Source organism: Caulobacter radicis (assembly GCF_003094615.1).
In the GTDB taxonomy this organism is placed as follows: domain Bacteria; phylum Pseudomonadota; class Alphaproteobacteria; order Caulobacterales; family Caulobacteraceae; genus Caulobacter; species Caulobacter radicis.
In genome coordinates this window covers 1-56,785 of the sequence record NZ_QDKO01000030.1, presented here as the reverse complement: position 1 = coordinate 56,785, position 56,785 = coordinate 1, and the positions used below count along the sequence as shown (strand labels likewise).

Below are 56,785 nucleotides of genomic sequence, written 5' to 3'. Positions count from 1 at the left end.
CCCCATTCCGGTGACTACCTGCGGTCACGGTTAGCGTTTGTTTAGTCCGCCAGCGCTACAACTTCCCCCGTAACCAAGGGGGCTCCTGATCTTGTCCGCGCGCCGAAAGCTCGCTCCCGTCCGCAAGCCGGACCGCCTGACGCGCAGCCTGCGCGCCCTGGAGCGCACCGCGTCGACCAGCCGGGTGCTGAACCTGCTGGCCATCGCCGCCGACAGCAGCCAGCGGCCCGAATATTCCCAGCACCCGCTGTTTCGAAACCGGGTCCTCAACAACGCCCTGATCGTCAAGCACCGCCTGCGCAGCGACGACCTGTTCCTGTTCGACGAGGCGCGGCCGACGGCGACCAAGATCATCATCCCGTTCGAGCGCAGCGACCTGTCGCTGGGCGGCCAGTCGTTCTTCGTGGGCCAGCGCGGCTGGATCGACCTGCTGCGCGAGGCCTGCAACGACCCGTCGGACATGACGCGGGACCTGGCCACGCTGCGCATGATCGACATGCTGCCGTCGCTGGACCCGTTCCTGCTGCGCGAGCACCTGCGCCGCCACGGCATGATCGTGGCCCCCTGCTACTTCGCCCTGTCGCCGAGCGACCTGGAGCAGATGCAGGGCTTTGTCGCCGTCGAGATCTCGCGGCTGATCGACCTGGCCTACCGCGACAGCGGCCGGGTCAACGGCGCGGCCGCCGCCCGCCTGGTCGAGGCCCTGCTGTCCACCGACGTCGACGAGCGGCTGGAGCCGCTGCGCGAGACCCTGGTGCTGGAAGGCGAGAGCTTCAAGGAAGGCGTCTTCAGCTGGAAGGGTTTCCTCTATTACAAGTGGATGCTCACGCGCCTGTGGCCGCAGCTGACCGCCACGGCCGGCGAGATCGGCCAGATGGTCATCACCGGCGCCCGCGAGGCCGAGACCGCCCGCTATGTCGACGACGCCCGCAAGCGCCTGCAGCAGGGCGTCGTGCTGGAACGCGCCGCGGTGCTGCGCACCATCAAGGTCTATGACGACGCCTTCGAGGACCTGATCGACAACGGCAAGCCCCAGGCCTTCCGCGAGTTCCTGCTGCGCGCGCCCGACATGTTCCTGTCCCTGGGAGAGAAGGTCGGGGTGATCTCGCACATCGCCAGCTTCTGGCGCTACCGCTTCCCCGAGGGCCAGCCGGCCATCGTCGACGTCGAGGAAGCCGTCGACATCCTGCAGGACTTCGACTCCGGGCTTTCGGCCTCGCTGGCGATCTGAAGCCGTCGATCCGACGCACAGGACCGCGTCCGTTCATCAAGCGGTTTTTTACCCTCCTGGGGTTAAGAGTCGGGTTCGATCCTCTGGAGACCCCGCCCCGTGTTCGACGGCAACCCTCGCACCCTGCAGCGCATCGCCGCCAAGATGCAGCGCGTGCTGGTCGTCGACCCGAGCACGGCCGCCGTCCGCCTGCTGGGCGACCAGTTGCGCCACGTGGGCAATGTGCAGGTCTTTTCCGCCCCGACCATCGAGCAGGGCTGGGGGATGGTGCGCACCGTCGACCCGCAGATGATCTTCGTCGAGCATTCCAGCGCCGGCGTCGACGGCCTGGCCCTGGCCAAGAAGATCCGCCGCAGCGACCTGGCCTGCCGCCAGGCCCCGATCATCATGTGCACCGCCGAAGCCACGGCCGAAGCGATCTTCGGCGCCCGCGACGCCGGCATCCACGAATTCATGCGCAAGCCGTTCACGATCAAGGACCTGGAACGGCGCCTGGAAGCGGTGACGATGAAGCCGCGCGACTGGGTGGAGGCCGTGCAGTACGTCGGCCCCGACCGCCGCCGCTTCAACTCGGCCGAATACAAGGGTCCCCGCAAGCGCAAGGCCGACGCGGCCGGCACGCCCGCCGCCCGCCTGTCGCAGGCCCTGCGCATCGTCAAATCCGCCGCCCAGTCGCTGGACAGCGATCCGGCCCAGGCCCGCCGCGCCCTGGCCGCCCAGGCGGCCGAACTGCGCGCCGTCGGCGAGGCGGTGAAGGAACCGCGCCTGATCGAAGCGGCCAACGCTCTCAGCGCCATGACCCAGGTCGAGGTCACCGGCGCCATGGCCCGCGCCGAACTGGTCAAGCGCATCGACGTCCTGATGGGCTTCATGACCGACGAGGGCAACGGCCGCGCGGCTTGAGCGATCCTCCCCCTGAAGGGGGAGGTGTCGGCGAAGCCGACGGAGGGGGATGCGACCCTCGACGCCGGCGGCCCTTCGAGCTCCGCAGAACTTCCCCCTCCGGCCCTTCGGGCCACCTCCCCCTTCAGGGGAGGATCAAAAAAGGCGGCGCCCTTTCGGACGCCGCCTTCTTCATTCGAACCTTGAGGCTTCCGATCAGAACGCCATGCGGGCGATCAGCTGGAACACCGGGCCGGCCTGCTCGCGCTCGAGTTCGTACTCGTCGAAGCTGCGGTCGAGCTGGTCCTCGATGGTGGTGAACTTGTTGAAGCTCTCCTTCTTGGAGGCGTCCAGCAGGTTCGAGCCGGTCAGGCGGATGGTGATGTCCTTGCCGATGCGCTTCTCGACGAACATCTCCAGGTCGCCGCCGTAGGTGGTGGTGACTTCCTCGCCGACGACGCGGCTGTAGGCCTCGCCCTGCTTGCGGTAGGTCACGCCGAACGAGGCGCCCCAGGTCGGCAGGTCCTGGATGAAGCCGACGTTCAGCACGTAGTCCGACTGGCTGTTGAACTTGCGCGAGCCGAACTCGTCGTCGATGTCGCTGTCCAGCCACGAGTAGTTCAGGAACACGCCGGTGTTCTCGAGGCCGATGACGGTCAGCGGGGTCGAGAGGTCGAACTCGATACCCCAGACCTTGCCGTCGCCGGCGTTGCGCGCCGAGTAGACGAAGGTGCCGTCGCCTTCGCTGCCTTCGTCGCCCGTGTTGTAGAGCTCAAGCAGGTCGTTGACCTTGCGGTAGAAGACGTTGACGCCGGCGACGCCCGAACGGCCCAGGCGGCGCTCGTAGCCGACGTCCAGGCCCCAGGCCGTTTCCGGCTTCAGGGTGGGCACGCCGATGAAGTCGTTGTCGCCCAGCTCGGCTTCCAGGGTCGCCGGCGACAGGTACTCGAAGCTGGGACGACGGACCGTGCGGGCCGTGGCGGCGTAGAACTGGTCGCTGGCCGTCAGGTTGTAGCGCACCGAGGCCGACGGCAGCAGGATCTTGTAGTCGGTGTCGTAGTTCTCGCCCGCGGTGCGGTCCTCGATCGAGACGTCGGTGGTCTCGTAGCGCAGGCCGGCTTCCCACTTCAGCGCGCCCGACTTGCCCGACAGCATCACGTAGGGGTCGAGGCGGGTCTGCTCGAAGGTCGAGTCGCCGCCGGCGATCGGGGCATAGGCGCCGAAGGCGGGCGGGTTGGCCTGGGGCAGGTTGTAGCGGTTGCGCGGAACCTCGGTGAAGTAGGTGTCGCGTTCCTTCTTCTCGTACTGCAGGCCGAACTCCAGCTCGGCGCCGAAGCTCAGGTCACGCTCGTGCTCGAGCTTGGCCGAGACTTCGGTGTCGTCGATGTCGCGGCGCGACTTGTCGCGGGTGATGCGGTCGCCGTCCGGGAACGGGATCGCGTCGCGCAGGTACTCGATCTCGTCCTCGAACTCGTCTTCCTTGCCCTTGAAGCCGGCGTAGCCGAGCTTCACCGAGGTGCGGCCGCCCAGCATGTCGCGCTTGTACTTGCCGGTCAGCGACCAGCTGTCCTGGTCGATCTGGACGTCGTTGTTGTTGATCGTCTGGATGTTGGCGTTGGTGCGGATGTCCTTGGCGTACTCGATCGAGTCCTCGTCCTGCGTGCGGTCGGTGCGGACGAAGAAGCCGGCCAGCGACAGGTCGCCGCCGGCCACCGGAACCTGGTAGCTGGCGTTGAACGAATAGTCGGTGCCGTTGCGGGTGTCGGTCTGGACTTCGCTGTTGTCGAGCGTGCCGTTCGGCTCGTCGTAGCGCAGGCTGGTCTTGAGCTTGGGATTGCGACGGCCCTGCAGGTTGGCGCCGACCAGCAGGCGGCCGGGGCCGACCTGGCCGCCCCACACGCCGCCGACGGTCTCGCGGATGCGCTTGTCGTCGAACATCATCGCGCCGGCGCGGACGAAGCCGCCGTCCAGGGCGTAGGCGTCGCGCAGCACGATGTTGATGGCGCCGGCGACGGCGTCGCCGCTGCGATTGGCGCTGGCGCTGCGGACGATCTCGATGCGCTCGATCAGTTCGGCCGGGATGCGGTCGACGAAGAACGAGCCGTCGGCGCCGGCGCCGAACGCGCCCGAGCCCGAACCGGCGCCGGGGACCTTCTCGCCGTTGATCAGGATCTGGGTATAGGCCGGGTCGAGGCCGCGCAGGCGCACGCCGTCCGATTCCAGCACGTCCGACAGGAAGGCCACCGACGGCACGCGCTTGAGGGCGTCGCCGGCGCTCAGCGGTTCGAAGCGCTGGAAGTAGTCGAGGCCGTATTCGAGGACCGGAGCGGTCTCCTCGCTGCGGTTGCGATAGGCGATGCCGGCCTGGACGACCACTTCGGAAGCGGTGACCGGTTCTTCGGCGGCGGTGGCGATCGGGGCGTCGGCCAGATCGGCGGCCGCGGCCTGGGCGGCGAGCGCCAGCGGAGCGATGGCGCACAGCGCCAGCAGAGCGGTCTTCTTCATCGGAATATCCCCACGGACACTCCGCGCCCAGGCCCGACACCTGGAGAACACGGGTGTTCTTGTCGGGGGAGGGCATAGTTTCGCCACAACTTCTGAGCCAGAGAAGTTTCGGCGACAGTTTTATTGCGGTTTTATGTAGGTGAGCGGATGATCCGTGTGCGGATCACACCGACCCTCTCCCCTTGCGGGAGAGGGTGGCCCCGCGCAGCGGGGTCGGGTGAGGGGCCGTGCAAACGCAAAACGCCGCAACAGCTGATCGGCTGTCGCGGCGTCTGATTTCTGAGAGACCCTCATCCGTCGGCTGCCGCCGACACCTTCTCCCGCAAGGGGAGAAGGACACTAGCTCAGGCAGGTGCGGGCGATCTCGGCGCGCAGTTCCGGCAGGCCCAGGCCCTTTTCCGACGAGGTGGCGATCACCCGTGGGAAGGCGGCCGGGCGCTTGGCGATGGCCTTCAGCGTATCGGCCACGACCTTGTCGACCTCGGGCGGCTTGATCTTGTCGGCCTTGGTCAGGACGATCTGGTAGGACACAGCCGAGATGTCGAGGGCGTCCATGGCCTCGGCGTCGACCTTCTTGAGGCCGTGGCGCGCGTCGATCAGCAGATAGACCCGCTTGAGGTTCGGGCGGCCGCGCAGGAACTGACGGCCCAGGTCCTGGAACTTGCTGGCCGTCGTGCGCGAGACGCGCGCGAAGCCGTAGCCCGGCAGGTCGACCAGCCGCAGCTGCTCGGCCAGCAGGAAGAAGTTCAGCTCGCGCGTGCGGCCCGGCTCGTTGGAGGCGCGGGCCAGGTACTTCTGGCCGACGAGGCCGTTGATCAGGCTCGACTTGCCGACGTTGGAGCGGCCGGCGAAGGCCACTTCCGGCAGGTCGGCGGGCGGCAGGCCGTCCATGCGGACGGCCCCCATCATGAACGAGACCGGCTGGGCGAACAGCACCCGGGCCGCCTCGATCTCCTCGTCGGAGTAGAGCGGTTCGATCGGATCGGTCATCAGGTCGCCGTCGCGGACTTGCCGGTCAGCCGGCCGATGATCTTGTCGATCGGGTTCTCGACCTTGTAGCGGCGCATGATGATGTACTGCTGGATGATCGTCAGCACGTTGCTCCAGCACCAGTAGATCACCAGGCCGACGGCGAAGCCCGACAGCGTGAAGGTGAAGATGATCGGGAACAGCTGGAAGATCTTCTGCTGCATCGGGTCGCCGGCCGGCGGGTTCATCGCCGTGGTCAGCCACATGGTGAAGCCGTAGAGCAGCGGCCACACGCCCAGGTGGGCGATCATCGCGCCGACGAAGGGCAGCATGCCCGGATCCCACGGGATCAGGCCGAACAGGTTGAAGATGGTGGTCGGATCCGGCGCCGACAGGTCCTGGATCCAGCCGAAGAACGGCGCGTGCCGCATTTCGATCGTGACCGTCAGCACCTTGTACAGCGAGTAGAACACCGGGATCTGGATCAGCATGGGCACGCAGCCCATGAACGGGTTGATCTTCTCCTTGGCGTACAGGGCCATCATCTCCTGCTGCTGCTTGGCAGGGTCTTCCTTGTGCTTGGCGCGCAGCTTCTCGACCTCGGGGGCGACCTTCTTCATCTTCGCCATCGACTCGTAGCTCTTGTCCGCCAGCGGATAGAGGATGAGCTTCAGGGTCACGGTCAGCAGCATGATGGCGATGCCGAAGTTGCCGACCAGCTTGTAGAAGACCTCCAGCACGTTGAAGATCGGGCGGGTGATCAGGGCGAACATGCCCCAGTCCACGGCCCATTCGAAGCGCGGGATGGCCTGGGCCTTCTTGTCCCAGAACTGCCACCAGGCCGGGGCCTGGCCTTCGCCGTACTCGTACTTGCGCAGCAGCGGCACGGTCTTGGCGCCGGCGAACAGGCGGGTCGTCTCGGTGACGGCCTGGCCCGGGTTCACGGTCTTGGCGACGGCGGCGAAATTGGCTTCGTAGACGTCCACGCCGCCGACGGGCGTGACGTTGTACTGGGCGTTGATGCGCTCGTTCTGGGTCGGGATCAGGGCCGTCAGCCAGTACTTGTCGGTGATGCCGGTCCAGCCGCCGACCGAGGTGATGGTCTGCTGCGGCTTGTCCTTCTTCCACTTCTGGTACTTGGACTGCTCGAGCTTGTAGTCCTTCTCGCCCAGCATGCCGATCGCCCCTTCGTGGACGATGTGGTTCTTGCCGAGGTCGGCCGGGACGCCCCAGCGACGCACCGAGGCGTAGGGCGTGATAGAGACCGGCTGGCCGCCGTTGTTGCGGACGCTGTCGGTGACGGTGAACATGGCGTCGGCGTCGACGGCGATGGTGCGGTTGAACACCAGGCCAGCGCCGTTGTCATAGGTCAGGGTGACGGGCGAGCCCGGACGCAGGGTCTGGCCCGGCGCGGCGGTCCACACCGTGTCCTGGCCCGGCATGGCGCCGATGTTCTGGCCGCTCCAGCCGAACAGCGTGAAGAAGGCGTTCTCCGCGCCGGCGGGGCGCAGCAGCTCGACCGGCGGCGAGGCCTTGTCGGTGGTCTGGCGATAGCGCTTGAGCAGCAGGTCGTCGACGCTGCCGCTCTTCAGCGAGACCGAACCCGACAGGGTGGGCGTGTCGATCGGAATGCGCGGGCTGGCGGCCTTGGCCGCTTCGCGCGACAGCTTGATCGGCTGCGGCTTGCCGTCCGGTCCGATGGCCATGCCCGGATTGGCGGCGGCGGCCTGAGCCTCGGCGGCCTTCTTGGCGCGGGCGGCGGCTTCCTGCTTCTTCTGGTTCGGGCCCAGCACGAAGAATTGGTAGCCGATCAGGATCGCCAACGCGCTGACGATGAAGACCAGCGTGTTCTTGTTGTCGTTCTGCATTGAGACTTAACCGGGATCGGAGGGTTCGGGCGCTTGCGCGTGCGAAGAGGGTGAGGCGGGCGCGGGAGCGGCAGCCCCAGATTGGGCAGGCTTGCCCCCGCGGTCGATTTCGGCCGCGAGGCTTATCAGCGCGGCTTTTACATCGTCAAGCAAACGCCCCCACGGCCGCGAGCGCGTGCCGCCGCGAGCGATGAACACATAGTCGCAACCGGGGCGTCCATGAAGGGGTAGAAGCAGCCGGGCCGCCTCTCGAAGGCGTCTTTTGGCGCGATTGCGCTCCACCGAGCCGCCGACCTTCTTCGAAGCGGTGAAGCCGACCCGGATCAGGGCGTCCTCGTCGGCCCGCGGGCGCAGCTGCATGAAGACGGCGCCGCGCGACAACGAAGGCGCCTTGGCGGCCTTGAGGAAGTCGGCGCGCACCTTGAGGCGCTCGATCTTCGGCCCCTTATGCGGGGCGGCGGCCGAGACTTGGGAATCGGTCATGAAAAAAGCCGCCCTTTCCGGCGCAGGCTGGAGGCCTGGTTCTGGGAAGGGGCGGCTTTTGTCATGTCGTACGATCCTGCCGGAGCAGGAAAGAAGAGCGGGAAACCCGCTCTTAGGCCGTCAGGCGCTTACGGCCCTTGGCGCGGCGACGCGCGACGATCTTTTGACCATTCTTGGTGGCCATGCGGGCGCGGTAGCCATGACGGCGGGCTCGCACGAGCTTCGACGGCTGGAATGTCCGCTTCACGACGTGGCTCCGAAACTAATAGCGTTGACGCGGAAACCGGTCGGCCCCGCGAGTGAGGGGCGGTGGATAAGCGACGAGCCGGACGATGTCAACCGCGCAAAAGCGCCGGAAGCTGAGTCAGGCCAAGGGCTTGGGCCGCTAGCGCCGCGCGGCCTGCAATAGCACGAACGCGAAGATCGACCAGTCCAGGCAGATGTGCGCCGTGAACGAGGCCCAGACGCTCCTGGTCAGCAGATAGGGAATCGTCAGCACCAGCCGCGCGATCCCGATCACCAGCAGCACCTGGACGAGGTTCCAGCCATAGGTGGACAGGTGCAGGGCGCCGAAGATCATCGCCGAGACGATCCAGGCGATCGCAATCGCCACGCCGCGCGGCAGGGCCAGCCGCCGATGGCACAGGGTCAGCACCGCCAGGAAGGGCAGGACGGTCACCAGCTCCTCGCCCAGCAGCTGCGGCGCGGTCCCGGCGATGAACACCACCCGCTCCACGGGCTCCAGGTGAAGCAGGATCCCGGCGACGGGATTGGCCTGCGCCAGCCCTCCCTTGCCATAGAAGAACGCCACGACGCCGGAGACCAGCAGCGCCAGCGGCATGAAGGCCAGGCCCAGCAGCAGGTCGCGGACGGTGGGTCGCGGAAACAGCGCCGTCCATCCCCTGCCCGCCGCCAGCGCCAGGCCGACCAGGGGCAGGGTCACGAACAGCAAGGGGCCGATAAGGCCCGGCGTCTGGCCCGCCTCGCCGCGAGGGATCAGGATCAAGGCCAGGAAGCCGGCGACGCAACCGCCCAGGGCCAGCGTCCAGCCGAGGCCCGACAAGGCGACGGGCTCGCCGCGGTAGTAGGGAAAGTCGCGCCGGGTGGCCATGCTCGAAGCTCCACTGTCGCGGGATTAAGGCCCGGCTTCGCGATGCATGTATAGCGCCCGCCGCGCTCGCGACGGTCGAAAGGCTGGAAAGCCGCCGATCGCCGCTGCTATCACCGGCAAGAGCGACGAACGAGGCGCACGCCGTGGACCTGCTGAAGATCCTGAGAAGCTTCGAGGAGCTGCTCTTCGAAGCCATGACCTGGCTCTACTTCTATCCGCGCACCATGCTGCGGATCGTCGCCCGCCCGCTCACCGCCATGGCCTATTCCGATCGCGAGGAAGGCCAGCCCGAGGACCAGCGCTACGACGACGCCCTCAACCCGCCGGTGCTGCTGATCATCACCCTGGTGATCGCCAACCTCATCGGCTGGGCGACCCATTCGCCCCAGCCGGTGGGCGCCACGCCGCTGGCCAAGACGATCTTCGGCTCGCAGCAGAACCTCCTGATGTTCCGCTGCCTGCTGTTTGGCCTGACGCCGCTGGTCGTGACCCTGACCCTGCTGCGCAAGGACGGCGTGGCGGTCTCGCGCAAGACCCTGCGAAGGCCGTTCTACGCCCAGTGCTATCTGGCCGCGCCGACGTCCCTGGCCCTGTCGCTGGGCCTGGCGGCGGTTCAGCGGGGCGGCCTGGCCTGGACCACGGCCGGCCTGGCCGTCATCCTGGCGGCGACCGCCTGGCTGGTCCTGACCGAGGTCCGTTGGCTGGCCAGGCGCCTGGGGATCAGCCGCCTCGCCGCGACCGTGACGGCCCTCGGCGCCCTGGCGCGCGCTGCCTGCTACATGCTGCTGATCCTGGTGCCGGCCGCCCTGCTGTGACGGCTCAGTAGGGGTTCATCGCCCGCACCTGGCCGCTGGACGAGACCGTGCAACGCGAGCGGTACGAGCCGGTGGCCATGGTCAGCTCCCAGTCGCCCCGACCCAGGTCGCGGACGCTGATCGGCACGCTGCTGCCATAGGGGCGGCTCTGATACTCGTCGGCCCGGCGCGAGCAGGCGTCCTGCGCCGCGCGCGGCGCGTTGCGCACGTAGCGGGAGTTGGAGAAGCGGCGGTTGTCGCGCTCGGACTGCCCGGCCAGGAAGCCCTCGTGATAGCCTTCGCTCTCGTGGCGGTCGTCGTAGTCGGAGCCGTAGAGCGCGGCCTGGTAGCCGCGCTCGTACTCGGCGTCGTGGTCGCGATCGGCGTCGTCGTGCTTTTTCTTGTGGGCCGCCAGGGCCGCGGCCAGGCCGACGATGGCCACGCCCGCCACCACCGCCGAGGCGTCGGAGCCCGAGCCCTTCTTGCGGCACATGTCGCGGGCCTCGACGATGGTCAGGTAGCGGCCGTCGCGAGTGGTGACCTGCACGCACTCATCGCCGCGCCGCCAGTAGCCGAACTTGGCCGAGCCGCCCTCGTCCACATGGTCCAGCGCGTAACCCCGGGCCTGCAGCTCGCTCTCGCCGCCGGCGGCGCGGGCGCCCACGAGGTCGCGAAGGTTCGACGGGATCTGAGCCGAGGCCGGCGCGACCGCGCCTCCCGAGATCACGCCCGCCAGGGCGACGGCGGCGACAAGCTGACGACGGACGGACATGCGGCGGCTCCATGACGGGTCGGGGCAGCGTTGCGCGCCCCATGCTCGGTTGAACCACGCCACATTGACACGGCAAAGACGTAAGCCCGCCAATTCGCGACGGTTCGGCAAGAAATTTCGTCCGCCGTTAAACGGCGATCAAACATGACCGCATAAGGTCGCCGCTCTTCGCTTTTCCCGCGGCCGCCCAGGCCCTTCAGGAGCGCCTCGTGCCCCAGCGTCCGTTCCGTTTCCTCGACCGCCGGGCCGATCGGCCCGCCGCGTCGAACGAGAACGACGCCGGCTGGCTGCGCTATCGCCACCTCAAGGTCGAGGCGGTGATCTTCCTGCTGGTGCTGGTCACCTTCGCCGCCGTGCTGGGCAAGAGCGCCCTCACCCGCCAGGCGCTGGAGCTGACGCCGGGATCGACCCAGTTCGCCGGCTACGCCTTCGCCGACGACGAGACCGGCGGCCGCTCGACCGTGACGCCCGATCCGGACCGGCCGATGGCCTGGTCGTGCGAGATCCGCGCCGGCGTGACCTATCCCTACTGCGGCTACGGCCTGCTGCTGAACCTCGGCTCCAAGGCCCGGGGCCTGGACTTCTCGCGCTTCCAGACCCTGACCCTGCGCCTGTATTGGCGCGGCGAGGCCGACCGCCTGAAGGTGCTGGTCAAGACCGCCCCGCCGGCCGCCCTGCGCGGACGGCTGGGCGACCTGGACGTGCCGCTGGCCACGGAGGTCTCGGTCTCGCCCGGTGCCAACACCATCGTCCTGCCGCTCGACCGGCTGGAGCCCGAGCAGTGGTGGCTGACCAGCCACGGCCTGTCGCGCCGCGATGTCGCGCCCGCCTTCTCCGACGTGCGCGCGATCGCCGTCGCCGTCAGCGGGGCCCAGCCCGGCCGGCTGGCGGCGTCGATGGACTCGGTGCGCGCCGAGGGCGTCCAACTGTCGGACGAGCAGTGGTACCTGATCATACTGGGCGTCTGGCTGGTGATGATCGGCGCGTTCCTCGTGCACCGCCTGCTGGGCATGCGCCGCGACTTCGAGACCCGCCAACGCCAGCAGGCCGACGAGGCCCTCGCCCTGTCGGACGCCCGCATCGCCGCCGAGACCGCCAACGCCGCCAAGTCGCAATTCCTCAGCCACATGAGCCACGAACTGCGCACGCCGCTGAACGCGGTGATCGGCTACAGCTACTGGCTCAGCCGCGGGAACCTCGATCCCAAGCAGCGCACGGCCGTCGACGCCATCCGCTCCAGCGGCGAGCACCTGCTGGCGGTGATCACCGACATCCTCGACCTGGCCAAGATCGAGGCCGGCAAGCTCGACCTGCAACCGGTCGCCTTCGACCTGGCCACGTGCCTGGCCGAACTGGACCAGATGTTCCGCCTGCGGGCCGAGGAGAAGAACCTGGACTTCGCCGTCGCCATGGCGCCCGAGGTCCCCTCACAGATCGTCGCCGATCCCAAGCGGCTGCGGCAGGTGCTGATCAACCTTCTGGGCAACGCCGTGAAGTTCACCGACGCCGGCTCGGTCACCCTGCGGGTCGAGCGCCTGGAGGGCGAGGCCGGTCAGACCGCGCGACTTCGCTTCACGGTGGAGGACACCGGTGTCGGGATCGCGTCCGACCAGCTGGACGCCATCTTCCGGCCGTTCGAGCAGGTCGGCGACGCCTCGCGCCACGCCGGCGGCACCGGTCTTGGCCTCAGCATCACCCGCCAGATCGTCGAGACCATGGGCGGGACGATCGGCGTCGACAGCACCCTTGGCCGGGGCAGCCGCTTTGTTGTCGAGGCGAGCGTCGGGTTGACGCAGGCCCGGCGGGCGCCGCAGCAGATCGCCTGAGGCTCGCGTCGGACCGCGAGCACGAGACCCGTAACGGAGCTTCCGCCATGTCCATCGCCGATCGCATCCGCGTCGAGGACGTCACCGTGCTGTCCGACGACTGGTACACGCTGAAGAAGACCACCTTCTCGTACCTGCGCGCGGACGGAACCTGGCAGCGGCAGTCGCGCGAGACCTACGACCGGGGCAACGGCGCGACGATCCTGCTCTACGACCCGACCCGTCGCACCGTCGTGCTGGTCGGGCAGTTCCGCTATCCGGCCTTCGTCAACGGCCACGACGACCTGCTGATCGAGGCGCCGGCCGGCCTGCTCGACGACGCCGAGCCCGAGACCCGCATCCGCGCCGAGGTCGAGGAAGAGACCGGCTTTCGCGTCGACAAGGTGCGCAAGATCTTCGACGCCTTCATGAGCCCCGGCTCGGTCACCGAGCGCCTGCATTTCTTCATCGGCGAGTATGGCCCCGGCGATCGGGTGTCGGCCGGCGGCGGCGAGGTCGAGGAGGGCGAGGACATCGTTGTCCACGAGGTCACGATCGATGAGGCCCTGGCGATGATCGACGATGGTCGCATCCGCGACGCCAAGACGATCATGCTGCTGCAGTACGCGGCGCTGCGGCTGTTTGCGGCGGGGTAGTCCCCTCCCCTTCGCCATCCCGGCCGAAGGAACAAATTCAAACAATCGTTTGACTTTGGGCAAGTCCGGCCGCCTACTCCGCCGCGTCGCTCGACGAGGGAGGCCGGCCATGGCCTGGGATTTTCTGGTCGCCAAGGCCGACCTGCGCCAAACGCGGTTCCAGGCGGCGGATCCGCCGCCGCTGGAGGACGGCCAGGTCCGGCTGGCGGTCGAGAACTTCGCCCTGACCGCCAACAACGTCACCTACGCCGCCTTCGGCGAGGCCATGCGCTATTGGGACTTCTTTCCTGGCCCCGAGGGCTGGGGGCGGGTTCCGGTCTGGGGTCACGCCAGGGTCGAGGCCTCGGCCCATCCCGAGGTCGCGGTCGGGCGGCGGTTCTACGGCTACCTGCCGATGTCGACGCACCTGACGGTGCAGGCGCGACCCGGCCGCGCGGGCCTCGTCGACACCGCGCCCCATCGCCAGGGGCTGGCGGCGGCCTACAACCACTACGCGGCGGTGGACGACGACCAGGGCCAGGACGACCACCGCGCCCTGTTGCAGCCGCTGTTCATCACCTCGTTCCTGATCGAGGACTTCCTCGACGAGCACGCCGGTTTCGGCGCGGCGTCCGTCGTGCTGACCAGCGCCTCGTCCAAGACCGCGATCGGCCTGGCCCACCTGCTGAAACAGCGGGCGGCGACCAAAGTGGTCGGCCTGACCTCGCCGCGCGGCCGCGCCTTCGTCGAGGGGCTGGGCGTCTACGACCAGGTGCTGGCCTATGACGACCTGCCGGGCGCGACGATCGAGCGGCCGGCGGTCTCCGTCGACTTCGCCGGCGACGCGGACCTCTTGCGAGCCGTGCACGAGACCTTCGGCGAGGACCTGGCCTATTCGATGCTGGTGGGCGGCGCCCACTGGGAGGCCGGCGGCCGCCAGGGCGGCCTGCCCGGCCCCAGGCCGGTGTTCTTCTTCGCGCCCGACCGCATCGCCAAGCGGCGGCAGGACTGGGGGCCTGGCGGGTTCGACCAGCGGTATGGCGAGGCCTGGACCGGCTTCGTCGCCGACGCCCCGCGCTGGCTGCACGCCCGGCGCGCGCAGGGACCCGAGGCGATCGCGGCGGCCTGGCTGGCCCAGGTCAACGGCGAGACCCGGCCGGATGTCGGGGTTACGCTGGCGCCCTAGCCGCCGGCCTTGACCGCGCCCCAGGTGCGGGTGGCCGAGCCCTGGCCCAGGGCCGCGCGCAGCCAGGCCAGGTTGTTGTCGACCATCTGCGGCGGCAGGTCCTGGCGGGCCATGCGCTCGGCCTCGTCGACGCGGCCTTGCAGGCCGACGATCAAAGCCAGGTTCTGGCGGATCTGGATCGTCGAGGACGGCATGGCCACGGCCTTGCGCAACAAGGTCTCGGCGCCGGCCAGGTCGCCGTGGCCGGCCAGGTACATGGCGAGGTTGGCGGCCGGGGCGGCCTCGTTCGGAGCCAGGGCCACCGCCTGGCGGTGCGCGGCCAGGGCCTCGTCGTCGCGCTTGGACTGCTCCAGCGCCACGCCCAGCAGCGACTGCGGACGCCAGTCCTTCGGCGCGGCGGCCGCGGCGGTCCTGGCCGGCTCGATGGCGAAGAAGCCCTCGCCGCGGGCGAGCTGCACACGCGCCGACTCCAGCAGGGCCTCGACATTGTTGGGATGCGAAACCAGCACGCGGCCGGCGGCGGCGGCGGCGTCGTCATAGCGACCCAGGGCGCGCAGGGCCTGGGACAGCCCCACCCCGGCCTCGGCGTCGCGCGGGTCGGCCTCGAACTCGCCGCTCCAGAAGGCGGCGCGGGCCAGCGGATCCATGCGAACGGCCTCGGCGCGCTCGGCGGCGCCGGCCTTGCGCTGAGCGGCCGACTGGGCAGCCGGCTGGGCCGCGACCGGCGCGCTGACAGCGGTCTTGCCCGCCTTGTCGCCCTTGTCGGCGGCCAGGGCCGGAACGCTCAGCAGAAGAATGGGCGTCAGGACGGTTGCGAGCAGGGCGGGCTTGCGACACATGGAAGGCATGTCTCCGGAAGGTCGGCCGAGCATCGCGCGGCCCCCTCAAGGAATCGTTAAGCATAAATTCGCGAAGGCCCCGGCCCATGACCGAACCCCTGATCACCGCCTCCTCGCGCGGCGCCGCCGACGGCCCCGTGATCCCGGTGCACGCCCTGTGGGAAGACGAACTGGCGGCCTTCCTGGACGCGCGGCCCAGCTTCGTGCGCGGCTTCGCCCAACTGTCGGACTTCTCGGCCAAGGCCGGCCAGACGGTGGCCGTGCCCACCCCGGAAGGCGCGCTGGACCGCGTGCTTTTCGGCCTGGGACAACGGGTTAGGGGCGGCAAGGCCGACGCCATGGCCTTCCGCGCCCTGCCGGCCAAGCTGCCGGCCGGCGACTATCGCCTGCACGCCAGCCCTGAAGGCCTGGACCCGGCCCAGATCGCCCTGGCCTTCGCTCTGGGGACCTATCGCTTCGACCGCTTCAAGGCCCGGGGCGCCGACGGGGCGCGACGCCTTGTCGCGCCGGACGGCGTCGACGTCGCCGAGGTCCAGGCGATCGCCCACGCCTGCGCCCTGGCCCGAGACATGGTCAACAGCCCGGCCAACGCCATGGGCCCTCGCCAGATCGAGACCATCGCCCGCGAGATCGCCGAACAGTTCGGCGCCGACTTCTCGGCGATCGTCGGCGACGACCTGCTGGAGCAGAACTATCCGGCCGTCCACGCCGTGGGCCGCGCCGCCGTGCCCGAACGCGCGCCGCGCATGCTCGAGATCCAGTGGGGCGACGAGCAGAATCCCGTCGTGGCCATCGTCGGCAAGGGCGTGGTGTTCGACACCGGCGGCCTGGACATCAAGCCCTCGGCCGGCATGCGGCTGATGAAGAAGGACATGGGCGGCGCCGCCCACGCGCTGGCGCTGGCGCGCATGGTCATGGCCGCCAGGCTGCCGGTACGCCTGGTGGTGCTGGTCCCGGTGGTCGAGAACGCCATCGCCGGCGACGCCATGCGTCCGGGCGACGTGCTCGACAGCCGCGCGGGCCTCTCCATCGAGGTCGGCAACACCGACGCCGAGGGCCGCCTCATCCTGGCCGACGCCCTGACCCGCGCGGCCGAGCTGTCGCCGGCCCTGACCATCGACCTGGCCACCCTGACCGGGGCGGCGCGCATCGCCCTGGGCCCGCAGGTGATCCCCTTCTACACCCCCGACGACGCCCTGGCCGGGCAGATCGAGGCCGGCGCCCGCAAGGCCTCCGACCCCGTCTGGCGCATGCCGCTGTGGGACGGCTATCGCGAGGCGCTGGAAAGCGACATCGCCGACCTGAAGAACGATCCCGACGGCTGGGCCCAGGCCGGCTCGGTGACCGCCGCCCTGTTCCTGCAACGCTTCGCCCCGACCACGGGCGCGTGGGTGCACCTGGACATCTTCGCCTGGAACCCCAAGGGCGCGCCCGGCCGTCCCAGCGGCGGCGAGGCCCAGGCCATCCGCGGCCTCTACGCGATGCTGAAAGGCAGGTTCGCCTGATGGATCCGCGCCTCACCCTGGCCCGCCCCGACCTCGCCGACGCTGCGCTACAAGGCGTGGTGGCCGCCGAGCGCTACGACGCGCCCAAGGCCTGGCAGGTCGCCGTCCCGGCAGCCGCCCTGCGCAAGGCCCCGGCCGCCAACGCCGAGCAATGGACCCAGCTGCTGTTCGGCGAGCGGTTCGCCGTGCTCGACGTCAAGGACGGCTTCGCCTGGGGCCAGGGCGCGCGCGACGGCTATGTGGGCTGGGTGGCGCAGGCCGATCTGGCCCCCCTCGGCGAGCCGGCGACCCACCAGGTGGCGGTGTTGCGGACCTATGCGTTCAGCGAGCCCAACATCAAGTCGCGCCCCGAGGGGCTCTACTCTCTCGGCGCGCTGGTGACCGTCGAGGCCCGCGAAGGCCGCTTCGCCAAGGGCGCGGGGACGGGCTGGTTCATCGAGGCTCACCTGGCCCCGATCGGTCTGGCCAGCGCGGTCGACGCCGCCAAGGTCGCCCTCGGCTTCCTGGGCGCGCCCTACCAGTGGGGCGGGCGCGAGAGCCTGGGCCTGGACTGCTCGGGCCTGGTGCAGCAGGCCCTGGCCGCCACGGGCCAGGCCGTCCCGCGCGACACCGACATGCAGTTCTCGTTCTTCCCGGCGATCGACGAGGCCGAGCGCCGGCGCGGCGACCTGGTGTTCTGGAAGGGCCACGTGGCGATCCTGCTGGACCGCGACACCATCGTCCACGCCAACGCCCACCACATGGCCGTGGCGATCGAGCCCCTGGCGCAGGCCATCGCCCGCATCGACGCGGCGGGCGTCGGCCAGCCGACCGGGTGGCGGCGGCCCTAGTCGGCCGTAGGAATGCGCACCACCACGCGGCGGTTCATCCGGCGGCCTTCAGGATTGTCGTCGCCGTTGGGAAGAACATTCGGTGCGATCGGTTCGGCTTCACCGCGCCCCTCGACCGTGAAGGCGGTCGTGGCCAGGCCGCCAGAGGTGGCCAGCCATTGCGCGACGGCGGTCGCCCTGCGCCGGGAAAGCGCCATGTTGCTGGCCTCTCCCCCTATGCCATCGGTATGGCCGACAACGAGCACCGGATCCTTGCTCGTGCGATCACGGAGACGGCTCACGACAGGTTTGAGTCGCTCCTCGGCGCCGGGCTTGAGTTGGTCCTTTCCGAACTCGAAGAGGACGTCGGTTGGCACCTTGGCGACGGTTTCCCCCGGAGACACGACGATCCGGGTGTTGACCTGCTGCACGGCAAGCGCCGCGCTCGTTGCCATAACGACAACTGAAACGACCAGCACCAGATACAGCACACGCAGGATAAATCCCGCTAGAAGGAGCGATCCTCGCGTCCAAATGTACTCGGGCCTGTCGCGATTGCTCTTGCTGAAATAGTCGAGCTCGTCCGTAGGCCCGCCCCCAACGGGGATGCGCCGGTGCGGCGGCAAGGATGGGTCTTGCGGATTGGCCAATACACGCTTGGCTTCGTCACAAACCTTGAATCCTCTCAGGTAGACACGTCGATCGCCTTCGCACCGGAAGGTAAGCCAGCTATATGCAGCGCCATAGGCAAGCCCGAACACAAGCACCGCTAACGCCCCCGCCGCCGCGAGGGTCAGGAAACTCACGGTCGGGTTCGGGTCCTGGCCAACGACGTGGAGAGCGGCAACCGCGAAGAGGGAAACTGCGCCGGCCAAGCGAATGGAGAACTGGCGAGGCCCCACGAGGGGCGGCGCCCATGGTCCTCGCCCGGCGACAGCACACCAGATCGCGAAGACCGTCGCGACGAGCTCCACTGCAATAATTACGACGTCGGCATGAGGGCCGAACGATTGCAACGCCTGTCCTCGGATGGCGTCCCCGAACCGTAGCGTTTCGCGCAGGACAACGCCCATTTCAGAAGGCCACGATCACGGTCGAGGTATTCTTGTCGTCGCAGCGATGCGTTGCCTGATCATAGACCACGCGCCCCTTCCTGTTCGTGCCCATGAAACAATAGACGTTCCTGGCCACGCGGGCCGTCACCGGACGCGTCAAATTACCTCCAAACACTTGAGGCGAGAAATAGTATTGAGGCCAGTATTGCAGTTGGTACCCGGAATTTTGGCTATCAACTGTGAAGTTGATGTGGCTGGAATGTTTGCGCAAGAGGCCTGAAAGCGCTTCCGAAACACTCATCGCCAGAAGCCCGAAGAAGGTTGCCGCCACCTCCCGCGCCGGCCGAAGTTCGATGGCCGCCGACCTGTCGGCGATCCGCCGCCAGGCCTCGGGACTGCGATAGGCGCTGAGAGGAAAAGTCTCCTCTGGACGGTCCGAATGAAGCTTGTGCGCAGCGGAAACGCTGTGTGGATTGCGAAGGTCGAGCGGGACAGGCTCGTTGAAGTCGTTGTTCGCGACCGCGATCACCGGAAAATCGCCCCCTTTCCATCCAGGCATGCCCAGCATTTCCTGGAATCCACGGATGTGTAGCTCATAGGCCTCGACAGCCAGTCCGAGCGGGGTACGGACAGCCAGCCCGCCTTCGCCACCTTCCCGGTCAGCGATCTGCTCCAGCACGGCTTGGGGAGATAAAGCCGCCGCCCCGTCATCCACCAGCATGTCGGCCATCCGCTCTCCCAGAGCCCGAGCAGCAAATTCGTCCACGGTCACTCCCCAGAAGAATGCAATCAAACCGATAGCTTTTGGGCGCGCCACACTCAAGCTTCGGCCAGCACGGCCGCCTAGCTCGCGCGCAATCAAGGCGCGAGCAGTGGCAACAGGTTACCGGATAGCTCGCGTCTCGAGCGGCATGTTGTTGTAACCTTGGCGCTTTCCCTCTATCGCGACGCATTCTCACCTGTCGGAGAAGTCCCGTGTCGCCCCGCCTCGCCTTGCTGCTGTCCACCGCCCTGCTCGCTCCCCTGGCCGCGAGCCCCGTCCTGGCCCAGGACGCCGACGCCACGGCCGTCGAGGAAGTGATCGTCACCGGCTCGCAGGTGCGCTTGCCGCCCGCCTATGCCGGCGGCCAGGTGGCCAAGGGCGCTCGCGTGGGCCTGCTCGGCGCGCTCGACACCATGGACACCCCGTTCTCGGTGACCAGCTACACCGAGGAGCTGATCCGCAACCAGCAAGCCATCAGCATCGGCGACGTGCTGCAGAACGACCCGACGGTGCGCGTCACCAAGGGCTTCGGCAACTTCCAGGAGCTGTACGTGGTGCGCGGCTTCCCCGTGTACTCCGACGACATGACCTATAACGGCCTCCACGGCGTGCTGCCCCGGCAGTTCGTGGCCGCCGAGCTGGTCGAGCGCGTCGACGTGTTCCGCGGCGCCAACGCCTTCCTGAATGGCGCGGCCCCGGGCGGCAGCGGCGTCGGCGGCGCCTTCAACCTCGTGCCCAAGCGGGCCGGCAACAGCCCGCTGACCCGCGTCACCGCCGGCTGGGACGGCGGCGAGCAGCTCTACGCCACCGCCGACGTGGCCCGGCGCTTTGGCCAGGACGACGCCTACGGCGCGCGCCTGAACCTTGGCCTGCACGGCGGCGAGACCAATATCGACGGCCAGGACCGTGACCTGAAGGTCATCGGCCTGGGCCTGGACCGCCGCGGCGAACGCGCCCGCTTCTCGGCCGACCTCGGCTGGCAGGACCACCACATCGACGCCCCGCGCCCGACCGTCACCCCGGCCGGCGCCATCCCCAAGGCCCCCTCGGCCGACAAGAACTTCGCCCAGGACTGGACCTACACCGACGAGCGCCAGCTGTTCGGCGCGGCCCGCGGCGAGTTCGACCTGACCGACAACGTCAGCGCCTGGGCCGCGATCGGCGGCCGCAAGGGCAAGGAAGACAACGTCCTGGCCAACCCCACCGCCCAGGCGGACGGTACGATCAGCGCCTATCGCTTCGACAACGTCCGCAAGGACACCGTCGTCTCGGCGGACGCAGGCCTGCGCGCCAGGTTCGAGACCGGCTCGGTGGGCCACAGCCTCGTCGCCTCGGTCGCCCAGGTGAACCTGAAGTCGCGCAACGCCTACGCCTTCTCCAGCTTCGCGGGCTTCACCAGCAGCCTCTACACGCCGGTGCAGGTGGCCAGGCCGGCGGCCGACTTCTTCATCGGCGGCTCGCTGTCGGACCCGAACGTCACCGAACGCTCCAAGACCCGCAGCGTCGCGATCGCCGACACCCTGTCGTTCCTGGACGAGCGCCTGCTGGTCACCGCCGGCGTACGCTACCAGGAGATCGAGACCCGCTCGTACGACTACAACACCGGCGCGCGCAGCGGCGCCTATGACGGCGACGCCACCACCCCGGCCGTGGCCGTGGTCTACAAGCCCAGCGACAAGGTCTCGCTCTATGCGAACTACGCGCAGGCCCTGATCCCCGGCAAGACCGCCCCGGCGACCGTCAGAAACGTGGCCGTGGCCAACGCCGGCGAGATCCTGTCGCCGTTCCGCGGCGAGCAGACCGAGCTGGGCGCCAAGTACGACGCCGGCTCGTTCGGCGGCACGATCAGCCTGTTCCGCACCACCCAGCCCAGCGAATACTTCGACACCGCCAGCCGCATCTACAGCGCCGGCGGCGAGCAGAAGAACCAGGGCGTCGAGTTGACCGCCTATGGCGAGCTGACGCCTGGCCTGCGCCTGATCGGCGGCGCGACCTGGGTCGACGCCAAGGTCGAACGCGCCCTCGACGCCTCGCTCGAAGGCAAGTCGCCGATCGGCGTGCCGGAGTTCCAGACCAACCTCAACGTCGAGTACGACCTCGCCGCGCTCGACGGCCTGACCCTGGAGGGCCGCGCGGTCTACACCGGCTCGCAGGCCGCCAACGCGACCAATACCGTCAAGCTCGGCTCGTGGACCCGCTTCGACGTCGGCGCGCGCTACGCCTTCGAGGCGGGCGATCGTCCGATCACCCTGCGCGCCCGCATCGAGAACCTGGCCGACAAGAACCAGTGGGTGGCGGTCGGCGGCTATCCGGGCGCCAACTACCTGACGCTGGGCGCACCGCGCACCCTGCGCCTGTCGGTCACCACGGACTTCTAAGGCCCCGATGAAGTCGTCGACGCTCCGCGCCTGGTCGTGGGTCCACAAGTGGTCGAGCCTAGTCTCGACCCTGTTCCTGCTGATGCTGTGCGTCACCGGCCTGCCGCTCGTGTTCACCCACGAGATCGAGGAGGTCGCGATGCACCAGGCCTGGACGCCGGCCCATCCGGACGGCCCCAGGCTCAGCCTCGACCAGGTGCTGGAGACGGCGCTCGCCCGCAAGCCGGGCGAAGTCGCCGCCTTCATGAGCTTCGACGTCGAACGGCCGGTGGTGAACGTCACCACCGTCCAGCCGGGCAAGTCAGGCTACAGCTTCCAGCCGATCGACCAGACCAGCGGCGATCCGGCGCCCTCGGTCGCCGGCCATCCGGTGATGGAGTTCCTGCTCCAGCTGCACACCGACATGTTCCTGGGCCTGGCGGGCATGCTGTTCCTGGGCGCCATGGGCCTCTTGCTGGTGGCCGCGCTGGTCTCGGGCGTCGTCCTCTACGCCCCGTTCATGCGCAAGCTGCCGTTCGGCGCGGTGCGGGCCCGCAAGGCCGCCCGCACCCGCTGGCTCGACTATCACAACCTCTTGGGCGCGGTGACCCTGGCCTGGGTGCTGGTCGTCGGCGTCACCGGCGTCGTCAACACCCTGGCCACGCCGATCATCGCCTACTGGAAGGACACGGCGCTGAAGGAGCTGACGCAGGCCTATGACAAGCCCGCGCCCTCGAACGAACGCAGCTCGCTGGCCGCCGCGGTCGAGCGCGCCAAGCTGGCCCTGCCGGGCAAGCAGCTTCAGTTCGTGGCCTTCCCCGGCAGCAGCTATTCGACCGACCACCACTACGCGGTGTTCTTCCACGGCGACACGCCGCTGACCGCGCACCTCACCACCCCGGCCCTGATCGACGCCCGCACCGGCCAGCTGTCGGCCGTGGCGCCCACGCCCTGGTACGTGAAGACCCTGTCGCTGTCGCAGCCGCTGCACTTCGGCGACTACGGCGGCCTGCCGCTGAAGATCCTGTGGGCGCTGCTCGACCTCGCCACCATCGTGATCCTGGGCTCGGGCGTCTATCTGTGGCTGGTCAAGCGCGGGAGCGTGCAATGAGCCGCCCGCATCTGACCCTCTGGCAGGTGTTCCGCATCCCGATCGTGGTGGCGGCGCTCAGCCTGTTTGGCCTGGTGGCCGCCCTGCTCGACGACGGGATCTGGGACTGGATCGGCGCGGCGGCGCTGGGCGTGTCGGTCGCGGTGACCGTCTGGGCCCTGGTCGCGCGGCGACGCTGATCGATTTTCCAGGGAAGGTCCCAGGAGCGGGAGGCGCGCCCCCGCACGCTTCCCGCTCCCCCCGTCGGCATCCAGCCCCCCAGCCGGATCACGAACGGTTCGCGACCTGTCCTCCCCCGAGGACCGTCGCAGTCGGACGGCGCGGACTGTAAGCGGCGCGCGCCGGAGAAAAATACTCGTCTCGCTACCCATTCTGAGCGCTCGGCGGTCTTGCGCCCGGCCCGCGCGCTTGCTCTGTTCCAGCGATGCTTGATCCGCCGGCGACATCCCGCCCCTCCGCCCCCGCGCCGGCGCGCCGCCTGGGCGAGGAAGTCCGCGCCTCGCTGATCTATGTCCGCGACACCATCGAGATCACCCGCGGCGACCACGACCTGCTCGACGCCTGGATCCTGACCGCCGCGCTGGACGCCAACATGTCTACGGTGATGCGCGATCCCGCGCTGATGGCCGTCTATGGCGGGGCGGCGGAGTCGGCGCCCGACGAGCTGCGGCGGCCGGTCAGCGTCAACGCCATCGCCCAGTCGCTGGTCCTGCCGTTCGAGACCGTGCGCCGGCGGGTGCTGCGGCTGGCGCGCGAGGGCCTGTGCGTGGTCGGGCCGCAGGGCGTGGTGGTGCCCAACGGCGCGGTGACCACCAGCGCCTACAGCGCCCAGATGCAGGCCCGCAGCGATCGGGCCCGCCGCTTTCACCACGACCTGAAAGCCATCGGCGCCCTGGCGGCGGACGAGCCGACCGAGCCGGCCGAGGGCGGCGTCGAGGCCCCGCCCCTGCGGGCCTTGAACTGGGCGCTGTCGGAGTACGTGCTGCGCGCCTGCAACGACCTGATCGCCCTGACCGGCGCCCTGATCGCCAGCCGCGTGCTGCTGGAGCTGGTGGTGGCCAATATCGAGGCGCTGGAAGCCGAGGACCTGCCGGCCTGGGCCCGCGATCCCGCCGCGACCGGGCAGGCCGCCCGGACGGCGGGCCTGGCCCGCTCGCTGCGCGTGCCGCCCGAGACCGTCCGCCGCCACCTGAACGGGCTGGAGGTCCAGGGCTTCTGCCTGCGACGGGCCAACGGCTGGGTCGCCGCCGCGCCGCCGGACGCCCTGCCCCGCCTGGCCGCCATGGCGCAGGCCAACCACGCCAACCTCAAGCGCCTGTTCACGCGCCTGCGCCAGCTGGGGGCGCTGGCGGTCTGGGAAGCGGAGGGCTGAGAGCCAATGAACCGTTGGGCGATACTGGTGGCGGTGCTGGGCCTGGTCGCCTGCACTCCCAAGGCGAAGGCCCCGCCTCCGGAGCCCGAGATCCCGTCCATCGCCCCGGCGCGGCCGGCCGACGCCTGGTCCGACCGCTTCTGCGCCATGCCCGTGGCGGACGGCCGCCCGACCAAGGCCGACGTCGACGCCGTCCAACGCATGGTCGCCAACGTGCGCATGATCCCCGGCTCGGACGAGCCCTGGCTCCGTCCCTACAATCGCGGCGGGGAATGGACGATCAACGCCCAGGGTCGCTACGTCCCCTATCCTGGGCCGACGCCCAGGCGCCTGTTCGATCTCGAGATGGTCCACGAGCCCTCGCTGGGCCGCGTGGTCGGCATGCGCGGCGACCTGGTCCTGGCCCGCAAGGCCGGCGCGGACGCCTTCGCCCCGATCGCCAGGGTCGGCGACGAGGCCGGGCGCGACGACGCCGCCATCCGCCGGATCGAGGACGCCGACCTGACCCTGGTGCCGCATCGGGGTCGCGTCCACCAGGTCCGCGGCGACGTCGTCATGCCCTGGCCCGAGCAGGCGAGCCTGACCGCCGCGGGCGTCGCGAACGTCATCGACATTCATGACCTGCCGGGCCTGGGCGCGGCGCTGTTCGAGGGCGAAGACGGCGCCCTGGCGGTCCGCTACACCGACGGCGCCTGGCGCCAGGCCGGCCGCCTGCGGCCTCCACGCTGGCGGGTCGGCGGCGACTGGATCGTCGATGTCCGGCCCGTGCCGAAAGCCGGCGTGGTCCTGCTCTCCACCTACGAGGACCACCTGGTGCTCGCCCTGTCGCCGGACCCGGCCTCGTCCCGGAGGGCCGCGATCGTCGACGTGACGGCGATCCACGACCAGAAACTCGACCCAGGCGGCTGGTGGACGCTCGCCTCGCCGACGACCGGCGACATCATCCGTTTCGGCCGCGTCAGGCCCACGGCGCCGCTCGGCTGGCAACGGCTGGTCGACCAGCGCTTCGTTCCCATGGACGGCCCCGCCTGGCCGGCCTTCGACGAACTGGCGCGCGCCTATGACCTGACCGGCGGCGAAGGCCTGGTGATCCGCGGCGACGACGGGCTGGCCCTCTATCGACGAGGCGTGCTGACGCCGATCCCCGGGGCGACGACGACCGCCCTCGGTCGCTATCCCCAAGTGGTCCGCCTGGCCTCGCTGGACCGCACCTATGTCGTGGCGCGACGGGGGCTGTTCGAGCTGACGGCCGACGGCCGCCTGAAGACGGTGGAGGCCCGGTTCGTCACCGGGGGATCGCCTTCGCTCGAGTTCTTCGAACTGCCCAAGCAGCGGCTGGCGCTGGTTCGCGCCAAGGACGGCCTGTTCACGCTGGACGCCGACGGCCAGGTGCTGCGGGTTCGCGGCGGCGAGGGCTTCGCGCCCGACTTCCTGACCAACGTCTTCGGCCCGCTCCCGATCAGCGGCGACGTGCTCATGGCCGACCACAACGCCCTGAAGCTGGTCGTCACGCCAAAGTCGCCGCGCTGGAAGGCCTGCAACTCGGCTCTGGCCGGAGCCTAAGCGTCCTCGCCGGCGTCCAGCCCGCCCGCCAGCGCCAGCTTCACCGGGGCCCAGCCCAGGCGGTGGATCGGCGAGGGACCAAGCTTCCTCAGGCCCTCCAGGTGGATCGGGGCGTGATAGCCCTTGTGGCCGGCGAAGCCGTAGCCGGGATAGACCGCGTCCATCTCGACCATGATCCGGTCGCGAGCTTCCTTGGCCAGGATCGAGGCCGCCGCGATCGAGCACGACAGGGCATCGCCCTTGACCACGGTCTTGACCTCGCACGGCAGGACGAAGCGATAGTTGCCGTCGACCAGGGCGAAGCTGGGCTTCACCGACAGCCCCTCGACCGCGCGCCGCATGGCCAGGCCCGCGGCGTGCAGGATGTTGAGCTCTTCGATCTCCTCGACGCTGGCCATGCCCACGCACCAGGCGACAGCCATGTCCTTGATCTCGGCCTCCAGGGCCGCGCGGGCCTTGGCCGAGAGCTTCTTGGAGTCGTTGAGCCCCTTGGGCATCCGCGCCGGATCCAGGATCACGGCGGCGGCGCTGACCGGCCCGGCCCACGGCCCGCGGCCGGCCTCGTCGACCCCGCAGACCGGTCCCGGTCCGCAGGCGGCTTCCAGCATCATGTCGGGTCCGGTCGGCATGGGGTCTTCCTAGGCGGGTTCGCCTTCGAAGGAAACCGGCGCCGCATGACCGAAGATTAACTGGCCCGCCGCGCGCGGGGCTGGTCCCTTGCCCGTCGGGGCGGGGACGGCTCCAGGGGTAATCGCATCATGAACCGCCGCGCCTTGCTGGCGGCCGGACTGGCCTGTCCGGCGCTCGCCGCTTCCACCTTCGTCGCTTCGCCGCTCGCCTTCGCGACCGAGCCGGACCCGGCCGTCCGCGCCGACGCCCTCGTCCGGCGGTTCATGGCCGAGCGCCACGTGCCCGGCGCGCAGGTGGTGGTGGTCAAGGATGGCGCGATCGTCTTCTCGCGCGCCTACGGCGTGGCCGATCTCGCCGCCGGCGCCGAGGTGACGGCGACGACGACCTTCCCGATCAACTCGATCACCAAGGCCTTCACCGGCGTCGCGGCCATGCGCGAGGTCGAGGCCGGGCGGCTGGATCTCGACAAGCCGATCGGCGCCTACGTGGAGGGTCTGCCGGAGACCTGGCGCGACATCCAGGTGCGCCGCCTGCTCAGTCACACCTCGGGCCTGCCCGACTTCGTGCCGCGCCAGAAGGGCGGCGAGGTCGAGGAGGCCGTCGCCTGGAACGAGGCCCTGGCCGCGCCGGTGCTGTTCCCGCCCGGCCAGCGCTTCCACTACTGCCAGACCAACTACGCCCTGGTGCAGATGGCGATCGACCGCCTGCGCGGCCTGCCGGTCACCACGCCCCTGGGCGGCGAGCAGTTCGCCATCGCCGGCATGAAAAGCTCGCGCTACGGCGACAGCCTCGATCCGGGCCCTCGCCGCACCGCCTCGTACACCTACCGCAAGGAGGCTCCCGACCAGCCGAGTCTGCGCAAGGAGGTGTTCTCGCCGCTGGCCCGCGCCGCCGCGGGCCTGGACAGCACCGGCGACGACATGGGCCGCTGGATGATCGCCCTGATGGACGGGCGGCTGCTGGGCGCGGCCGCGCGGAAGACGATGTGGACCCAGGACGCCTACACCGACGGCAAGCTGGGCCAGTGGGGCATGGGCTGGCTCGTGCTGGAGCGGCCCGACCGCCTGGTGGTCGGCATGACCGGCGGCAGCCGCAACGCCGTCTACCTCTATCCGGACGACAAGGTCGGGGTGGCGATCCTCAGCAACCTGGCTGGCGGCACGCCCGAGGACGCCATCGACGAGATCGTCCAGCTCTTCGTCCCCGGCATGAAGCTGACCGGGGTCGCGGCCCTGCGCGCGGCCCTGGCCGGCCAGCCGAAAGCCGCCTTCGCCGGCGTGATCGCCAGGCAGCGCCAGGACCCGGGCTTCAGGCCGGCCGAGCACGAACTGAACGACTGGGGCTATCGCCTGCTGGCCTTCGGCGAGCCAGCCAAGGCGCTGTCGGTGCTGGCCCTGACCGCCGAGCTGTTTCCCGACAGCGGCAACGCCCAGGACAGCCTGGCCGAGGCCTATGCCGTCAATGGCGACAAGGCCGCCGCCATCGTCCACTACCGCCGCTCGCTGGCGCTCGACCCGGGCAACACCAACGCGGTCAACCGGCTGAAGGGCCTGGAGGCGCCGGCGCCCGGAAGCTGACGGGCCGGCTCAGTCGGCGCTGGGCGGCTCCGGCGTCTTGGCCGTCCGGGCGTTGAGGCGGCGCACCAGCACCGCCCCGCCCAGCAGCAGGGCGCCGACCGCCAGGAACGAGGCGGCGCGGACCACGCCCTCCAGCCGCGCCAGGTCGACCAGCAGCACCTTGGCCGCGGTCAGCAGCAGCACCACAAGGCCCGCCCAGCGCAGCACCGCGTCCTTGCGGGCCGAACCGAGGCTCAAGACCACCAGGCCGAAGGCGGCCCAGACGGCCGAGAAGGTCCAGGTCTCCAGCCCGCCGGCGTCGATCGACGCGCCCATGGCCGGGCCGTGGAAGCCGTAGCGGACGATCAGGCTGACCAGCACGAACAGCACGCCGACGGCGCTGGCCCTGGCGGTCGTTCCGAACGCCCCGCCCTGGCGGCCGAGCTCAAGCAGCAAGGCCGCGCCCGCGCCGTGGGCCAGGGCCAGCAGCAGGGCCGCGACAAGGGGCGCCAGCCGCGCCTGCTCGGGTCCCCACCAGGGATTGGCCAGCAGGCCGAACACCAGGATGGCCAGCACCACGGCGATCCAGCCGATCGTGGGGGCGGCGCGCGCCAGCCAGCTGGCGGCCGGCCGGGCGGCCAGGCGCGGGTCGAGGAAGCCGCGCGCGGCGGCCAGGGCGAGCACCGCATAGCCGGCGATCTCGCCGCGCCCGATCGCCGCGTCGGCCATGGCCCGGCCATGGATGCCGTGTCGCAGGGCCATGACCGCCCACAGCAGGCCGAAGGCGGCGGCTCCAACCACCCAGCCGCGCCCGGCGGCGTCGACCGGTCGACGCCAGGCCGCGACGGCCAGCAGCAGGGCCGGCGCCAGGTAGGACAGCAGCAGGGTGTTGAAAAGCGGCGGTCCGGCCGGAACCTCGCCCATGCCCCACCAGGGGTTGGCGACCAGGCCTTGCAGCAGCAGGCCATGGGCCAGGCCCGCGCCGACCACCAGCAGGGTGCGCCATCGGGCCAGCGGGCCGTCGCCCGGCCCCTGGCGCAGCACCAACACGAGGCCCGCGGCCAGCAGGATCAGGGTCCGCAGCGAGGCCTCCAGCAGGAACGTCGAGGCGCCGCCGGGCTTGCCGACCACGACCACGTGCACGCCGATGAACAGGCCCAGCAACAGGATCATCAGGGCCGACGCGCCCTGCGCCTCGGCCTCGTTGCGGCGTCCGGCGGTCTTCAGCAGCCAGGCGGCGGCGAAGGCGATCGCGGCGGCCGCGCCCGACACGACCGCCATCATCGGCAGCGGCAGGCGCCCCTCCAGCGCCGGACCGATGAAGGCCGGGCGCAGCATGACGACCAGGGCCAGCAGGCCGGCCACGACGCTGGCCTCGGCCAGCCCCCGCCAGGGCAGCCGGCGGGCGGCGAAGGCCAGGGCCAAGGCCGCCACGGCGAAGGCGGCCGGCTCGAACCTCGGCTGGACGGCGCCGTGAACGGCCAGGAAGACCATTTCGGCGGCCGCCCCCAGCCACAGCGCCAGGCCGAGGTCCCGCGACGGCTCTTCGGACCGGCGGGCGATCAGGATCGAAAGGCCGAACAGGCCCGCGCCCAGCAGGGCGGCAGGACTCCAGGCGTAGCCGAAGCGGGCCTCGTCGAGCAGCACCCAGGCCAGGCTTGCGGCCACGGCCGTCGTGATCCCGGCGATGGCCAGCAGTTGCGTCCGCTGGCGCCCGTGCAGCCGCAAGGCCGCCGGCAAGGCCGTCAGCGGCGCGATCGCCAGCAGCAGGTGCAGCCACGGCGGCCGGGCGGCGATCCCCACGTCGTCGCCCTCGAACGCCAGGCAGGTCATGGCGGCGAGGACCGTGATCACGGCGGGGGCCGCGAACAGGCCGGCCGGCGCGACGCGCGTGGCGATCGCCAGGGCGGTCAAACCCAGCAGGACTGCGCTCAGCACGCCCGCCGCGCCTCCGGCCGGGCTCGGCGGGGCGAACCAGACCGCCAGGGCCAGCACGCTGGCGCCCAGCAGCGCGGTCATCACCGCCTGGCGCAGGCGCAGCACCTCTGCTGGCGTCTCGCCCGCCCGGCGGCGACGCCACAGCGCGGCCAGCGGTCCGCCGGCGGCCAGGGCGACGAGGACGGCGGCGGCGGCGTACTGCCTGTCGGCCAGGGGCGGCAGGCTCAGCACCGCCAGGCCGGCGGCGGTCGCCAGGCTGGTCCAGCCCCACCGGCGGCCGGCCGCCAACACGAAGCCGGTGGCGCCGATCAGGAGGGCGTAGGCCTCGAAGACGACCGGCGACCAGGACGAGATGTCGGTGACGATCGGGGTGGCGGCGGCGCCGACCATGGCCACCAGGGCCAACGGCTCGCCGTGGCGCAGCGACAGGGCCAACAGGGCCAGCGACACGGCGGCGGCCAGGCTCGCCGCCAGCCAGAACGGGATCAGGTGATAGACGCCATGAGCCGCGCAGACCGCGCCGTACAAGGTGACCGCCCCGGCCCCGGCGGCGATGGCGGCGGCCAGCAGGTGGCGGCTCATCTCGGTCTTGCGGCGCAGGATCCACTCGCTGGCCAGCACCATCAGCGCGCCCAGCACCACCGCCGCGGCGATCCGCAGCGGCGGGGTGAAGATCCCCTTCTGGGCGGCGTAGGCCACCAGCAGCAGGCCGCCCAGGGCCAGGCCCCCGCCGCCGATCCAAGCCAGACCGTTTTCGGCCAGCCAGGTCGAGGCGGCCTCGCGGGTGATGATCGGCCGGGCGGCGCTGGCCGGACGAGGCGCGAGCGCCGGAATGGGCCTGGGATTGGAGACCGGCTCAACCGACGGCGCCGGCGCGCGCGGCGGCTCGGCGGCCTTGGGCTCGATCGTCCAGGGCGAGGGTTGCGGCGCTTGCGGGGACGGCTCGGGCGCGATCGGCGCGGCGACTTCGCGCGGAGCGGAAAGCCCGGACGGCTCCAGGGAGGCCTTCAGGCGCTCCAGTTCGACCAGCGCCTTGCTCAGCTGGCGCTTCACCAGGTCGAGCGACTGGTGCTGCACCGCGATCCACACCGTCAGGCCGACGATGAACACCCATTCCATGCCGCGACACGCCCCCGAACGCTAACGCCCCGCTCTAGCACGGAACGGTTGAGCCCGCACAGGCGCGGCGCTGGGGGGCCTGTCCACGGGGGGCTACTCTATTGCACTAGCTATTAAGGTCGTCATCCTGGCCGGAGGCTCGCATAGCGGGCCGCAGAGCCGGGACCCAGGGGCAGCCGGCGGTGCGCCCGCCCCTGGGTCCCGGATAAGCGCTTCGCGCTTTCCGGGATGACGATCGATTCAGCATTGATTTTAAAGACTTTCCTCTCCGGGAAATTGAGTCCGCCCCCTTTAGTGGCGATGCCCCAGCGCCTTGCACTCGTCGTGGCGGAAGCAGGTGACGAAGTGGTCGTTGACCATGCCGACCGCCTGCATGAAGGCGTAGACGATCACTGGGCCGCAGAACTTGTAGCCCTTGGCCTTCAGGGCCTTGGCCATGTCGACCGCCAGCGGCGTCTGGGCCGGAACGTCGCCCATGCCGGTGAAGGCGTTCTGGAGCGGGGCGTCGCCGACGATGCCCCACAGGAAGGTCGAGAAGTCTTCGCCACGCTCGCGCATGTCCAGATAGATCCGCGCGCCGTTGATCGCCGCGTCGATCTTGGCGTTGGAGCGGATGATGCCGGCGTTGGCCATCAGCCGGGCGCGATCGGCCTCGCCGAACCGGGCCACGACCTCTGGGTCAAAATCGGCGAAGGCGGCGCGAAAGGCCTCGCGCTTGCGCAGGATGGTGATCCACGACAGCCCGGCCTGGAAACCGTCGAGCACCAGCTTTTCCCACAGGGCGCGGCTGTCCCACTCGGGCACGCCCCACTCGGTGTCGTGGTAGGCCTCGTACAGCGGGTCGCCGTTCATGCCCCGCCAGGTGCAGCGATGGATCTCTGTCATGCGGCGACGCTAGCAGACCCCACGCCGAAAACCAGAACTTTCAGGGAACATTCGCATACCCGCGACGGAAACGCCGATCTCACGCGTTTGGCTGGTCAGAGGGACGCCAACGACAAGGAGAAGCCGCTGATGCGCGCTTTTCGAACCCTGGCCATGCTCGCCCTGGCGACCGCGGCCATGACCGCCACCCCCGTCCTGGCCCAGCACCGCGACCGCGACGACAATCCGCCCGGTCCGCGCGGCGGTCCCGGCGCCAACTGGGAGAACCCGCCCGGCTGGCGCGGGGGTCCCGGCGCCTCGCCCGACCGCCGCTTCTATCGCTGGAAAGGCCAGAAGGTCCGCTTCGACTACCGCAACGGCTACTACTACAACCCGCGCTGGGGCTACTGGCACCCGACCCACGGCTGGTGGAACCAGGCGCGCCGCTGCTGGCTCGACCGCGACGACAACCCGCCCGGCCCGCGCGGCGGTCGCGGAACCAACTGGGAAAACCCGCCTGGCTGGCGCGGCGGTCCCGGCGCCTCGCCCGACCGCTACGGTCGCTGCCGCTAGATCGTGGAACGAAGGCGGCGGGTCAGCCCGCCGCCGGCGTCTGCGGAACCCACTCGGGCCGTTCCACCCGCACCGGGCGGCCGTCGACCGTGAGATCCGCGCCGTCGATGCGGTCCAGCCGCAGCAGGGCCATGGCCCGGCCGTCGCTTCCACTCAGCACCTCGCCGGCGCGAAGCTCGCCGGCCAGCACCTCGGCGCCGAAGGCCGGAGCGGGGCCGTCGAAGACGATCGGCAGCATGCGGTTCTTGATCGTGCCGCGCCGCTTCATGCGGCTGGTGGTCTCCTGGCCGACGAAACAGCCCTTCTTGAAGTCGATGCCGGAGAGCAGGTCGAAGTCGGCCTCGATCGGGTAGTTCTTGTCGCTCAGCCAGTCGGCCGGACCGGGCACGCCCAGGGCCAGGCGATGGGCCTCGTAGGCGGCTTCGTCGGCGTCGGGCTCGCTCGCCGGGCCGTAGACCCGCGCGCCCAGGGCGGGCAGGCGCGGATCGGCATAGAACCCCTCGCCCGTCACCGGCCCGCCGGCGGGATCGAACGCGGCGGCGACCATCAGGTCGATCGGACCGATCTCGACCTTGGCCCGCAGGCGGTACATCGACAGCCGCGCGACGATCGTCTCGCGGTGCTCGGCCGCCACGTCCAGCAGCGCGCCGTCCGGCAGGCCGGCCACGAACAGGTCGTAGAGCAGCCGTCCCTGCGGCGTCAGCAGGCCGGAAAAGCGCAGCTCGCCCGGCGCCAGGCTGTCGACGTCCTGGGTCAGCAGGCCCTGCAGGAAGCTTCGCCAGTCGGGGCCGGCGACGGCGATGACGGCGCGGGACGGGAGGCGGGCGAGACGCGTGTTGCTCATGGCCGCACATGTGGCGCCGAGGCGACGCCGACGCCAGTCTTTCGGCTCAAGAAAGCTTAAGCGGGATAACGGGATGCGTTGACAGCCAGTTCACCCTATACATGGACCGATGACACAGCGGGCCTTCCCGATTCTCTTCATCACCGCCACGCGTATTGGCGACGCCGTGCTGTCGTCCGGCCTCATCAAAATGCTGGCCGACGAGATTCCCAACGCCCGCTTCACCATCGTCGCCGGCCCGCTGGCCGCGCCGCTGTTCGCCCACGTGCCCGGCCTCGATCGCGTGATCGTCATGGAGAAGGGCAAGGGCAAGGGCCACTGGTTCAAGCTGTGGAACCAGGTTCGCCACAAGAAATGGGGCCTGGTGGTCGACCTGCGGGGCTCGGCGACCGCTCTTTTCCTACGTCGCGAGAAGCGGGCCATCTGGAAGAAGACCCCCGGCGAGATCGCCCACAAGGTGGTCGAGACCGCCCGCGTGCTGAAAATCGACGGCGATCCGCCGGCGCCGCACCTCTACATCACCCCGGAAGTCCAGGCCCTGGCCGACCAGATGCTGGCCCCGCGCGGCGGCGAGCCGGCCGGCCCGATCCTGGCCATGGGCCCGGCCGCCAACTGGATCGGCAAGGTCTGGCCGATCGAGCGCTTCACCCAGACCGCCGCCCAGCTGCTGGGTCCCGGCGGTCGGCTGGAGGGCGGGCGCCTCTTGATCCTGGGCGGCCCTGAGGACGGCCGCATGGTCGAGGAGCTGCGCATGGCTTCCGCCAGAGGCCGCTGCATCGACCTGACAGGCAAGGTGGATCTCTTGACCGCCTATGCCTGCCTGAAGCGCGCCGACCTCTTCATCGGCAACGACAGCGGCCTGATGCACATCGCCGCCGCCGCCGGCACGCCCACCGTCGGCCTGTTCGGCCCGTCGGACGAGCGGCGCTACGGCCCCTGGGGCCCGCTGACCCGCGCCGTCCGCGGCCCGCGCGACTTCGACCAGTTCAAGGCTGTCGACCCCGACCTGTCGCAGGCCATCCGCCACATGAGCGACCTGCCGGTGGCCAAGGTGGTGCGCGCCGCGATCGAGCTGTTGGACGAGGCCCGCGCCGGCGCTGCTCCACCGACGGCCGTTGAGCCCGAGCCCGCCGTCGAAGCCCCCATCGAGACCGCGCCGCCCGAAGCGCCGACCGCCAGCGAGACCGCGCCGGAGCTGCCGCTCGACATGCCCGCCTCCCCGCCCGGGCCGGAGGCCGAACCCAAGCTCAAGGTCTCGCCCCGCCGCCGCAAGCGTCCGGACGGCGAAGCCAGCCCGCAGGCCTGATCCGGTGAAGGCGATCCTTGCGCTGTGCGCGCTGCTCAGCCTCGCGGCCGCCCCGGCGATCGCCGCGCCCGAAACGCCCGCGGACCAGTTCTTCGCCCGCCTGACCGCCCTGTGCGGCAAGACCCTGACCGGCCAGGTCGTCGCCGGCGACGCCGCCGACGAGCCGTTCCGCAAGGCCAAGCTGGTCATGACCGTCGCCAGCTGCGACGCCCGCGAGATCCGCATCCCCTTCCATGTCGGCGAGGACCGCTCGCGCACCTGGATCATCACCCGCCTGGAGGGCGGCGGCCTGCGCCTCAAGCACGACCACCGCCACCCCGACGGCGTCGAGGACGAGCTTTCCCGCTACGGCGGCGACACGGTGGAGCCAGGCTCGGCCGACCTGCAGCGCTTCCCGGTCGACGCTGAGTCCAAGGCGATGTTCACCCGCCTGGACCGCGCGGTGTCCAACACCAATGTCTGGTCGCTGGGCCTGACCGACCAGGCCTTCACCTACGAGCTCTCCCGCCCAGGCCGCCTGTTCCGGGTGTCGTTCGACCTGGACAAAGGGGCCCGCCCCTAACCCCTCCCCCCGATCTCCCCCGCTAAGGCGGGAGCCCAAGCTGAGTCAGAAGGGTGTTCTTGCCTGACGCTCGCAGAGGTCGCCAATCCCGCTTGGATCCCCGCCTTCGCGGGGAAGCTCGGAGTTGGGCGAATGACACGAAACCCATTGCCACCGCTCCCCAGCGGACCTAGACCGCCCCAAACCACCGCAGGAGCGCGCCCCATGTCCCAGACCTTCGACCTGATCGTCCGTGGGGGCGAGGTGGTGAACCACGCCGGGCGCGGGATCACCGACATCGGCGTGCGCGGCGGCAAGATCGTCGCCATCGGCGACCTGTCTCAGGCCAGCGCCGGCGAGGTGTTCGACGCCTCGGGCCTGACCGTGCTGCCGGGCGTGATCGACAGCCAGGTGCACTTCCGCGAGCCGGGCCTGGAGTGGAAGGAAGACCTGGAAAGCGGCAGCCGCGGCGCGGCCCTCGGCGGCGTCGTGGCCGTGTTCGAGATGCCCAACACCGAGCCGACCACCACCGATCCGGACGCCCTGGCCGACAAGCTGTCGCGCGCCAAGAACCGGATGCACACCGACCACGCCTTCTATGTCGGCGGCACCCACGAGAACGCCAACTTCCTGGGCGAGCTGGAACGCCTGCCCGGCTGCTGCGGCATCAAGGTGTTCATGGGCGCCTCGACCGGCTCACTGCTGGTGCAGGACGACGAGGGCGTCGAGAACGTGCTGAGGCACGTCAACCGCCGCGCGGCCTTCCACTCGGAAGACGAATACCGCCTGGCCGAGCGCCGCAGCCTGGCCCGTCCCGGCGACTGGACCAGCCACCCCGAGGTGCGCGACGCCCAGGCCGCCCTGCAGTCGACCCACCGCCTGGTGCGCATCGCCAAGAGCCTGGGCAAGCGCATCCACGTGCTGCACGTCACCACCAAGGAAGAGATCGACTTCCTGGCGCTGAACAAGGACGTCGCCAGCGTCGAGGTCACGCCCCAGCACCTGACCCTGGTCGCGCCCGAGGCCTATGAGCGCCTGAAGGGCTTCGCCCAGATGAACCCGCCGATCCGCGACGCCTATCACGTGGCCGGCGTCTGGCGCGGCATCGAGGCCGGCATCGCCGACGTGCTCGGCAGCGATCACGCCCCCCACACCCGCGAGGAGAAGGCCCGCCCCTATCCGGCCTCGCCGTCGGGCATGCCGGGCGTGCAGACGCTCGTTCCCGTCATGCTGACGCATGTGGTGGACGGCAAGCTGTCCCTCGAGCGCTTCGTCGACCTGACCAGCCATGGCGTCAACCGCGTGTTCGGCCTGGCTGACAAGGGCCGCCTGGCCGAAGGCTTCGACGCCGACTTCACCATCGTCGACATGAAGGCCCGCAAGGTCATCACCCACGAGCAGATGGCCAACCGCGCCGGCTGGACCCCGTTCGACGGCTTCGAGGCCAAGGCCTGGCCCGTGGCGACCATCGTCCGCGGCATCGTGGTCATGCGTGACGACGAGATCATCGCCGAAGGCCGCGGCGAGCCGGTGCGCTTCCTGGAAACCCTGGCGCACTAAGGCGTCGGAGCGGACCGACACCTCACCGGTTGAGACGAAAACCTCGTCCTTCGACGAGCTCAGGATGAGGTTTTTCCATCGCTCGGGCCTGTAAATGGACCTCACCCTGAGCTTGTCGAAGGGCGAGGGCCACGCACAGGGCCTGACGGTCGACCGAACCTACCTTCCGAACAGGCCGCGCACCCAGGCGCCGACGCCCGCCAGGACGTCGGCCGCCGGCGCGCCGATCCCGAAGGGCAGCAGCCGCAATAGCTCATGGGCGATCACGCCCAGCAGCCAGACCAGCAGCAGCGCCCCGCCCGCCAGGACCAGCAGGAACAGCAGCCGGAACGGCGGACCGGTGAACAGCTCGACATAGCGGTGCGGGCCCAGCTTCGTCTCGCCGGTGAACGGCGAGAACACCTTTGGCCGATAGTGGGCCATCCGTGTCCAGCGTAGCCGCGCGCCGGGATGCACCTCGTCGCGGCCAATCGACACCGCCCGCGAGCGATAGCCGCCGATCATGCCCAGCAGGTCGGTCATCCAGACCGGCCGCAGCGTTCCGGGCTGGCGCCCGATCCGCCAGTCGACCAGCGGATTGGCCAGGTCCCCGGCCTGGGCCAGCTCGCCGTCCGGCCGGTCGTCGAACACCAGGCCCGCCGCCTGCGCGCCCTGCGCCACCCACAGCAGGGCGGCGCTGGAAAGGCCCAGCTCGAAGTTGCCGCCGCCCACCGCCCCGTGATCGCCCGGGAACCACTTCTGCTGGTAGCGCCGCTCGCCATAGGGGATGTAGCCGGGCGCCTTGCGGTCGACGACCTGCGCCAGAGGCGCGACCTCGCGCCCCGCCTTGGCCGCCCGCGCGTTGCGCGCCTTGATCCCGGCGTTCAGCTCCTCCGTGGCGGTGATGTTCAGGTCACGGATGTTCGAGAACGGCGCGGCGCTGAAGGTGCGGCGGTCCTCGTCGGCGGCGATGGCGTGGCGCAGGCTCTCGATCAGCTTGGAGGCCTCGGTGTCGTGGAAGCGGAAGCGCTTGTTGAAGACCGACAGCAGCCGGAAGCGGTCGGGCACGCCCAGCGAGCCCACCGTGTCCCAAAGGCCAAGATAGCGGATCCGGACCGCCCGCCTGCGACGGACCTCGTCGGTCAGCAGGCATTCCTCGCCCTCGGCCGCGTCGGCCGCCCGCCGGGTCACCGTGGTCTCGCCGACCTTGCGCAGCAGGTCCTCGGCGCCCACCACCTCGCGCCGCGAATAGCGGTCGCGGAACTCCTGGCACTCGGGCCCGGCGGGATGGATCTTGCGGTTGCGATAGAGCTGCATGGCCTCGGGCACCCGCTGCAGGTGCTCGGGCCGCAGGATGCCGCATTTGCGGATCAGGCCGCACAGGCTGCGGGCGGTGTAGGCGCCGCGGCTGAAGCCGAAGATGAAGATCTCGTCGTCCGGTTCCTTGTAGTTCAGGACGATGAAACGGTAGGCCTGCTCGATCTTGCGGTCGAGACCGGCCCCGAAGGCCCCGCCGAGGATGGCCTCCAGGCGGTCGCTGGTGCGGCTGACCCCGGTCGCGGTGCCCACGCCCTCGTCATAGTAGACCACCTGCGGCACGCCGGCCTTGCCGTTCTGGCTTGGCGGATCGCGGACCACCGAGCGCGCCAGCCGCGCCACATTGGTCAGGTTCTGCATCTGCAGCCCGTTCCAGGTGCCGTCGCAGAATACCGCCAGCCGGATCATGATCGCCTCCCCCAAGGCACAATCTTTGCGCGAAGCTACCCACATTGAAGCTGGCGGTAAATGCGCTTGCGACGGGCCCTGGGGGCTCGACTTTTTTCGCCGGCGCTGTCGAATGCGGCCGGTCCGGCGCGTCTCTCCTCACGAAGGCGGCGCACAGGGCGTCCGCCGGACGGAGACCTGCCATGAAATACATGCTGCTGATCTACGAGACCGAGGCCCACTACGCCGGCGAGGCCGGGCAGACGCTGCTGGCCGACGTCATCGCCGGGCACATGCGGTTCACCGAGGAACTGCAGGCGGCCGGTGTCGACTGGAGCGGGTCGGAACTGGCCCCCACCGGCTCGGCCTCGACCCTAACCCAGGACGGCGTCGTGCACGACGGCCCGTTCGCCGAGACCCACGAGCAGCTGGGCGGCTTCTACCTGGTCGACGTAGCCGACCACGCCGCGGCGGTGGACTGGGCGCGCAAGATCCCGCTGTCGCCCGGCGGCAAGATCGAGATCCGTCCCACCGGCGACAACTGCGGCTAGGCCGTGCGCTACGCCCTGCTGGTCTATGAAGACGAGACGGCCGCCGCCGCGCTGGCCCCGGTCCGGCGGGCCTTCGCCGCCGCCCTTGCGGCGGCGGGGGTCCTGCGGGGACAGGCGGCGCTGAAGAGCCCGGACACCGCCACCACCCTGCGGCGGGACAGCCCTCTACACGACGGCCCGCACGCCGAGGCCGGCGAGCCGCTGGCCGGCCTCTACCTGATCGAGGCCAGCGACCTGGACGCGGCCCTGGCCTGGGCCCGCCGTCTGCCGCTGGGCGACGGCGCGGTCGAGGTTCGCCCCCTGGCCGAGGCGGCGTGAGCCCCGAACTCGACCGCGCCGCGCGCGAGGCCGGCGGCCGGATCATCGCCGCCCTGGCCGCCGGCTTCCGCGACCTCGATCTGGCCGAGGACGGCTTCGCCGAGGCCTGCGCCCGGGCGGCGGCGACCTGGCCCCGCGACGGCGTTCCACGTCAGCCGGCCGCCTGGCTCTACGCCGCCGCCCGCCGCTGCGCGCTGGACGCCCTGCGGCGGCGGGCGGTGCGATCGCGGTTGTCGCCCGACGCGCCCGAGCCGGAACCGACCGTCGAGGACGCCCTGGCCTCGGACGAGCGGCTGATCCCCGACGAACGCCTGCGGCTGATCTTCGTCTGCTGCCATCCCGCGGTGGCCGCGGAATCGCGGGCGGCCCTCACCCTGCGGCTGGTCTGCGGACTGTCGGTGCAGGAGATCGCCCGCGCCTTCCTGGTGACCGAAGCGGCGATGTTCCAGCGCCTGACCCGCGCCAAGAAGAAGATCGCTCAGGCGGGCGTCGCCTTCGAGGTCCCCGGCCCCGAGGCCTGGCCGCAGCGGCTGTCGGCGGTGCTGTCGACGCTGGAGGTCGCCTATTCAAAGGCCCACGAGGACGCCGCCGGCGCCGGGGCCCACGCTGCCTACGCCCGCGAAATCCTCGACCTGACGGCGGCGCTGGCCGAGCTGGCGCCGGGCGAGGCCGAGTGCCTGGCCCTGGCGGCGCTGGTCCGCTACGCCGAGGCTCGAAGGCCCGCCCGGCTGGACGAGACCGGGGCCATGACGCCGCTCTCCCAGCAGGACCCCGCCCTCTGGCGCCGACCTTTGATCGAGCAGGCGCAGGCCTATCTGCGCCGCGCCGCCGATCTCGACCACCCCGGCCCCCGCCAGCTGCAGGCGGCGATCCACGCCGTCTGGTGCGGCCGCGGGAGCCTGGCCGAACCGCCGCGCTGGGGCGCGGTGCTGGCCCTCTACGACGCCCTGCTGGCCTGGCGCGACGACGCGGTGACCCGCCTCAACCGCGCCGTGGCCCTGGCCGAGGTGGCGGGACCGCAGGCCGCCCTGGCCGAGGTCGACCGGCTGGACGCCGAGCGCCTGGCCGCCTTCCGGCCGTTCCACGCCGTGCGCGCCGACCTGCTGGCCCGCCTCTCCCGCCCCGGCGAGGCCCGCGCCGCCTACGACCGCGCCCTGGCGCTGGATCCCGCCCCGGCCGAGCGCCTGTGGCTGCAACGCCGTCGAACGGCGCTCGACGAGGATTGAACGGGCGTTTGCGGCGGGACATAAAAGGGGATGGAATCCCTCGACGACGCTCCCTTCCGTGACGCCCGCTACGCCTCGCGCGCTTTGGAGGTCGAACGTCGCGGCGATGCGCTCATCCTGCGCAACCCCATGCCCTATTCGGAAGCGGTGACGACGGTCACCGCCCCGCTGGCCCGCTGGGCGGCGCAGGCCCCCGAGCGCGTTTGGCTGGCCGAACGGATCGAGGGCCAGGACGGCTGGCGCACCGTGACCTACGGCGAGGCGGCGGCCCGCGTGGCGGCCCTGGCCGGCGGGCTCTCGGCGCTGGGCCTGTCGCGTGGCCGGCCGCTGCTGATCCTGGCCCGAAACGGGGTCGACCACGCCCTGATCGCCTACGCCGCCATGAGCCTTGGCGCGCCGGCCGCGCCGGTCTCGCCGCAGTACGGCCTGCTCGGCGCCGACCTGTCGCGACTGGCCCACGCGGTCGAGCGGCTTAAGCCGGCGGCGGTCTATGTCGACGACGCGGCGGCCTTCGCGAGGGCCCTGGACCACGACTGCCTGGACGGCCTGCCGGTGATCGCCAGCCGCAACCTGCGTCCCGGCGACCAGCCGTTAGAGGCCCTGCCGGCCAGCCCGCCGGCGGCCGACGTGGCGCGGGGCGACGACATCGCCAAGCTGCTGCTGACCTCGGGCTCGACCGGACGACCCAAGGCGGTGATCTGCACCCACGCCAACATCGCCCTCAACGCCGCCCAGATCGAGGCCTGCTACGCCGACCCCGATCCGCCGGTGCTGGTCAATTCCGCGCCCTGGAGCCACAGCTTGGGGGCCAACGCCATACTGCACATGGTGCTGCACCGGGGCGGCACGCTGCACATCGACGCCGGCCAGCCCGTGCCCGGGCGCTTTGCCGATACGCTGCGCAACCTGCACGAGGTCTCGCCGACCTATCACAACATGGTCCCGGCCGGCTGGGGGCTGCTGGTTGGGGAACTGGAACGCGACCCGGCGCTGGCGCGGACCTTCTTTTCGCGCGTTCGGGTGCTTCAGTACGGCGGGGCGTCGATGGCCCAATCGATACTCGACCGGGTGCAAGCCGTGGCCCTGGCGACGACCGGTGAGCGCATCACCTTCGCGGCCGGCTACGGCGCGACCGAGACCGGCCCGACCGCCTGCAACATCCACTGGCTGAACGCCCGCTCGGGCATGGTCGGCCTGCCCACGCCCGGCACGGCGGTGAAGCTGGTTCCCGCCGGCGAGAAGCTGGAGATCCGGGTCAAGGGCCCGCAGGTCTCGCCCGGCTATCTGGACCAGCCGGACGCCACCCGCGACGCCTTCGACGAGGAGGGCTTCTATCGCCTGGGCGACGCCGCCCGGCTGGCCGATCCGGACGATCCCGCCGCCGGCCTCGTCTTCGACGGGCGGCTGGTCGAGAACTTCAAGCTGGCCAGCGGAACCTTCGTGGCGGCAGGCGCCCTGCGGGTGGCGGCGATCTCGGCGATCGGCGGGGCGGCGTCCGACGCCGTGGTCTGCGGCGAGGGACGCGACGGCGTCGGCCTGATGCTGTTCCTCGAGCCCAGGACCTGCGAGCGCCTGGGCGGGACCGACGCCGCGCTGGCGGCCGTCCGCTCGGGGCTGGAGCGCTTCAACGCCCAGTCCCGGGGCGGCGGCCGCGTGGCCCGGGCCCTGATCCTGCCCGGCGCGCCCGACGCGGCCAGCGGCGAGCTGACCGACAAAGGCTACATCAACCAGGCCCTGGCCCGGGAACGACGTCCGGCCGAGCTGGAGCGCCTGTTCGCGGCCCAGCCGGACGAGAGCGTGATGGTGTTCTAAGATCCTCCCCCTCTGGGGGAGGTGGCCCAGAGGGCCGGAGGGGGGACGTTTTCAGCTTTCGCCAAGCTGACCGCACTTCCCCCCTCAGTCGGCTACGCCGACAGCTCCCCCTTCAGGGGGAGCATCCAGTGAGTAGGGAAGGAAATGAAAATGAACGGCGCCGACGCCCTGATCACCACCCTGGCCGACAACGGCGTGACCGCCTGCTTCGCCAATCCGGGCACCAGCGAGATGCAGTTCGTCTCGGCCCTGGACCGCGAGCCGCGCATGCGCTCGATCCTCTGCCTGTTCGAGGGGGTGGCCACCGGCGCCGCCGACGGCTACGGCCGGATCGCGGGCAAGCCGGCCTGCACCCTGCTGCACCTGGGGCCCGGCTACGCCAACGGCGCGGCCAACCTGCACAACGCCCGCCGCGCCTTCACGCCGATCGTCAACGTGGTCGGCGACCACGCCACCTATCACCGCGGCTTCGACGCCCCGCTCAACAGCGACATCGCCGCCCTGGCCGCGCCCAACTCGCTGTGGGTGAAATCGGCCGAGAGCGCCGACAGCGTCGCCCCGCTGGCCGTCGAGGCGATCACCGCCGCTTACGGCGCGCCCGGCGGTAACGCCTGCCTGATCCTGCCGGCCGACGCGGCCTGGAACGCGGCGACCGTGCACGGCGGCGTCGCCGAGATCCCCGCCCCGGCCGCGCCCGACGCCGAGACCGTGGCGGCCGTCGCCCATGCGGTGAAGGCGGCCAAGACGCCGGTGCTGCTGCTGGGCTCGGGCGCCTGCCGCGAGGACGGGATCGCCGCCGCCGGCCGCCTGGCCGCCCTGGGGATCCGGGTGCTGACCGACACCTTCACCGCCCGCCAGGCGCGTGGCGAGGGCCGCTTCCGTCCCGACAAGCTGCCCTATTTCGGCGAGCAGGCGCTGAAGGAGATCGACGGCGCCGACCTGATGGTGCTGGTCGCCACCGAGCGGCCGGTGGCCTTCTTCGCCTATCCCGACCGGCCCAGCGTGCTCGTGCCCGAGCATTGCGGCCTGGAGACGCTGTGCGGCCGCGAGGTCGACGCGGCGGCGGCGCTGAACGCCCTGGCCGACGCCCTGGAGGCCCCCGCCGCCGGTCCCGCCGAACCCTACGCCCCGCCGCCCGCCCCCGCCGGCAAGCTGGACGCCTGGGCCATCGGCGCGGCCATCGCCCGCCACATGCCGGAGGGCGCGGTGATCTCGGACGACGCGGTCACCGCCGGCCTGCCGATCTTCACCCAGACCCGCGCCGCCCGCGCCCACGACTGGCTGTCGCTGACCGGCGGCGCGATCGGCCAGGGCATCCCGCTGGCCATCGGCGCGGCCGTGGCCCGGCCCGAAGCCAAGGTCCTGGCCCTGACCGGCGACGGAGCGGGCATGTATACGGTGCAGGGCCTGTGGACCATCGCCCGCGAGCAGCTGGACGTCGTGGTCGTGGTCTTCGCCAACCACGTCTACCGCATCCTCGGCATCGAGCTCTCGCGCACCGGCGCGGGCAATCCCGGCCCGGCGGCGAGCAAGCTGCTGGATATTGGCGATCCACGCATCGACTGGGTGGCGGTCTCGCAGGGGATGGGCGTGCCGGCGCAGCGGGTCGAGACGGCCGAAGCCTTCGACGAAGCCTTCGCGCAGGCGATGGCGGCCAAGGGGCCGCGGCTGATCGAGGCGGCGCTTTGAGCAAGATGCTCCCCCTGAAGGGGGAGCTGTCGCGGAGCGACTGAGGAGGAAGTTGTTGCGGCGGCTCAGAAGCCGCTTCCCCCTCCGGCCCTTCGGGCCACCTCCCCCTTCAGGGGGAGGATTGAAAAAGCCCGCCGAGATCGCTCTCGGCGGGCCTCTTCAGAGCTCCTGGAAGCCCTTACTTCTTGATGTTGGTCGGCAGCTTGCAGCCGCCGCCGACGCCCTTGGCCTGCAGGCAGGACAGGAGTTCGTTCGGCTTGGGCGAGGCCTGGTTCAGCGGGTACGAAAGCACCCAGCCCGGCAGGCCGTCGGCGCAAGCCACTTCGACGAAGCCGCTGGTGTCGGTGCGGCCGATGATGCGCGCGCCCGAAACCTGGCAGCCGGCCTTGTTGTAGCTCTTCAGGTCGTCCCACAGGCGGGTGAACTCGACGTCCGCCTTGGTGTAGCTGCAACGGAAGCCGTTCAGTTCGCCGGTGACGCAGTCATAGACGCGGTTGTCGGCGGCCGAGAAGACGCCGATGCCGCCCCGGGGCGTGTTGGCGCACTTCAGCTCGACGACTTCCTTCTTGGGGTCGTTCGAGGGGAACAGGCCGTAGGACTCGACCTTGCAGTCATAGCCGGCCTTCTTGGCCAGGCTGGTGTAGAGGCCGGCCTGCTCGGTCTTGGCCGCGCGGCTGTCGGTCAGGGTGCACTCGGCGCCGCCGGGAGCGTTGGCGCAGTCGATGGCGCGGACCAGGGCGCCGTTGGCGGTGGCCTGCTGCAGCACGTAGCCCTTGCCGTCCTGACAGGCGACTTCGAAGTAGTTGTCGGTCTTGGTGGTCAGGATGTAGCGCTTGTCCTTGACCGCGCAGTTGTTCTTGGCGGCGGCGGCCAGGGTGTCGACGACCTGCAGCTGGGTGGCGCGGTCGGTCAGCTTGCACGAGATGTTGCCGGTTTCCTCGTACAGCAGGCAGCTGTTGGCCACCGTGCCCTCGACCTTCATCGGCACCGGGATCTGCAGGATGTAGCCCGCGCCGCCGGCGCAGGAGACTTCGAAGAACGAGTTGTTGTTGCCGGTGCCGATGGCGCGGGCGTTCTGCATGTCGCAAGCCGCGCCGGCCGTGGCCAGGTAGGGCTTCAGGCCCTGCTTGGGATCGGCGTTGCCCGGCAGTTGGCACTTGAGGCCCGAATCCTTGCCGTCCGAGCCCGGCTGGCCGGTCTCGACGCACGAGAAGGCCTGCGGCGCGGCGTCCTTCTTGGCCACCAGGGCGAAGCCCATGGCGTCCTGACAGGCCACTTCGTAGTAGGAGGTGTTCGACTTCTTGTCGGCGCCGATCAGTCGAGCGTCCGACACCTGGCACGCCACGCCGGCCTGGGTGAGCAGGGGCGGGGCTTCCTTCATACCGGCTTCACGCGACTTGGCGTCGACGGCGGCGGCGGCGGGCTTGGCATCCTTCGGCGCCGCGAAGGCGGCGGCCGGAACGAGCGCGGCGACCGCGAGGGCGGCCGTCAGGCCGATCGCGAATGGCCTCATGTCTGTAGTCTCCTGGGGGTGGATTCCTCGGGGCGGACTTAAGCCCCCCCTTGCATCGAGGGTCAAGATGTCGTCCGACGGGGGCGCAATCATGGCGCGGCTTGACCATGAAAAATGGGCTGGCGAGACGGCCAGAAGGGGAGTGAGCGGCGATGAGCGACGGGTTCGAGGAGACACCGGGCGAGGCCGAGGCCCCGCGCCGCCCGCGCCTGGCCTATCCGTTCGAGGTGGAACCCGAGCCCGGTTCGGGCCAGGCGGTCGAGGTCGCCCCCGGCGTGCTGTGGCTGCGCCAGCCGCTGGGCGGGTCGCTGGGCTTCATCAACGTCTGGGCCCTGGCCGACGGCGAGGGCTGGGCGATCGTCGACACCGGCATGGCCACCAAGGACACCAGCGCCGCCTGGAAGGCCGCCTTCGCCGGGGCGCTGGAAGGCCGCCCGGTCACCCGCGTCATCGTCACCCATCTGCACCCCGACCATGTGGGCCTGGCCGGCTGGCTGACCCGACGCTTCGACTGCCGGCTGTGGATGACGAGGCTGGAATACTTCCAGTGCCGGATGCTGGTGGCCGACACCGGCCGCGAGGCGCCCGAGGACGGCGTGCGGTTCTTCCACGCCGCCGGCTGGGACGACGACGCCATCGACAACTACAAGACCCGTTTCGGGGGCTTTGGCCGCGCCGTCCACGCCCTGCCCGACAGCTATCGCCGGATGACCGACGGCGAGACCTTCCGCATCGGCGCGCACGACTGGACGGTGGTGACCGGCCAGGGCCACTCGCCCGACCACGCCTGCCTGTGGAGCCCGTCGCTGGGCCTCCTGATCTCGGGCGACCAAGTGCTGCCGAAGATCTCGTCCAACGTCTCGGTGTTCCCCACCGAACCCGACGCCGACCCGCTGGCCGACTGGCTGACCTCGCTGGCCAAGGTCAAGGCCGCCGTGCCCGACGAGGTGCTGGTGCTGCCGGCCCACAACGCGCCGTTCCGGGGCCTGCACGCCCGCATCGACCAGCTGATCGCCGGCCACGAGCGCGGCCTCTCGCGCCTGCTGGGCAAGCTGGAAGAGCCACGCCGGGCGGTGGATACGTTCGGCGCCCTGTTCGCCCGGCCGATCGGCCCCGACCTCCTGGGCATGGCCACCGGCGAGGCCCTGGCCCACCTCAACTGCCTGATCGCCCGCGGCATGGCCGTGCGGACGGTCGATGGGGCGGGCGTGGGGTGGTATCGGGCGGTTTGAAGCTCCCTTTCTCCCCCAGCTTCCCGTCATTCCCGCCCCTGTGGCGGGAACCCCTGGTTCCGCTGACACGTGCAACCCCAGCGGCGTGCTAGGCACGCCGCCCCTCCCGCCCTTGCAGCCGACAGAGGGATTTCCCGGCCCTAGGATGGGCTATTGATCGACGCCGAAAATGATAGCGCAATCTAGTTAGATCGCGATTGGCGTGAGCCAGATTTTCGATCCAGATATATCTATAGTTTCGGGCATTCGGTGGCCGGGATTCAATAGCGGATTATTGCTTCGTCTCGCAGGCGGAGGTGCGAGGTCTAGGCGAGCGATTGCGCGACTTGTGAACCTGTCGCCACAGTCTCTGCCCCTGCCGGAACCGTGTTGGAGCGAGCTGCGGGGTCCTTTAGCTTGATCAACATATCCGCCATGGCGATCGTCTCGGGCCTGTGCGCTATGACAATGCGAGTTATAGAAAGTTCTTTCAGCGCCTGATTTACCAATCTTTCTCGCGCTAAATCCAGGTGCGACGTGGCCTCGTCCAAGAAGAGTATCTTTGGGCGTCTATATAGCGCTCGCGCCAAAAGTATTCGTTGCTTCTGACCACCAGAAAGTGCGACGCCCATGTCCCCAATGAGGCTTTCGAGCTGCATGGGCATTTTCTTGATTTCATCCTCAATGCCCGCCGCGCCAAGACACTGCCATATCCTGGCTCCGTCCACGTTCTCGTCGAAGAACGCGACGTTGTCGGCGATTGAGCCGGAGAGAAGCTCATCATCTTGCAAAACGATGCCTGAAGCGCGACGCAGGTTGCGGCCACCTATGGCATCCATGGGAACATCATCGATAAGCACTTGCCCCCGCGACAGCGGATAAAGGCCGCACAGGCATTTGATCAAGGTGGACTTGCCAGCACCGGAGGGGCCAACAATCGCAGCGAAGCTGCCGGCCGGTATCCTAAAGCTCAAGTTCTCAAATACCGGACGCTCGTGATCGGCGTAGGAGAACCCAATATTCTGCGCCTCAATGGCCGCGTCGGAAATAGTCGCTCCGACTAGCGGTTTATCGATGCCATCCTCCCGGGGTTGAAGCGCAATATCAGCGATCCGCGAAGTGTGCAGGTCCAGCAGCCGCCAGTTAACTGCCTGCTCGAATAGGCTTTGGCAGCGCGCAGAGAACTGCGTACGATATGCCAGAAACGCGAAAAGAAGGCCTGATGATACTTCGTTTTCGATTATTCCTTTCACTCCAATAAAAATGGTGGCAATTATCACCAGAGCATCTATTAGCTTTTGAGCTGAAGCAAACCCTTGCGTCCAGATCGCGCTGCTTCTCTCCGCCCTTATTAATCTTGATAGCCGATTGGACCAATCGATCTCACGCTCCACCTCGGCAGACATGGCTTTAATTGTTTGGATGGCGCGCAGTGTTTCGATCCGCTTGCCCTGCTCGCCGACCGAGGCGGTAATGACTTCGGCTGACTGCCGCATACTTATTGGAATGGCGATGAGGCGCACCATTGCATAGAGCGCCACCCCCAACAGAGTGACGAGCGTCAGCTTCCATGACAGAAAAAGCATGAAGCCAAGCGTTATCACCGACAGCGCACTATCGATGAGCGTGCCGACCAGCCCGTTTGTGATTGCTTCCCTTATCGGCGCAAGCCCCTCAATGCGCGCTAGAGTGTCAGATAGCTTACGCCTCTGAAACCAAGGAAGCGGCAGCCGAACTAGTTGGTGGAATACTCGCAGTGACATGTCCCAATTAAGCGTAGAGGAAATGCGCTGCAGGGCGACATTGCGCATCAACTCTGCACCTGTGTTGAAGATCGCGAACGCCGCAAAACCTACCGCGAGAACGGACAAAAGTTCGATGTCACCCCGCACAGCCGCCGCGTCGATAGCAAATTTCAGGAATAGAGGGCTAATCACCACATAGATCTGAAGCACAGACGATATTATCAGCGCTTGAACAAGGCTAGAAGTGAGTCCAGATGTCCAATCGACCAGCGATAACGCGCTAAGTGCAGGCTTCGCCCTGCGCTTATTGAAAGTTGGAGCCCTGCTGATCTCAACGGCGACGCCTGTGTAAGCCTTGGAGAATTCCTCCTGAGTGTGGCAACTCTCACCACGAGCCGGATCAAAAATGTAGAAGCGTCGCCCGCTGACGCGGGTGAGGACCACGAAGTGATTGAGCTTCCAATGAAGTATGGCGGGCGTCGTCAGACGCTTGACTGCGTCGAGCTCGCACCTAACGGCTCGGGCCGTTAGGTCCAGGCCGCTGGCGATTTCAACCACCTCCTTCAAGGTCAGCCCACGTGTCGATACGGGGTGCCTTCTGCGGAGCTCGGCGATGTCGAACTCCTGCCCAAGGCTTGCGGAGGCATAAGCGATTGCGACCAAGCCGCACTCGGCGGCCTCAACTTGACGCAATCTTTGCAATCGACCCGCGCGCCAGTTCATTTACCGCCTGCTCCGGTCGTAGTTTTTAGATTTTCGAATAGCCAATCCATTAGCGATTGACGCTGAAGTATAACTTCGCCTTGCACTTTCATGCCCGCTGTAAGGGGCCACTGGCGTCCGTATGCAGACACGGTTTGATCAGCTAGGGAGACGATAATTTGGAAGCGAGCCTCCTGATCTGCAGCCGCCTTGTTCGACGCTACCCAACTCGATGGCGCCTTGGCGACGGCCTTCACAACTCCACTCGCAACCCCAAACTTTGCATAGGGATAAGCTGCATACTTTAGGCGAACGGGATCTCCGGGCCGCACGAATCCAATCGCTTTGGAGGTCACCCAGAGCCGCGCCTCGATCCCCGCGCGTCCCGAAACTACAGTCGCGATGGCTTGGCCGGAGGAGACGGCGTCGCCTGGCTTGGCCTGCAGGCCAGTCACCTGCCCGCCGATCGGCGCGGACAGCAGTTGGCCGGCCTCTCCCTGAGCAGAGATCTTTCGTTCATTTAGCTCGGCGCGCTTCACGTCCAGCGCAGCAAGATCCTGATCTGCGCTGTCTCTGGCGCGCGCCGCCTCCGCGTCGAGCGAGGTGAGCGAAGAAGGGATTTGAGACAGCTCTTTATCGATCGCGGCTAGGTCTTGCTTGGCAACAAGAAGGGCCTCCTCTCGTTGCCTTACCTGCACCGCCGAAACCAATCCCTGCTCACCCAGCCCCTTCAAGGCGTCGAGTCCCCTTTGGGCGAGTGCGATCCGCTGCTCCTGTAGGGTTCGGCTTGCCTTGAGTGCTCCGCTTTGCGCGAGAAGCCCGGCTCGCGTAGCTTGATCGAGTCGGTTCTGATTTTCAGCAGCTCCGCGTCGGGCCGCGCTTTGGCGGGCCAACCCTGCAAGCTGCTCGTCCAATGTGGTCAGCACGGCGTCGCCGCTACGTCCAACCGACCTGATTTCCGTATCAAGCACCAAGGCAACGATGGGTTGCCCCACCTTTACCTCTTCACCTTCCTCCACAAGCACACCGGAAACGATCCCGGGGCGGAAGCTTAAAATGTCCGCGGCCCCGCCGGTCGCACGCAATTCCCCGTCCGCAACTTCGACGCGATCGTACCGCGCCGCGCCGGCGAAAGCCGCAACGGTGACCGCCACAATGATCAAGAACGTCGTGAGCACCCAATTGCGCACGCCGACAGACTCGGTTGGCGCGCCCATTCGATCCGCAGCGGCGTCGACCGCTGCACTGCGAAAAAGGCCAGCCCCGTCCCGCGCGGGCTCCGCACCCTTACCCCCAATACGCTCTAGCACCCGAATTAAACCACGCTGCCCAAAGTCCGCCCACCCAACGGATCACTCCAGTTAAACACGACTGTAAAAAATCTACCACTTGAGATCGCATTTCCGGGTGGTATGCCCAAGGTTGCGCATTAGCGCTTTCTAGTGGAGGTTTTATGATTTCGAAAACCGATTTCCTGGGTCTGGTGAAGACCGCTGTGGGCAGGAATCAAGCGGAAGCGAGCACGGCTGGCATCACGCCGCTCGACAGCTCGCTCTTCGGCAACGTCGCGGGCGGCTATGGCTCGGACGACGATCTCCGTTTCAGCCTGGGCTATGACGACAACGGCAGCCAGTGGGACTACACGGACTACTTCAATGAGTCCTATGAGGACTACTTCTCCACCATCACCGTTTGACGTAACAGGCGGGGCGCTTAGCGCTCCGCCACCCTAAATGGCGGCAATTATGACTGTTATAACCGCAATTGACGAGTCAATAATTCATTTAGAACGGGCGGTGGAGCTAACCGTTTCGGACGCCACGTCACTTGAAATTGTATTCAAGATTCAAGAGACGTGCAACATTAACTGTAAATACTGCTATATGTATAATGTCGGCAACGAGCTATACAAGCAGATGCCCACTAGAGCGTCGATAGAGACGTGTGAGCATGTTGCTGGAATAATTATAGATCAGTTTAAAAATAGAAACCCTCGATTCGTTCGTCTAATTTTGCATGGCGGCGAGCCCATGCTGATGACGCCGGCTCATTTCGATGAGAGAATGTCCGCGATCACGTCGAAGCTGCGTCGAGAATTGAATGAAGAACAACTTTCTAAAATTCAGTATTCTATGCAGACAAACGCAACGCTGGTCAGTGAGGCGTGGCTCGCTCAGATCGAGAAATGGGAATTGCGTCTAGGTGTCAGCATTGACGGATATGAGGAAGCTCACGACCAGTATCGCGTAGATAAGAAAGATCGCGGCACTCACGCCAACGTAGTTTCAGGCATCCGTAAATTACAGGATGCAAATCGCGACGGCAGAATCGCGCATTTCGGCGCCCTGTGCGTGATCAATCCAGATGCAGACGGCGCCCGGGTTTACGATCACCTGACCAGGGAGCTGGGCTTCACAGGGTTCGACTTCCTTCTCCCATTCATGAACTGGGATTCGGTTTCGAGTGAGACGCTTGAGAAAACGAGACAGTATCTCTTGAGCGCATTTGCCGCCTGGCGGCGAGACGCGATGCGAGGTCGCCACGTCGAAGTCCGCATATTTAAGCGGATTATGAATTCCCTCAGGTGGGGTCCCCCTCCGTCGGAGGGCAAGCTGTCGCTGGCGCACTATGTAATGGTCGTGGAAAGCAACGGCGCAATTCAGCCGGAGGAAAGCCTGCGCCCAGCCTATGATGGCCGCTTCGCCCAACTCACTGTGCACGATCACGGGCTGGAGGACGTTCTAGCGGACGCACGATTCTATACGTCTATCGTGGCCTCATTCCAGACCGCGCCCGAATGCGACGACTGCGCTCTGCTCAATCAATGCAGGAGTGGTCAGAGCGTTGGGCGCATCGGTATGCGCTATCAGACTGGACAACTATTCGATCGAAAGTCTGTCTACTGCGACGTCTTCAAGGATCTGTATGTTCAAGGCGCAGCAATGATGATTGACCACGGGCGTTCGGGCCAGTCGCCACTTCTCGCAGATCTGGCTGACTCAGATTGGCAACTCGGAGCCGCATGATGTTTTCGCGAAGAACGGTTCTCGCGGCGGCGGCGGCGTCTCTTCCGGCGTTCGCAAACGCTCAGGTCGTCGGAAGCGCCTGCGTGGGCAACCTGCAGGAAAGGCGCGGTACGTACGCTGCCGTGTTCGGCGGCGAGGCTCCCCGCCTGCGCTTCCTGGCCACTCGACACAGTGGCGATCTCGACAGCCAGACCTTCCGAGGCGTTCGCGAGATCCTGGCCACCAGCGGCCTTAGATCCGTCGTGGTCGAGGGGATCGACACAAGCTTGGGCATCAACCCAAATCTCTCGCGATATAGATCAATGAGCGCCACGAACTTTCGGGGCGGCGAGGCAACATATGCCACCATGCTTGCGGCGCAATCGGGCGTCGACTACATCGGCGGCGAGATCGGTATCGTTGAAATCAATCGCAAACTTGCCAAATCATTTAGTGTGGAAGAAATCCGGCGCGCCTATTTGGTAAGAGAAGTTTCGTCTAGGGCGAATGTGCGTGGGTTTCAGGACGAGGCCGATTTCCGAAAGTTCGTAATAGCTATGATCGAGCACTTCGGTTCACTCGACGAGTCTCTCGTTTGGTCCTCCGAAACGGCATCCGATTGGTACATTTCGACGTATGGGCTACCGTTGTCGCGCGAGGTCTCGGTCCTGCAGCGGGGCAGTCCGTGCGGGCAAGACAAGTACGCACCGGTCATTCTTGAGATGACAAACGTCAGGAACCGGCATCTGCTGGCGCTTATCGAGCGCACAGCGAGCCGGGCGCCGTCACTCGCGGTCGTCTACGGAAGCGGTCACCTACGCGCACTGCTCGCCCCCCTCGAAAAGACATTCGGCGCTGCTCGTTTTCAATTTTTCGCATAGAAGAGCGGCGACTTGATAAACAAGATTTGTGTACCTGAATGCGTCAGAGTGTCACCAAGCCGAGAGATTGATTTAGCCAACGAGGCCATTTTAAAGATAGCGAAGGACTGGGCGCAAGTTCCTCCCTGGTGCTCATTTGGAATGGAGGCAAAGGCAGCATACCTTGTGCTTCAGGGCCCGCTGACGCGACAAAGCCAACACCTTGTAAGGCAGGCGTTCGTGCGCCCGGCGCCTGAACCAGTGCTGACTTCCTATTGGGATAGGATCGCTGCAAAGATTACCCGCGAGGAGGTAATCGAGCTTACTTCGTGCCTAAGGGGATCAGCGACTTCCCCCCGGACGGGATTCGTTGGCAGCGGGGCGGATGAGAACGGTGTTTCGGTGGCGTTTCCAGACCCGGACATCGTTCCCACGGACCTGCTTGGTGAGATCGCGATCAACGGAGACGATAGTCCCTTTGCGCAGGCCTGCGTCCGGCTACTTTCCGTGACGTTATGGCACCCTTTCGCGGATGGTAACGGCAGACTCGCGCGCGCTATGTTCTGGGCGCCGCTGATCACCCGCCTTGGACTATCAACACCGTGCGTACCCTTCGCGCCTTTCCTCAAGAAACAGGCTCCGGCCTTTGTTGGGGCGCTCCGCCATGCAAGCTTTTCGGCCGATGCGACTAACCTGGTTGGGGTGATTGCGTCGGCTTTTCAGGAAGCTGTTGGCAAGCTGCCGGATTTAAGCGCGGCCTCGCTTCCTCGATGCCGTTCTTGAAGTAACGCGGTCACTGCAAGCGGGCGGCTAGCAAGACTTCAGTAGACCGATCCGCCCCCGATTGACGAATAACCGCCTCAACCATCAGCGTCGGGCGACGAGGGAGGCCGATATCCAGCGCCTGGATAAGACCCGCAACGCTATCGCCGGGCTGGTGCAGGCGGTCGAGGACGGCGACTATAGCCGCCCCCTCATGGAGCGGTTGCTGACCCTTGAGGCGGACGCCGAGGAGATCGAGCGCAAGCTGGCCGAGGCGCCCAGGGACATTCCCGACATTCACCCCAATGTCCCTGAGCTTTACCGCCGCAAGGTTTACGCCCTTGCCGAGGCGTTGGAGCGGCCCGAGGACCGGCGACGCCGCCGCCAAGGCTTTGTGCGGCCTTATCGACCGGATCGTGCCATCTCCGGGTGATCGTCGCGGGGGCCGTGGAGGCCCAATTGTTCCGCGACCTTGAGGCTTTGCTGGCCCTGGCTCACGAAGATGGAGGCCAGCGGCGCAAGCTCGCTGGCTCCTTTCCCCTCCAACGCGTGCCCCCAGCAATCAACGTTCGGGCGGGACTGACGGGAGGTTTTGGGAAAGCACTGCCCGAAACATCCGTTTGATGTTTCGCACGCGAAGCATATAGTCGCCGCATGTCGACGCCCCCCGCCCCCGTTCCGGACAGACGCTTCGTCTTCCTGCTCGCCGCCGGCCACCGGCGCGTGCAGCGCTGGATCGAGGCCAGGCTGGCGGGCGAGGGCGCCGGCCTGACCTCCGCCCAGTCGGGGGTGCTGTTCTATCTTGGGTCCGCCGACGGCGCGCTGATCGGCGAGGCGGCCGAGGCCCTGGACCTGGCGCCCTCGGCCATGACCGGCCTCGTCGATCGCATGACCCGCGCGGGCCTGGTCGAACGCCGGCCCGATCCGAAGGACGGCCGAGCCCTGCGCCTGCACCTGACCGACCACGGCCGCGCCGCCCGCGCGGAGGCGAAAGCCGGCCTCGCGCACCTCAACGCCCACCTCACCGAGGGCTTCACGGACGACGAGATCGCCGTGGTCGCCCGCTGGCTTTCGAGCCTGCAAACCAAGTTCCCCAAGGGAGATTCCGTATGACCGAGCACGTGAAGACCAGCCTCGAGGCCGGCGTGCTGACCATCACCCTGTCGCGTCCCGAGAAGAAGAACGCGCTCAGCAACGCCATGTACGGCGCCCTGGCCGACGCCCTGGAGGGCGCCGAGACCGATCCCGAGATCCGGGTGGTGGTGTTCCAGGCCGACGGCGACAGCTTCAGCGCCGGCAACGACCTGGGCGACTTCGTGGCCCAGGCCACCGGCGCCTTCACCGAGGAGCGCCACGTGTGGCGGTTCCTCAAGGCCCTGGCCAACGCCACCCGGCCGCTGGTCGCCGCCGTCCACGGCCAGGCCGTGGGCGTGGGCACGACCATGCTGCTGCACTGCGACTTGGTCTTCGTCGCGCCGGACGCGCGCCTGACCGTGCCGTTCGTCAACCTGGCCCTGGCCCCGGAGGCCGCGTCGAGCTGGCTGCTGCCGGCCCGCATCGGCCATGCCCGCGCCTACGCCATGTTCGCCCTGGGCGAGGCGGTGGATGGAACGACGGCCGCCGCCTGGGGCCTGGCCAACGCCGTGGTTCCCGCCCAGGAACTGCGCGAGCGGGCCCGCGCCGCCGCCGACCAGTTGGCCAAGCGTCCGCTGGGCGCCCTGACGGTCACCAAGGGCCTGATGCGCGACGCCGAGGCCATCGCCGCCCTGATGGACAAGGAAGGCGCCCTGTTCGCGCAGCGCCTGCAGACCGCCGAGGCCCGCGAAGCCTTCATGGCCTTCGCCGAGCGCCGCGCGCCCGACTTCAGCAAGGCGGGGTGATGTCCAAAGATCCTCCCCCTCTGGGGGAGGTGTCGCCAAAGGCGACGGAGGGGGGCCGTTTTCAGCTTCCACCGAACAGGCTGGCTTCGCGAACTTCCCCCCACCGATCGCTACGCGATCGCCTCCCCCACAGGGGGAGGTTCCTTGCTCAGATCGCCCCCGACAGCCACCGCAGCACGTTCAGCAGGAACGCCTTGTTCTGCGGGGCGGTCGGGGCGTTGAAGCCCATCTTGCGTTTCTGGGGCCCGGCGAGCTGGGCGGTGAACATCGCCGCCTCGCCCATGGCCACCACCCGCCCCTTGCCCACAGGCAAGGCCGCGCCGCGCAGCAGGCCCTCGCCGTCGTGGCGGGGGGTCGCCTCGTCGAACACCCAGGCCTTGCGCGGCATGGCCACGCTCCAGCCGCCGCGCAGCACCAAAAGCGGCCGGGCCTGAGGTGGGGCGCGGAACGACGAGCCGGTGAAGCTCTGCACCCGGTCGATGCCCTGGGTGATCGGATGGTCCAGCAGCGAGCCGTCGGCGCGCTGGAAGAACTCGGGCCCGCCGCTGGTCTTCTGGGCGAAGCCGTTGTCGAAGTCGAAGCCGAAGGCCTTGGCCAGGGGCTCGGCCCCGCCAGGGAAGGGCATGTGGTCGGCGATCAGCAGCAGGGCGCCGCCGGCCTCGACCCAGGCCTTCACGGCGGCGGCTTCCTCCGGCGTGTAGGCGCCCGGGTTGGGCAGGGTCCAGTCGCCGATGTTCACGGCGGCCAGCGGATTGGCCACGACCAGCAGGTCGACCTCGGCCAGGCTCTGCGCCGACAGCGGCGCGGTCAGGCCCGAGACCCGATAGCCGTCGGCCCGGGCCACCGCCGCGAACGGGGCGAAGCGGCCGTCCACGGTGTGGAAATTGTTGTGCCCGCCGTCGATGGCCAGGCGCGGGCCCTTGCCCTGCGGATAGGCCGGCTTGGCGACCGAGGTGTCGACATCGGGGTCGGCCGCCTGCTGGCGGGCCTGGGCGACGCCGGCCGTCAGGCCGCCAAGAAGGGGGACGCCGGCGGCGCAAAGCAGGAACTGTCGACGACGCATGGCGCGGATACCCCGGAAACTTCGCGGGCGAGCCTATCGCGCATCGGGGCAAAGAAAAGGCCGCGGAGCCAGAGCCCCGCGGCCTTCTCGTTTCGATCGTTCGGCCTGGCCTTAGTGCTTGGCCGGAGCAGCAGCGGCCGGAGCAGCGGCGCCAGCGGCGGCGGGCGCCGGAGCGGCGCCTTCGGCCGGGGCGGCGCCTTCAGCGGCGGGAGCCGCGGC

Annotated in this window: 50 protein-coding genes; 31 read left to right on the top strand and 19 right to left on the bottom strand. The window is 68.8% G+C overall.

What is annotated here, in order from left to right:
* Positions 1 to 85 precede the first annotated feature (85 nt).
* Positions 86 to 1,231: a hypothetical protein gene (locus DDF62_RS17280; RefSeq protein ID WP_116490249.1), complete on the top strand. Its 1,146-nt coding sequence runs from the start codon at positions 86 to 88 to the stop codon at positions 1,229 to 1,231.
* 144 nt (positions 1,232 to 1,375) lie between these two features.
* Positions 1,376 to 2,134, top strand: a complete 759-nt coding sequence (locus tag DDF62_RS17275) for a response regulator transcription factor (protein WP_116490339.1) — start codon at positions 1,376 to 1,378, stop codon at positions 2,132 to 2,134.
* Positions 2,135 to 2,329: 195 nt separating this feature from the next.
* On the opposite strand, the gene DDF62_RS17270 is transcribed toward DDF62_RS17275, so the two are convergent.
* The 6 genes from DDF62_RS17270 to DDF62_RS17245 all read right to left on the bottom strand — a co-directional run bounded on the left by DDF62_RS17270 (position 2,330) and on the right by DDF62_RS17245 (position 9,049).
* Positions 2,330 to 4,618 (bottom strand): TonB-dependent receptor plug domain-containing protein, encoded by a 2,289-nt coding sequence (locus tag DDF62_RS17270; RefSeq protein WP_116490248.1) that lies wholly within the window; start codon positions 4,616 to 4,618, stop codon positions 2,330 to 2,332.
* Positions 4,619 to 4,957: 339 nt separating this feature from the next.
* Positions 4,958 to 5,608, bottom strand: coding sequence for a ribosome biogenesis GTP-binding protein YihA/YsxC (gene yihA, locus DDF62_RS17265; RefSeq protein ID WP_116490247.1), 651 nt, complete (start codon positions 5,606 to 5,608; stop codon positions 4,958 to 4,960).
* Positions 5,608 to 7,455, bottom strand: a complete 1,848-nt coding sequence (gene yidC, locus DDF62_RS17260) for a membrane protein insertase YidC (RefSeq protein ID WP_116490246.1) — start codon at positions 7,453 to 7,455, stop codon at positions 5,608 to 5,610. Before yidC ends, yihA begins: the two co-directional genes overlap by 1 nt.
* A 6-nt stretch (positions 7,456 to 7,461) precedes the next feature.
* Positions 7,462 to 7,938 (bottom strand): ribonuclease P protein component, encoded by a 477-nt coding sequence (gene rnpA, locus DDF62_RS17255; protein WP_116490245.1) that lies wholly within the window; start codon positions 7,936 to 7,938, stop codon positions 7,462 to 7,464.
* 112 nt (positions 7,939 to 8,050) lie between these two features.
* A complete protein-coding gene (rpmH, locus tag DDF62_RS17250; protein ID WP_012284717.1) occupies positions 8,051 to 8,185 on the bottom strand; it encodes a 50S ribosomal protein L34 in 135 nt (44 codons plus the stop codon).
* Positions 8,186 to 8,323: 138 nt separating this feature from the next.
* Positions 8,324 to 9,049 carry a CPBP family glutamic-type intramembrane protease gene (locus DDF62_RS17245; RefSeq protein ID WP_116490244.1) on the bottom strand — a complete coding sequence of 242 codons (726 nt, stop codon included), beginning with the start codon at positions 9,047 to 9,049 and terminating at the stop codon, positions 8,324 to 8,326.
* A gap of 143 nt (positions 9,050 to 9,192) precedes the next feature.
* Here DDF62_RS17245 and DDF62_RS17240 point away from each other — a divergent pair, with 143 nt between their 5' ends.
* Entirely contained in the window at positions 9,193 to 9,864 is a 672-nt protein-coding gene (locus DDF62_RS17240; RefSeq protein WP_116490243.1) for a hypothetical protein, read from the top strand.
* Positions 9,865 to 9,868: 4 nt separating this feature from the next.
* Here DDF62_RS17240 and DDF62_RS17235 read toward each other — a convergent pair whose 3' ends face one another.
* The gene (locus DDF62_RS17235) at positions 9,869 to 10,615 is read right to left on the bottom strand and encodes a hypothetical protein (protein ID WP_116490242.1); all 747 of its coding nucleotides are present in this window, start codon (positions 10,613 to 10,615) and stop codon (positions 9,869 to 9,871) included.
* A 209-nt stretch (positions 10,616 to 10,824) separates the two neighbouring features.
* On the opposite strand from DDF62_RS17235, the gene DDF62_RS17230 reads away from it, so the two are divergent.
* The 3 genes from DDF62_RS17230 to DDF62_RS17220 all read left to right on the top strand — a co-directional run bounded on the left by DDF62_RS17230 (position 10,825) and on the right by DDF62_RS17220 (position 14,241).
* Entirely contained in the window at positions 10,825 to 12,441 is a 1,617-nt protein-coding gene (locus tag DDF62_RS17230; RefSeq protein ID WP_116490241.1) for a sensor histidine kinase, read from the top strand.
* A gap of 47 nt (positions 12,442 to 12,488) precedes the next feature.
* On the top strand, positions 12,489 to 13,076 hold the full coding sequence (locus DDF62_RS17225; RefSeq protein WP_116490240.1) for an NUDIX domain-containing protein: 588 nt from the start codon (positions 12,489 to 12,491) through the stop codon (positions 13,074 to 13,076).
* A 109-nt stretch (positions 13,077 to 13,185) separates the two neighbouring features.
* Positions 13,186 to 14,241, top strand: a complete 1,056-nt coding sequence (locus DDF62_RS17220; RefSeq protein WP_116490239.1) for a DUF2855 family protein — start codon at positions 13,186 to 13,188, stop codon at positions 14,239 to 14,241.
* Here the strand turns inward: DDF62_RS17220 and DDF62_RS17215 are convergent.
* Entirely contained in the window at positions 14,238 to 15,080 is an 843-nt protein-coding gene (locus DDF62_RS17215) for a tetratricopeptide repeat protein (protein WP_116490238.1), read from the bottom strand. The two genes, DDF62_RS17220 and DDF62_RS17215, sit on opposite strands and share 4 nt — an antisense overlap.
* Before the next feature lie 86 nt (positions 15,081 to 15,166).
* On the opposite strand from DDF62_RS17215, the gene DDF62_RS17210 reads away from it, so the two are divergent.
* Together DDF62_RS17210 and DDF62_RS17205 are read left to right on the top strand one after the other, a co-directional pair.
* Positions 15,167 to 16,585, top strand: a complete 1,419-nt coding sequence (locus tag DDF62_RS17210) for a leucyl aminopeptidase family protein (protein WP_116490237.1) — start codon at positions 15,167 to 15,169, stop codon at positions 16,583 to 16,585.
* Entirely contained in the window at positions 16,585 to 17,415 is an 831-nt protein-coding gene (locus DDF62_RS17205) for a C40 family peptidase (protein WP_208866892.1), read from the top strand. Before DDF62_RS17210 ends, DDF62_RS17205 begins: the two co-directional genes overlap by 1 nt.
* Here DDF62_RS17205 and DDF62_RS17200 read toward each other — a convergent pair.
* Positions 17,412 to 18,467 carry an OmpA family protein gene (locus DDF62_RS17200; protein WP_116490236.1) on the bottom strand — a complete coding sequence of 352 codons (1,056 nt, stop codon included), beginning with the start codon at positions 18,465 to 18,467 and terminating at the stop codon, positions 17,412 to 17,414. The genes DDF62_RS17205 and DDF62_RS17200 overlap by 4 nt on opposite strands.
* A 1-nt stretch (position 18,468) precedes the next feature.
* A complete protein-coding gene (locus DDF62_RS17195; protein WP_116490235.1) occupies positions 18,469 to 19,179 on the bottom strand; it encodes a hypothetical protein in 711 nt (236 codons plus the stop codon).
* 245 nt (positions 19,180 to 19,424) lie between these two features.
* Between DDF62_RS17195 and DDF62_RS17190 the strand changes: the two genes are divergently transcribed.
* The 5 genes from DDF62_RS17190 to DDF62_RS17170 all read left to right on the top strand — a co-directional run bounded on the left by DDF62_RS17190 (position 19,425) and on the right by DDF62_RS17170 (position 25,615).
* Positions 19,425 to 21,590, top strand: coding sequence for a TonB-dependent receptor (locus DDF62_RS17190; RefSeq protein WP_116490234.1), 2,166 nt, complete (start codon positions 19,425 to 19,427; stop codon positions 21,588 to 21,590).
* A gap of 7 nt (positions 21,591 to 21,597) precedes the next feature.
* Positions 21,598 to 22,680: a PepSY-associated TM helix domain-containing protein gene (locus DDF62_RS17185; protein ID WP_116490233.1), complete on the top strand. Its 1,083-nt coding sequence runs from the start codon at positions 21,598 to 21,600 to the stop codon at positions 22,678 to 22,680.
* Positions 22,677 to 22,859 carry a hypothetical protein gene (locus tag DDF62_RS17180; protein ID WP_165832279.1) on the top strand — a complete coding sequence of 61 codons (183 nt, stop codon included), beginning with the start codon at positions 22,677 to 22,679 and terminating at the stop codon, positions 22,857 to 22,859. Before DDF62_RS17185 ends, DDF62_RS17180 begins: the two co-directional genes overlap by 4 nt.
* Before the next feature lie 245 nt (positions 22,860 to 23,104).
* Positions 23,105 to 24,052, top strand: coding sequence for a hypothetical protein (locus DDF62_RS17175; RefSeq protein ID WP_116490231.1), 948 nt, complete (start codon positions 23,105 to 23,107; stop codon positions 24,050 to 24,052).
* A gap of 6 nt (positions 24,053 to 24,058) precedes the next feature.
* Positions 24,059 to 25,615: a hypothetical protein gene (locus tag DDF62_RS17170; protein WP_116490230.1), complete on the top strand. Its 1,557-nt coding sequence runs from the start codon at positions 24,059 to 24,061 to the stop codon at positions 25,613 to 25,615.
* Here DDF62_RS17170 and DDF62_RS17165 read toward each other — a convergent pair.
* Positions 25,612 to 26,244, bottom strand: a complete 633-nt coding sequence (locus DDF62_RS17165) for a ribonuclease HII (RefSeq protein WP_116490229.1) — start codon at positions 26,242 to 26,244, stop codon at positions 25,612 to 25,614. The genes DDF62_RS17170 and DDF62_RS17165 overlap by 4 nt on opposite strands.
* 129 nt (positions 26,245 to 26,373) lie before the next feature.
* On the opposite strand from DDF62_RS17165, the gene DDF62_RS17160 reads away from it, so the two are divergent.
* A complete protein-coding gene (locus DDF62_RS17160; RefSeq protein ID WP_116490228.1) occupies positions 26,374 to 27,822 on the top strand; it encodes a serine hydrolase domain-containing protein in 1,449 nt (482 codons plus the stop codon).
* 9 nt (positions 27,823 to 27,831) lie between these two features.
* On the opposite strand, the gene DDF62_RS17155 is transcribed toward DDF62_RS17160, so the two are convergent.
* Complete coding sequence (locus DDF62_RS17155; RefSeq protein WP_116490227.1) at positions 27,832 to 30,858, bottom strand: DUF2339 domain-containing protein; 3,027 nt, start codon at positions 30,856 to 30,858, stop codon at positions 27,832 to 27,834.
* Between the two features lie 291 nt (positions 30,859 to 31,149).
* Complete coding sequence (locus tag DDF62_RS17150; protein ID WP_116490226.1) at positions 31,150 to 31,743, bottom strand: DNA-3-methyladenine glycosylase I; 594 nt, start codon at positions 31,741 to 31,743, stop codon at positions 31,150 to 31,152.
* A 129-nt stretch (positions 31,744 to 31,872) separates the two neighbouring features.
* On the opposite strand from DDF62_RS17150, the gene DDF62_RS17145 reads away from it, so the two are divergent.
* A complete protein-coding gene (locus DDF62_RS17145; RefSeq protein WP_116490337.1) occupies positions 31,873 to 32,295 on the top strand; it encodes a hypothetical protein in 423 nt (140 codons plus the stop codon).
* 22 nt (positions 32,296 to 32,317) lie between these two features.
* On the opposite strand, the gene ygfZ is transcribed toward DDF62_RS17145, so the two are convergent.
* The gene (gene ygfZ, locus DDF62_RS17140; protein ID WP_116490225.1) at positions 32,318 to 33,139 is read right to left on the bottom strand and encodes a CAF17-like 4Fe-4S cluster assembly/insertion protein YgfZ; all 822 of its coding nucleotides are present in this window, start codon (positions 33,137 to 33,139) and stop codon (positions 32,318 to 32,320) included.
* Positions 33,140 to 33,248: 109 nt separating this feature from the next.
* Here ygfZ and DDF62_RS17135 point away from each other — a divergent pair, with 109 nt between their 5' ends.
* From DDF62_RS17135 to DDF62_RS17125, 3 genes are all read left to right on the top strand, one after another.
* Positions 33,249 to 34,445, top strand: a complete 1,197-nt coding sequence (locus DDF62_RS17135; protein WP_116490224.1) for a glycosyltransferase family 9 protein — start codon at positions 33,249 to 33,251, stop codon at positions 34,443 to 34,445.
* A 4-nt stretch (positions 34,446 to 34,449) separates the two neighbouring features.
* Positions 34,450 to 35,007, top strand: coding sequence for a hypothetical protein (locus tag DDF62_RS17130; protein ID WP_116490223.1), 558 nt, complete (start codon positions 34,450 to 34,452; stop codon positions 35,005 to 35,007).
* Between the two features lie 204 nt (positions 35,008 to 35,211).
* Entirely contained in the window at positions 35,212 to 36,546 is a 1,335-nt protein-coding gene (locus tag DDF62_RS17125) for a dihydroorotase (protein ID WP_116490222.1), read from the top strand.
* A gap of 159 nt (positions 36,547 to 36,705) precedes the next feature.
* Here DDF62_RS17125 and DDF62_RS17120 read toward each other — a convergent pair whose 3' ends face one another.
* Positions 36,706 to 38,250, bottom strand: a complete 1,545-nt coding sequence (locus tag DDF62_RS17120; RefSeq protein WP_165832278.1) for a DUF2235 domain-containing protein — start codon at positions 38,248 to 38,250, stop codon at positions 36,706 to 36,708.
* Between the two features lie 182 nt (positions 38,251 to 38,432).
* Between DDF62_RS17120 and DDF62_RS17115 the strand changes: the two genes are divergently transcribed.
* From DDF62_RS17115 to DDF62_RS17095, 5 genes are all read left to right on the top strand, one after another.
* The gene (locus DDF62_RS17115; protein ID WP_116490220.1) at positions 38,433 to 38,780 is read left to right on the top strand and encodes a YciI family protein; all 348 of its coding nucleotides are present in this window, start codon (positions 38,433 to 38,435) and stop codon (positions 38,778 to 38,780) included.
* A 3-nt stretch (positions 38,781 to 38,783) separates the two neighbouring features.
* Positions 38,784 to 39,098 carry a YciI family protein gene (locus DDF62_RS17110; protein WP_116490219.1) on the top strand — a complete coding sequence of 105 codons (315 nt, stop codon included), beginning with the start codon at positions 38,784 to 38,786 and terminating at the stop codon, positions 39,096 to 39,098.
* The gene (locus tag DDF62_RS17105; protein ID WP_116490218.1) at positions 39,095 to 40,324 is read left to right on the top strand and encodes an RNA polymerase sigma factor; all 1,230 of its coding nucleotides are present in this window, start codon (positions 39,095 to 39,097) and stop codon (positions 40,322 to 40,324) included. Before DDF62_RS17110 ends, DDF62_RS17105 begins: the two co-directional genes overlap by 4 nt.
* A 30-nt stretch (positions 40,325 to 40,354) precedes the next feature.
* Entirely contained in the window at positions 40,355 to 42,136 is a 1,782-nt protein-coding gene (locus DDF62_RS17100; protein ID WP_116490217.1) for a feruloyl-CoA synthase, read from the top strand.
* A 150-nt stretch (positions 42,137 to 42,286) separates the two neighbouring features.
* Positions 42,287 to 43,825 (top strand): acetolactate synthase large subunit, encoded by a 1,539-nt coding sequence (locus DDF62_RS17095; RefSeq protein ID WP_116490216.1) that lies wholly within the window; start codon positions 42,287 to 42,289, stop codon positions 43,823 to 43,825.
* A gap of 178 nt (positions 43,826 to 44,003) precedes the next feature.
* Here DDF62_RS17095 and DDF62_RS17090 read toward each other — a convergent pair whose 3' ends face one another.
* Positions 44,004 to 45,338: a hypothetical protein gene (locus tag DDF62_RS17090; RefSeq protein ID WP_116490215.1), complete on the bottom strand. Its 1,335-nt coding sequence runs from the start codon at positions 45,336 to 45,338 to the stop codon at positions 44,004 to 44,006.
* A 152-nt stretch (positions 45,339 to 45,490) separates the two neighbouring features.
* On the opposite strand from DDF62_RS17090, the gene DDF62_RS17085 reads away from it, so the two are divergent.
* The gene (locus tag DDF62_RS17085) at positions 45,491 to 46,570 is read left to right on the top strand and encodes an MBL fold metallo-hydrolase (RefSeq protein ID WP_116490214.1); all 1,080 of its coding nucleotides are present in this window, start codon (positions 45,491 to 45,493) and stop codon (positions 46,568 to 46,570) included.
* A 305-nt stretch (positions 46,571 to 46,875) separates the two neighbouring features.
* Here the strand turns inward: DDF62_RS17085 and DDF62_RS17080 are convergent, their stop codons facing one another.
* Positions 46,876 to 49,017 carry a peptidase domain-containing ABC transporter gene (locus DDF62_RS17080; RefSeq protein WP_116490213.1) on the bottom strand — a complete coding sequence of 714 codons (2,142 nt, stop codon included), beginning with the start codon at positions 49,015 to 49,017 and terminating at the stop codon, positions 46,876 to 46,878.
* Positions 49,014 to 50,213 carry an HlyD family secretion protein gene (locus DDF62_RS17075; RefSeq protein ID WP_116490212.1) on the bottom strand — a complete coding sequence of 400 codons (1,200 nt, stop codon included), beginning with the start codon at positions 50,211 to 50,213 and terminating at the stop codon, positions 49,014 to 49,016. The genes DDF62_RS17080 and DDF62_RS17075 overlap by 4 nt, the downstream gene beginning before the upstream one ends.
* Before the next feature lie 236 nt (positions 50,214 to 50,449).
* Between DDF62_RS17075 and DDF62_RS17070 the strand changes: the two genes are divergently transcribed.
* The 7 genes from DDF62_RS17070 to DDF62_RS17040 all read left to right on the top strand — a co-directional run bounded on the left by DDF62_RS17070 (position 50,450) and on the right by DDF62_RS17040 (position 55,503).
* Complete coding sequence (locus DDF62_RS17070) at positions 50,450 to 50,692, top strand: hypothetical protein (RefSeq protein WP_116490211.1); 243 nt, start codon at positions 50,450 to 50,452, stop codon at positions 50,690 to 50,692.
* Positions 50,693 to 50,729: 37 nt separating this feature from the next.
* A complete protein-coding gene (locus tag DDF62_RS17065; RefSeq protein ID WP_116490210.1) occupies positions 50,730 to 52,022 on the top strand; it encodes a radical SAM protein in 1,293 nt (430 codons plus the stop codon).
* An 83-nt stretch (positions 52,023 to 52,105) separates the two neighbouring features.
* The gene (locus DDF62_RS17060; RefSeq protein ID WP_133244945.1) at positions 52,106 to 52,882 is read left to right on the top strand and encodes a hypothetical protein; all 777 of its coding nucleotides are present in this window, start codon (positions 52,106 to 52,108) and stop codon (positions 52,880 to 52,882) included.
* Between the two features lie 141 nt (positions 52,883 to 53,023).
* The gene (locus DDF62_RS26720) at positions 53,024 to 53,644 is read left to right on the top strand and encodes a Fic family protein (RefSeq protein ID WP_116490208.1); all 621 of its coding nucleotides are present in this window, start codon (positions 53,024 to 53,026) and stop codon (positions 53,642 to 53,644) included.
* 61 nt (positions 53,645 to 53,705) lie between these two features.
* Complete coding sequence (locus DDF62_RS17050) at positions 53,706 to 54,056, top strand: hypothetical protein (protein ID WP_116490207.1); 351 nt, start codon at positions 53,706 to 53,708, stop codon at positions 54,054 to 54,056.
* Between the two features lie 221 nt (positions 54,057 to 54,277).
* The gene (locus DDF62_RS17045) at positions 54,278 to 54,736 is read left to right on the top strand and encodes a MarR family winged helix-turn-helix transcriptional regulator (protein WP_116490206.1); all 459 of its coding nucleotides are present in this window, start codon (positions 54,278 to 54,280) and stop codon (positions 54,734 to 54,736) included.
* Entirely contained in the window at positions 54,733 to 55,503 is a 771-nt protein-coding gene (locus DDF62_RS17040; RefSeq protein ID WP_116490205.1) for an enoyl-CoA hydratase, read from the top strand. Before DDF62_RS17045 ends, DDF62_RS17040 begins: the two co-directional genes overlap by 4 nt.
* Positions 55,504 to 55,651: 148 nt before the next feature.
* Here the strand turns inward: DDF62_RS17040 and DDF62_RS17035 are convergent, their stop codons facing one another.
* Entirely contained in the window at positions 55,652 to 56,566 is a 915-nt protein-coding gene (locus DDF62_RS17035; protein WP_116490204.1) for a DUF4350 domain-containing protein, read from the bottom strand.
* Positions 56,567 to 56,785 lie beyond the last annotated feature (219 nt).

Coding starts and splice junctions, on each gene's coding strand:
- DDF62_RS17210 (WP_116490237.1), top strand. CDS start 15,167: ATGACCGAACCCCTGATCACCGCCTCCTCGCGCGGCGCCGCCGACGGC.
- DDF62_RS17180 (WP_165832279.1), top strand. CDS start 22,677: ATGAGCCGCCCGCATCTGACCCTCTGGCAGGTGTTCCGCATCCCGATC.
- ygfZ (WP_116490225.1), bottom strand. CDS start 33,139: ATGAGCAACACGCGTCTCGCCCGCCTCCCGTCCCGCGCCGTCATCGCC.
- DDF62_RS17070 (WP_116490211.1), top strand. CDS start 50,450: ATGATTTCGAAAACCGATTTCCTGGGTCTGGTGAAGACCGCTGTGGGC.
- rnpA (WP_116490245.1), bottom strand. CDS start 7,938: ATGACCGATTCCCAAGTCTCGGCCGCCGCCCCGCATAAGGGGCCGAAG.
- DDF62_RS17170 (WP_116490230.1), top strand. CDS start 24,059: ATGAACCGTTGGGCGATACTGGTGGCGGTGCTGGGCCTGGTCGCCTGC.
- yihA (WP_116490247.1), bottom strand. CDS start 5,608: ATGACCGATCCGATCGAACCGCTCTACTCCGACGAGGAGATCGAGGCG.
- DDF62_RS17205 (WP_208866892.1), top strand. CDS start 16,585: ATGGATCCGCGCCTCACCCTGGCCCGCCCCGACCTCGCCGACGCTGCG.
- DDF62_RS17220 (WP_116490239.1), top strand. CDS start 13,186: ATGGCCTGGGATTTTCTGGTCGCCAAGGCCGACCTGCGCCAAACGCGG.
- DDF62_RS17175 (WP_116490231.1), top strand. CDS start 23,105: ATGCTTGATCCGCCGGCGACATCCCGCCCCTCCGCCCCCGCGCCGGCG.
- DDF62_RS17125 (WP_116490222.1), top strand. CDS start 35,212: ATGTCCCAGACCTTCGACCTGATCGTCCGTGGGGGCGAGGTGGTGAAC.
- DDF62_RS17165 (WP_116490229.1), bottom strand. CDS start 26,244: ATGCCGACCGGACCCGACATGATGCTGGAAGCCGCCTGCGGACCGGGA.
- DDF62_RS26720 (WP_116490208.1), top strand. CDS start 53,024: ATGGAGGCAAAGGCAGCATACCTTGTGCTTCAGGGCCCGCTGACGCGA.
- DDF62_RS17115 (WP_116490220.1), top strand. CDS start 38,433: ATGAAATACATGCTGCTGATCTACGAGACCGAGGCCCACTACGCCGGC.
- DDF62_RS17155 (WP_116490227.1), bottom strand. CDS start 30,858: ATGGAATGGGTGTTCATCGTCGGCCTGACGGTGTGGATCGCGGTGCAG.
- DDF62_RS17160 (WP_116490228.1), top strand. CDS start 26,374: ATGAACCGCCGCGCCTTGCTGGCGGCCGGACTGGCCTGTCCGGCGCTC.
- DDF62_RS17145 (WP_116490337.1), top strand. CDS start 31,873: ATGCGCGCTTTTCGAACCCTGGCCATGCTCGCCCTGGCGACCGCGGCC.
- DDF62_RS17215 (WP_116490238.1), bottom strand. CDS start 15,080: ATGTGTCGCAAGCCCGCCCTGCTCGCAACCGTCCTGACGCCCATTCTT.
- DDF62_RS17245 (WP_116490244.1), bottom strand. CDS start 9,049: ATGGCCACCCGGCGCGACTTTCCCTACTACCGCGGCGAGCCCGTCGCC.
- DDF62_RS17090 (WP_116490215.1), bottom strand. CDS start 45,338: ATGAGGCCATTCGCGATCGGCCTGACGGCCGCCCTCGCGGTCGCCGCG.
- DDF62_RS17035 (WP_116490204.1), bottom strand. CDS start 56,566: ATGCGTCGTCGACAGTTCCTGCTTTGCGCCGCCGGCGTCCCCCTTCTT.
- yidC (WP_116490246.1), bottom strand. CDS start 7,455: ATGCAGAACGACAACAAGAACACGCTGGTCTTCATCGTCAGCGCGTTG.
- DDF62_RS17065 (WP_116490210.1), top strand. CDS start 50,730: ATGGCGGCAATTATGACTGTTATAACCGCAATTGACGAGTCAATAATT.
- DDF62_RS17075 (WP_116490212.1), bottom strand. CDS start 50,213: ATGGGCGCGCCAACCGAGTCTGTCGGCGTGCGCAATTGGGTGCTCACG.
- DDF62_RS17095 (WP_116490216.1), top strand. CDS start 42,287: ATGAACGGCGCCGACGCCCTGATCACCACCCTGGCCGACAACGGCGTG.
- DDF62_RS17150 (WP_116490226.1), bottom strand. CDS start 31,743: ATGACAGAGATCCATCGCTGCACCTGGCGGGGCATGAACGGCGACCCG.
- DDF62_RS17275 (WP_116490339.1), top strand. CDS start 1,376: ATGCAGCGCGTGCTGGTCGTCGACCCGAGCACGGCCGCCGTCCGCCTG.
- DDF62_RS17200 (WP_116490236.1), bottom strand. CDS start 18,467: ATGGGCGTTGTCCTGCGCGAAACGCTACGGTTCGGGGACGCCATCCGA.
- DDF62_RS17135 (WP_116490224.1), top strand. CDS start 33,249: ATGACACAGCGGGCCTTCCCGATTCTCTTCATCACCGCCACGCGTATT.
- DDF62_RS17185 (WP_116490233.1), top strand. CDS start 21,598: ATGAAGTCGTCGACGCTCCGCGCCTGGTCGTGGGTCCACAAGTGGTCG.
- DDF62_RS17100 (WP_116490217.1), top strand. CDS start 40,355: ATGGAATCCCTCGACGACGCTCCCTTCCGTGACGCCCGCTACGCCTCG.
- DDF62_RS17085 (WP_116490214.1), top strand. CDS start 45,491: ATGAGCGACGGGTTCGAGGAGACACCGGGCGAGGCCGAGGCCCCGCGC.
- DDF62_RS17080 (WP_116490213.1), bottom strand. CDS start 49,017: ATGAACTGGCGCGCGGGTCGATTGCAAAGATTGCGTCAAGTTGAGGCC.
- DDF62_RS17120 (WP_165832278.1), bottom strand. CDS start 38,250: ATGATCCGGCTGGCGGTATTCTGCGACGGCACCTGGAACGGGCTGCAG.
- DDF62_RS17270 (WP_116490248.1), bottom strand. CDS start 4,618: ATGAAGAAGACCGCTCTGCTGGCGCTGTGCGCCATCGCTCCGCTGGCG.
- DDF62_RS17040 (WP_116490205.1), top strand. CDS start 54,733: ATGACCGAGCACGTGAAGACCAGCCTCGAGGCCGGCGTGCTGACCATC.
- DDF62_RS17045 (WP_116490206.1), top strand. CDS start 54,278: ATGTCGACGCCCCCCGCCCCCGTTCCGGACAGACGCTTCGTCTTCCTG.
- DDF62_RS17195 (WP_116490235.1), bottom strand. CDS start 19,179: ATGGCCGACATGCTGGTGGATGACGGGGCGGCGGCTTTATCTCCCCAA.
- DDF62_RS17235 (WP_116490242.1), bottom strand. CDS start 10,615: ATGTCCGTCCGTCGTCAGCTTGTCGCCGCCGTCGCCCTGGCGGGCGTG.
- DDF62_RS17225 (WP_116490240.1), top strand. CDS start 12,489: ATGTCCATCGCCGATCGCATCCGCGTCGAGGACGTCACCGTGCTGTCC.